This is a genomic window from Thalassoglobus neptunius (genome assembly GCF_007859735.1).
GTDB lineage: Bacteria > Planctomycetota > Planctomycetia > Planctomycetales > Planctomycetaceae > Thalassoglobus > Thalassoglobus neptunius.
Window position 1 is genome coordinate 1,805,684 of the sequence record NZ_SIHI01000001.1, and the last position, 57,671, is coordinate 1,863,354.

Below are 57,671 nucleotides of genomic sequence, written 5' to 3' on the forward strand. Positions count from 1 at the left end.
AAGTACTGATCTCCATTGATGATCGAAAGGCAGCCATTGATGATGCGATTGGTGGGGTCTGTCTTCAATGCGTACCCAGCCACTCCGATCTTGAGTGCCAGATCGAGAAAAACATCCGTGATGTAATTCGTCAGAAAGGCGAGCCGGGTCGCAGGGAGGCGGGATTGTATGTGCTCGGCGACTGCGGTGGCTCCGCGTCCGGGAAGTTCGATTTCCATGATCACGAGGTCGGGTTGACGCTCGAGGATTTCAAAGAACGCGCGATCCGAATCGGCGAGGCTTGCGACGACTTCAAATTGGTTGGTCGCATGGAGTTTTTCTGTGAGGGCTTCAACGACGATCGGGTGCGGGTCGACCAGAATCACCTGACGGGGGCGGGTTCGGTTGGAGTTATTCGTGGACATGGGTGTCGATCGTTTCTATGGGCGATTAAGTGCCGGGGGAGGTGAGATTATCGGACAACTTTTCGGCGAGATGTCATGGTGACGGGATGATGTGAAGTGTGACGACAGGGTCGTGCGGAGTGAACGTCTGAATACATGTTCCTGATATTTCGTACCATTTCGAATTCTGCGGAGTCAATCACATTTTGAAAAATGCGCGATGGAAACGGCTCACCCGGTGACAGCCGGTTTTTGAAAAATGTGGTGAGACGAGTTGGTTTGGCACGCAGTAAAAGTTGTTCTTTCAACAGGTTACGGAAGGCTATTTCAATTTGTGTTACGCGGGGTGCGTGTTTTGACTGCACTTCGGTGGTGTCAGTGAAAATTCCCCGGGCGATCGGAATTTTCAACGTAATTCTCACTCGCAAGGGGAAGCACCTTCTTCATCGTTTCCTTGTCGGAGTGGGCAAAGAGACCTTATCCTCCCTCCGCAGGAGAAGAACGAACAATCGGTAATCATGAGGGCAGGTGGATGGCTTCGATGCGACGAAAAGTTTCTTTGGGGATCATCCTGCTGCTGATCGTCGCTTTCGGGATCGCACTGTTCAAAGTGGTCGCTCCGTTCTTCCTCCCGCTCTTTCTCGCCGGAATGACGGCCGTTGTCTGTCAGCCTTTGTTTCGATATTTCCTCATGCGGACAAACGACCGTGTGCAGGTCGCGGCGGGTTTGACGACAAGCGTGATCATTGCCGCGATTCTCGTTCCGCTCGTGACCGCGATCTTGATCGGCTCCCTGCAGCTGTACGTTCTCGCAGCCCATCTTGTTGATGACCAAAGACTGTTGGAAATTTTGCGGGGTGATGAAACCGTTCAAGTGGACATCAGCCTCGCTGAACAGGCCACACCAGACGCCGACGCGGCAATTCAAAGCAACCCCGAAGCCGAATCGGATGCGAACGACAGTTCCGACGATGCGTCCACTCCAGCTGACGCGGAGTCATCGGTTTCGAGTTCGGAAACTGCTGAACAGAATCAAGACGAAGCGACAGCTTCACCTGTAACAATTCAGGAAACCGTCACGAAAATCGGCACGACAGTCGGTAGTGATGTGAAGTTGCCAGCTGGGGCCGGTTCGCCGATCGCCCGTCCGGCAAGAGATTCGTTTTTCGATCGTGTTGTGGGTTGGGGAAATTCGTGGCTTCCTCCGGAAATGCGGAGGACTCCGGAGTCAGTGGCTCAGGAAATTCGCCATCGAGTCTGGATGTCGTTTCAGGATCTGGGAAATCGGTCACTCGGGCGGGCTGCGGGGACAACGTTCGGAGTGGTGACAGAAGTTCTCGGAGTCCTCGTCTCTGCCTGTATCGGGATTTTGATGTTCACAGTCGCGCTGTACTACTTCCTCTCTGATGGAAGGAGTTTGATCAAAGCGGGCGAGGCTCTCATTCCGGTTCATGCGAAGTATCAGCAGCAGCTCATGCAGCAGTTCGCACTGGTCGTCAGGTCCGTTGTTGTGGCCACGTTTCTGGCGGCATTCGCTCAAGGGCTTGCAACAACGCTAGCTCTGTGGGTCTTCGGATTCCCTCACCTTGTGATTCTCTTCCTTGTGGCAACATTCACGGCTTTGGTCCCAATGCTGGGGACCTGGCTTGTTTGGGTCCCCTGTGTGATTGTCCTGTTCAGCGGCGGTCACTGGATTCAAGGGATTCTGTTGACGATCTACGGGGCCGTCTTTGTGGGATTTCTCGACAATATTATCCGGACCTACCTTCTCAACAGTGATACGAAATTGCATCCATTGCTGGCGTTTATCAGCATTCTGGGTGGTCTTCAAACTATGGGACTCTGGGGAGTCTTTATCGGGCCGATTATCGCGTCCTGTCTGCACGCCCTGATCAAGATCTTCAATCACGAACTGGTTGAACTGAATCAGGAAAACGAGAGCCTGGGTTTGAAGAAGCCAGAGACGCTCAAGAACGACAGTTCGAAGTCATCCTCCGGCGCGGACATTGAATCCAAAACGAAAGGGACTCCTGCGAAATAGGCTGACGCTTCCGGTAATGGATCGTCGAAAGCCCAATCTTAAAGTGTTTTATGATGGCGGCGAGACAGTGTGATTTTCAGCGAGTCACTCGAGCATCCGCACTCCAGCAGCGAAAGAACCGAATTCCGGCGAACGCCGAGGAACTCTACAATTTCTTTAGTTGCTCGGCGGGTCAAGCTCGTTCTTTTGAACAGTGACCTCTTCAGGGTGTTCGAGCACGAGGTTTGCCGATTGACCGCTGACGGACATCAGTTGAAACGAAACGTTGTAGCAAACGTTGACAATCTGATGTCGCTGAAGACTGACTTTCGTCTCACGGCCGCCAGCCAACTTCTGCATCGAGAAAATAATTGAACGCGGATCGGCGTAGATCAGAAGAAGTTGAACGTCCTCGATGAGAAGTGATTGTCCAACATCACAGCTAAGTACGAGCATAACAGTGGAACCAGCCTGATCGACAATTCATCGTTTTGATCGAATCAGGTTTCCATGAAGTGCCCACAGGTGACACAAATCGATCGCTGGGCCAGCAGCGTTGCCGAACTGATTTGTCCGATTTGTGCGGAGTTCAGTCGGCGTTCGCTGCATTGACGTCTTACGTTCAGTCCGGTCGCTGTGGATCACCTGCCAAAGGGAGATCGATGCGCTGACCTTCCCAAGACGACTGATAAATAGCGAGAATCAATTCGACACTCTTGCGTCCTTCGTATCCGTCGATTTGAGGTGTCCGATCCTCCTGGACAGCTTTGATGAAGTCTTCAAACTGTTTTTGGTGTCCAATGAACGAGATGGCTTTCGGGTCCGATGCGCCGCCCGAAGTGGCACTGGATGCTCCACATTCTACCAGGATTTTTTCGTCGTCAGGATGAGACTCTTCAAAATCCCAGACGAGAATTGAATCCTGCTCGATAACGGCGGATCCTTTTGTCCCGTGGATTTCGGTCTTCTTGAGCAATCCCGGAAACGCAGACGTTGTCGCTTCGAGATTTCCGATGGCTCCGTTTTTGAAGCGGACGACTGCGGAACCGACATCTTCAACTTCGATGCGTTCGTGAGCCAGGGTGGCTGTCATCCCGCAGACTTGCGACACGTCGCCCATGAACCAGTACAGCAGGTCCACATTGTGAATCGCCTGATTCATGAATGCTCCGCCACCGTCGAGTTTCCATGTGCCGCGCCATCCGCCGCTGTCGTAATATTCCTGGCTTCGCCACCATTTGACGAAGGTGTCTCCCAACGTGAGGGTTCCGAAGCGACCGTCTTCGATGGCTTTCTTGAGTGCCAGATTTGCCGGGCTGAATCGAGAAGGAAGGATGCTTCCGAGTTTCACTCCAGACTCTTCACATGCCTGGATGATTTGATCACATCGAGAGAGTGTGATTTCAAGAGGTTTCTCAACGAGAACGTGTTTGTCTGCTTTGGCAGCAGCGACAGCAGGATCGAGGTGGGCACCGCTCGGAGTACAGATCGTGACAACCTGCACATCAGGATTCGCGAGCATCTCGTCGAGGTCGGTATACGCCTGACAACTGTTCTCATCTGCGAAGGCATTGGCACGATCGCCGACCATATCGAAGCAGGCAACAAGCACTGCATCGGGAATCGCTGCAATCGCTTGAGCATGAAACTGAGCAATCATGCCCGTTCCGACAATTCCGAACCCAATTGACATCTGCGGTCGATCTCCTGAACGGATAAGTAAATTGATTCTGACGACTGATTATTGATTGATTCATCTCAGCAGGTCCGTCGAACTCCGTCAACGGAGCCGGTCGACAAATCTCTGATCCGTTGAAGAGAAGTTTCCGGATCGGCATGTTCTTCGCTCGAAGCAAACTTTTGGAAACCGTTGAGAAACCAACGGTATTTGTCCAGACTGATGCGACTGAAGACAATCAGCCAGTGACTGAAAGTGATTGAAAACGTGTGAGGCAAAGAAACGTGTACTCACATGAACGTACACTGACATGAGCATTCGCAAATGCGTCTGTTCGGGGCTGTGTGTTACGCGGTCGGATTGGTCGCCTACCGATCATCGAGTAATTGGAATCCGCTCATTCGAGCCAAGACGAGAGAGTCATTCAATGGAAGCGTCTGAAACAATCGTCTCGAAGCTGAAATCCTACGATCAGGAACATCTCCTGAAATTCTGGGGTGAGCTTTCCGAACAAGAGCAGCAGCAACTAACCAAGCAAATCGAATCGATCGACTTTGATCTCATGGCTTCGTTGATTCAGCAGCGAGATGAGTCTCAAGGCGAGGCCGTTTCCGCCGGGCGAATTGAGCGGGCACAATCGCCAGCACAACTGGTACGTTTGTCGGATTCTTCCGAGTCTCATGAAGCAGCAGCGAAGGCAGAGAAACGCGGACACGAATTGCTTGAGCAAGGCAAAGTAGGAGCGATTCTTGTCGCTGGAGGGCAGGGGAGTCGGCTTGGCTTCGACGATCCGAAAGGGATGTTTCCAATCGGTCCGGTGAGCGATCGAACTCTTTTTCAGGTGATGTGCGAGCAACTCGTCGCGCGGTCACGTCGACACGGAAAGCCGATTCCGTATTTCATCATGACCAGCGAAGCGACCCATGAACCGACGGTCGAATTCTTGAAGAAAAATCAGTATTTCGGGATGGGAGAAGAGAACGTCTTCTTCTTTCAACAGTCGTCACTCCCGGCAGTTGAGCATGACTCTTCGCGTATTCATCTCGCTGAGAAAGGACGGATCGCAACGAGCCCGGATGGACACGGTGGGATGTTGCGGGCGCTGGAGAAACATGGACTCCTGCAGGTGATGCGCGACCGCGGAATTGAGCATCTTTACTATCATCAAATCGATAACCCGACTGCCATTCTGTGCGACCCGGTGATGCTGGGATTCCATGATCAGCACGAGTCCGATCTGACGACCAAGGTTGTCGAAAAGGTTTCCCCCGATGAAAAGATGGGCGTGCTTGTGACGATTGATGGACAAACGGAAATCATCGAATACAGCGACCTGACTCCCGAACAGGCACGCATGAAGGATGAGAACGGGAACGATGTCTTCTGGGCTGGGAACACCGCCATTCATGTGTTTCGACGGACCTTTATCGAACGTCTGTTGGAGGATGAGTTCTCGCTGCCGTTTCATATCGCCCACAAGAAGGTGCCGTGTATCGATTCGTCGGGAAATCCAATCGATCCGGACTCTCCGAACGCCCACAAGTTCGAGCAGTTCATCTTCGATGCGCTTCCCAAAGCTGAGGTCGCGCTAGTTGTGGAAGGAGTCCGCAGCCGGGAGTTTAATCCCGTCAAAAACGCTGAGGGGAACGACTCTCCCGAAACGTCTCGCAAGGCACTTCAGGAGATTGCACGGAGTTGGGTGGAGAAAGCAGGAGGGAAAGTTCATCCCGAAGCGACGATTGAAGTCTCGCCATTGTTCGCGCTCGATGAAGACGAACTCGCTGCCCGAATCGACTCCGGAACAGAATTCCAGGAAGACGCCGTGCTCGCTCCGAAATAATTTCGGAGGGCAACGACGATCGAGAGGTGAATTTGCGATCTGTGAATTCTGGGCTCTTAGATTTCCTGCTTGCTAGTCGCCGAAAAGGGAATCGGCAATACTCCAGCGAACGACTGTCATACATTATCATTTCGAGGGGAAGAAACATGGCGAACGTAACTCTTAAGGGAAATCCTGTCACACTCGTCGGCACAGAACTGAAAGCAGGCGATTCTGCTCCCGATTTCAAATTGCAGGACAATGGATTGCAGGAAGTGACTCTGCAAGACAGTGCTGGCAAGACCCGCATTATCGCGACTATTCCTTCTCTCGACACTGGCGTCTGTCATGCCGAGACAAAACGCTTCAACGACGAAGCTGCCTCACTCGAAAATGTCGAGATCCTCGTTGTCAGCACAGACTTGCCTTTTGGACAGAAACGCTGGTGCGGTGCTGAGAACGTCGACAAAGTGAGTTGCTTGAGCGACCATCGAACCGTCGAGTTCGGTAAGGCATACGGAGTTTTGATTGAAGGCGGAGGACTCGACCGCTGTCTTTGCCGGGCGATCTTCGTCGTCGGCCCTGACGGAAAATTGAAGCACGTCGAATACTGCTCCGAAATCGCCGAACACCCAAACTACGATGCCGCACTAGCTTCCGCCAAGAGCTAACCATTTCCATGGTTGGTGCACTCGCTTGGACGTGTTTCGTTCGATGAACGCTGTGTTTGCTCGTGCGAATCGTTGTGATTCACGAAGAAGTGACTCATGGCCATTGTCATGGTTTGTGCACTCGCTTGAATTTGTTTCTTTCGATGAACGTAGCGGGCGCACGATTTCGTGAGTCAATGTTTGAAAAACAAAGAGGCTTCAGATTCGGCTGTGTGTCGAACCTGAAGCCTCTTTCATTGGACGACATGATTTCCCCGTTGGGGGAGCAGTCGGTTGTCGTATGAGTTGTCGTAAGAACAGGGCAATTAGTTTTTGGGCGTGGCCAGCGTCACCTTCAGTGGGACCCGTTCCGTTCCTCTTAAGACGACAACGTCGACCTGATCACCCGCTTCCAGTTCTCTTAAAGCGAGATCGAAGTCATCGAGACCGCCGATTTTCTTACCCGCCATTTCGACGATCACATCTCCACCTTTTAGCCCTCCTTCATCGGCAGGGCTTCCGGGAGCAACGCCCGAGATGGCGTAACCTTTCGTCTCCTGACCAAAGTCGGGAATGCTTCCGAAGTAGGGGCGACTGCCAGTTCTTGTTAACGCTGCCGAACCAGCGATTTCGACATAGTCTGGTCGTTCCTCCAATTGGGCGGTCGCGACGACAAGGTCTTCGAGCAACGAGATTACACGGGACATTCCGTCGATATTCAATTTGTCCCAGTCATCGCTTGGGCGGTGGTAGTCGTCATGGATTCCCGTAAACAGATGTAACACGGGAATTTGTTTGCCGTAAAACGCTGCGTGGTCGCTTGGACCGAAACCTTCCGGTTTCTTCACCAGTTGGAGGGCTTGTTTTTCCGCAGCTGCGTCGATGATCGTTTCCCAGACGGACGATGTTCCTGAACCGAAAACAGTCAGCTTGTCGTCGACAAGTCGTCCGATCATGTCCATGTTGAACATCGCGACGGTTTTCTCCAGCGGAAACAATGGATTGGCGACATACTCATAGGCACCAAGGAGTCCGCGTTCTTCGCCGTTGAATGCGATGAAGACAATCCGACGCGGGAGCGGTTGCTCCCGTTTTCCAAGCCGACGAGCGAGTTCGAGAAGTCCCGCTGTTCCGGAGGCATTGTCATCGGCGCCGTTGTGGATCTCTTTTGAGTTCGGCATCAATGAGCCTTCTCCACCTCGACCGAGATGATCGAAGTGAGCCCCAATGACAATCGTCTCATCTGAATTCGGGCCTTCGCCTTCAAGGACGCCAACGACATTTCGGACGGGGACACGAATGATTTCGAGACTGGCTTCAGCGGCGATTTCGCAATCCGGAAGCAGTTGGCTTGCAGGTTTTCCGGTTTCATCGATTTGCTTTTCGAGATCGGCCAGCGACTTTCCGATGGAGTCCTTGAGGATCTCGCTGCAGACTTTCTTCGAAATATGAAACGCAGGGAGTGACTCGCCTGATCGCGTTCCTCCATAGCCGAACTCCATAAGCGGATCATCGTCGAGTTCGCTCAGAAGTTTCTCCAGTTGTCGAAGGTGCGCTTTCGCGTTCTTTGCATCCTGAGATGTTTCGTCTGTGAGTTCGTCGACTTCTTTTTTGGCTTCTGCGAGTTTTTCTTCCAGTTGTTCTCTTTCAGATTGAGCAGAGAAAGGATCGCTGACGAAGAGAACTGCGCTCGCACCGCGACTGAACGCCTGGCTGAGTTTTGTGGTCAGGGCAGCGTGACGAGAGATTCCGTGGCCGACGGCGAACGGGCCATGGGGATTCGACTGAAACGGATTTCGGCGAACGATGATGACCGTCTTGTCTTTGATATCAATGTTCTCGAAATCGTTGTACTCCAGGTCTTCCGCGACGATTCCATAGCCCGCGAAGACAATATCACCGGTGACGGTTCCTGTTCCGCCGAATGAGCAGACTTCGAAGTCTGTTCCTTGTTTCAGGTCGAGGACTTTGCCACTCGGTGTTGTAATCTCGATGGAATTATTTTCTCCGAGCCGGGCTCCGTCGTTGATATTGAACTCTTGGAACGCATCCCCGCCCGCAGTCGTGACGTCGAGTCCGGATTCTCGGAATGACTCTGCAATAAACTCCGCGGCTTTTTTCAATCCCTCAGTTCCCACGCCCCGACCTTCCGACTCGTCGGAAGCGAGTTGTTTCACATCGTTGAGGAGACGCTGGTCGGATGTTGGACTGTCGGAATCCCCCACTGCCAGAGAGGCCATCGCGAAGACAGCAACGATGAACCCGCCAGTCATGACTTGAGCAGGAATCAAATGGTGGGTGAGTCGAAACAGTGTGAACTTGGAAGTTGTCATTAGCGAACGGTATCCATCAATGTCTGGTTGGTATTTCCACTTGAGGTCTTCCGGGGCCAGTCTCAATTACGTCGATCTGGCAATTGCGTTGATCTGGTGTGTGGGAATTCTTCAAGATTCCGGTCAGTCAGGCATTCTGATTCTATGCCATGCGGGAGAATCTGAGTATGTTGCAGAACTGAAGACGACGTCAACCGATTGAAATTGAGAGCTTGTGACTTTGCCGATGGACTTCCAACTTCTTCTCCCGTCGCGGGTGCATTTCGGGAGGGGAGCCCGGAAAGAACTGGGACGTTTGACCGCGACTGTGGGACGCCGTGTTTGTCTCGTTGCTGGGGCACGTGCGATTCAGAAATCGGCATGGTGGGACAAGATGCTTGCGGATTTGAAAGGGCATGACGTCGAAGTCTTGTCGCAGATTGACATTCATCGTGAACCGAATGTGCAAGACGTCGATGAGGCCGTCAGACAGATCACGAGTTCCAAGCAGTCGCCCGATTGTGTCTTGGCGATCGGTGGAGGGGCGGCCATCGATCTCGCGAAAGCCGTCTCGGCGATGGTGACGAACGGCAACGGGCGGAGTGTTCGAGAGTTTCTTGAAGGAGTCGGAACCGGGGCACAGTTGGAAGATGCTCCTCTGCCTGTGATCGCTGTACCGACGACTTCCGGAACCGGAACGGAAGCGACAAAGAACGCGGTGATTTCCGTTGCAGATCCCGCTTGCAAGAAGAGCCTTCGGTCCGAGCAGATGGTTCCGAAGCAAGTCATCGTCGACCCCGAATTGACCGTGTCGCTTCCTCAAACGGCAACGGCGACATCGGGAATGGATGCATTGACCCAACTCATTGAGAGTTACACAAGTTGCCGCGCGAACACGTTCACGCAGTCGCTGTGTCTGGAAGGTCTGCGTGATGGATTTTCGAGTCTCGAAATTGCATTTCATGATGGTCAAAATCGAGAAGCACGAACAGCGATGAGTTATGCCGCTCTGCTGTCCGGGATGGCACTTGCAAATTCTGGATTGGGAATGGCTCACGGTGTTGCAGCTGCGCTCGGTGCAGTTAGCGGACTCTCGCACGGATTAGCGTGTGCGGTGATGCTTCCGGTGGCGATGAAAAGTAACCGCGAGGTCGCAGCCAGTCGCTTTGCTCAAATTGGCCGAACGGTTCTTCCCGAAGTTACTGGGACGGACGACGAAGTGACCGATGCGTTGATTGAGCGGGTGGATTCGATGTTGGCCGATTTGTCGATTTCGAATCGGTTGCGAGATCACGGAGTCGGCCGGGATCAACTCGCGGAAATCGCTGTCGGATCACGCGGGAACAGTCTTTCCGGGAATCCGCGTCCCATCGAAACCGAAGAGCTTCAAGAGATTTTGGAGAAGTGCTGGTGATCTTCGTAGCTGGTCTGTCACCTGCGTGGCAGCAAATCATGGAATTCGAAAAGTGCCGTTGGGGAGAAGTCAATCGCGCTCAAGCGGTGCACTGGTGTGCTTCGGGAAAGGTGCTGAATGTTGCCATTGCCGTTCATCATCTCGGTGCAGACACGACAGTCGCAACAGCAGTTGGGGGACCTTCGGGAGCGGCGATCGTTGACGAATTTGACAGCTTCGGGATTCGCAAGATCTTTCTCGATGCCGGGTCTCCGACGCGCGTCTGCACAACGCTTCTCGAAGATTCAGGAGTCACCACGGAATTGGTCGAAAACACAGATGCGATGCCAAGCGAAGTGGTTGAGGAGTTTCACGATCAGTTTCGAACCTATTCGTCAGTCGCCAATGTTTCGGTTCTGACCGGTTCGATGCCTTCGGGAGTGAGCGATGATTATTACGCGCGGCTCATTCAGCAGATTCCGACGGAAACAATTCTGGACTTTCGAGGTCCCGGCTTACTGAATTGCCTTCCCTGGGGGCCGTTTCTCGTTAAACCAAATCGTGAGGAACTCAGTCAAACATTGGAGCGGCCCCTCAACGATGAGACGGAACTGGTTGCGGCGATGCGCGAATTGAATCGGCGAGGGGCTCAAGCTGTGGTCGTCAGCGATGGATCGAAATCTCTTTACATCACCACTGAGGATCTCCAGTATCGGTTGATTCCTCCGCAAGTGGAGGTCGTCAATCCGATTGGCTGCGGAGACTGTCTTGCAGCTGGAATTGCGACCGCTCGCTGTGATGGTGCGAGTCTGATCGATGCTGTTCGTTTCGGAATGGGAGCGGCAGCAATGAACGCCGGAATGCTCCTTCCGGGGCGTCTTGATCGAGAAACCGTTTCTGAACTTGCCGATCAGGTGGAAGTTGAAGAGGTCGACTGAGACTCGTTTCGTGTGAATGAAACGACAAGGCCGATGATCAGAACGGGGAGACTTAACAACGTCAGTTCTTTGGCGTAATCAAGACTCTTCCAAAGCATGAAGACTGCCGAGGCCACAAACAGAACCGGGGGAAGTGGATAGAGCGGAACTCGGAATGGCCGTTCTCGCGACCTGTCCGTGATTCGAAGCACAATCACTGACACTCCAGAAAGTGCGAAGAAAATCCAGAAAACCGGGGCTGTCGCAGCGACGAGCATTTCGAAACCGCCATCAAAGTTGTCCCACTGAGGCTGTGGTAGGTGCAGGAAATCGATGCAGAGCGTCGTGATTCGCTGGCCCGTGTTTGTTCCGACAGCAAGGACGAGAAGCAACGTGATGCTTGTCGTCGTGACAATCGAGCGGACGGGGACACCGCGTGCGTTCCATTCGTTCCATTTCTGAAAGAGTGGATAGTCGCGGCCGACGGCAGAGAGCAAGCGGGACGACGAGAACAGCATCCCGTGAACCGCTCCGAGGGCAGACAACATCACAAGGCAACTCATGACGATTCCTCCCGGGGCTCCCAATGCCGAGACAACAACATCCGTGGCAGGGATGGCGGAGTTCCTTACTCCTTCGACGCCCAGAACTTTGACGAACGCGACATTCAATCCAAGATAAAGGACCGCAATCAATGTGAGTCCGATCAAAAGTGCTCTCGGCATGTTGCGTTGATAATCTTTCACTTCCGATGTGACCATCGCTGCATCGTTCCATCCGCCGTATGCGTAAAGCACAAAAACCAAAGCGAGTCCGATATTGGAACCCGATTCAGAAACGGAAGCTTCCGGGAAAGTCGACGGTGTCGAAAGAAACAACCCGATCACCAGGATCGATCCGAGCGAAACAACTTTCGTCAGGCTGAGTAAGTTCTGAACCATCTTCCCGATGTGAACACCTCTCAAATGAATTCCTGCGAGAAGGCACAACGCTCCACTTGCCAGAATCGCTTCGGTGCCAGCGAGTCGTCCATCCAGACCGACTGCGTAGTCAGCGAACACAAAGGCCATGGCTCCGATACTTCCCGTGAGAATGACCGTCATTTGCATCCACGCGAACAGGAAGCCCGTTCTCGCACCGAAGGCCCGCGACAAGTAAACAAACTCCCCACCCAGAAACGGATAAGTTGTCGCAAGTTCGCAATAGCAGAGAGCGCCGCAAAACGCCGACAAGGCTCCCAGCCCCCACAAGAGCATCGCCGATCCGGCATCAGGAGAAAACTTGAAGACCAGCGGAGGACTCTTGAAGATCGCTGTCCCGACAACAATTCCGACAAGCAAACCGACAACGTCCCAGACACCCAACGATTGAGAAACCTGGGTTCGGTCCGTGTTCGATTCGGAAAGCGGAGGCTCAGAGTGGAAGGAACTCAATGTGTTCACTTTCCTGTGGGGGCGAAGTTATTTCGGAAGATGCAAATGTCTCAGGGAAGAGGTTTTCTCGTTTGGAATTCCGTTGCCGAACGATGCTCGTCGAAAATGTCACCTGTGTCTGCTACAAAAACATGTCATCGCGAGTGATTGCGACCGAACTGATTGATTCCGTAGACGAGAACAACCTGAAGGATTTCCCATGAGAGTCGCTGCCGTTCAGATGGATGTCAAGATTGGGGCGCCTGAACAGAATCTCGCTTCGATGATGAACGCCTTCAGTGCTGCACGTCAAAACGGGGCAGAACTCGTCATCTTTCCAGAATGTGCTCTGACTGGTTATTGCTTTGAAAGTGCCGAAGAAGCGTTGCCGTTTGCGGAGGAATTAACAGGTCCATCTGTGTCCGCGTTTCAGTCAAAGATTCAGGAACTCGGCGGAGCAGCTGTCTTCGGAATGTTAACCCCGAGTCCGGATGGAGTGTTCAACACCGCAGTGCTCCTCAACAGCGATGGCGTGATTGGAGCTTATCGAAAGATCCACCTGCCGGGGTTGGGAATCGATCAATATGCCACTTACGGTGATGAGCCGTTTCGCGTTTACGACGTGGGCGGAATTCGTGTGGGGCTGGCAATTTGTTATGACTCGGCGTTTCCGGAATCAAGCCGGGACATGGCTTTGCAGGGAGCGGACCTGATTGCCCTGCCGACCAATTTTCCGACTGGTGCTGAGAACATGACTCGCTACACGATTAATACGCGAGCGATGGAGAACAAGATCTATTTTGCTGCGGTGAATCGTGTTGGAAAGGAACGAGGGTTTCGATTCCTCGGTGAAACGACAGTCGCTGATCCGAACGGAAATACTCTTTGCAAGGGATCGGAGACAGCTGAAGAAATCTTGTACTTCGACGTCGATCCGGCAGAGGCGAGAGAGAAGCGGATCGTGCGCGTCCCCGGCAAACATGCGATCGATCGCATGGCGGACCGGCGGCCGGAAATGTACGGATCACTCGTTGAACCACACAATCTGCCGCGACCGGGGCGAGAATAAAGTCACCGCACTCGCGACGTTGCTCACTCAAAATCTCCGAACTCAAAAACTGAACCGGTCCCATGAAATTCCATTCGCGATTCATTCGCTTTCTCAGCTTGGCGATTGTCCTTCTCACTTCACAAGGCATCGTCACCGCCGACGACTGGCCACAGCTCCTCGGACCGAATCGGAACGGAATTTCGAAAGAGACCGGTTTGATCGACGCTTTTCCTTCGTCAGGTCCGAAGGTCCTGTGGAAGAGCGATGGAGGTGTCGGCATGTCCGGCGTTGTCATCGCAGAGGGAATTGCCTGCACTCTGGTTCAAGATGATCAACAGCAATACGCGCTCGCGCTTGATCCATCGACCGGAAAGACACTTTGGAAAGCGGGGCTGGCCCCTGCCTACAAGAACTCCATGGGAAACGGTCCACGAGCGACACCGGTCATTGATCGTGGTCAAGTCTTTGCTTACACCGGTGAAGGAAAGCTTTGCTGTCTGGACGCGAAAAGCGGTCTGACGAAATGGAGTGTCGACGCAATTGCTTCCAATCAAGGCAAGCCTCCGGAATACGGAACTGCCTCGTCACCGCTGACGACTGAAGAGCTTGTCATCGTCACAGTCGGAACCCCCGAAGCAACGGTTGTTGCCTACGATCGTGAGACAGGAGCTGTTCGCTGGAAAGCTGGAAGCGGGAATCCTGCCGGGTATTCTTCAGCCGCACTTCTTCCGCTGCAAGGCACCGTTCAGGTTGTTGTCTTTCATGGACAGGGAGTCATGAGTCTCTATCCCGGGACGGGAGAAGTCTTGTGGGAGTATCCCTACGAAACGCCTTACGACTGCAATATCGCTACCCCCATTGCCGTTAGTCAGAGCGTTCTGATTTCCGCAGGAGAGAATCATGGAACGACGTTGCTTCAAGTTCCGAAAGAGAAAGGGCAAGACGTTCAGGTTGTCTGGGAGTCGCTCGGAAATCGCAGCGTTTTGCGGAACGAATGGCAAACGTCGATTCTGCACGACGGAAAACTTTACGGTTTTGACAACGTGGGGAGTGCTGGGCCAGTGACCCATCTGACCTGTGTTGATGCTCAGAACGGACATCAACTCTGGAGAAAAGCTCGATTCGGAAAAGGAAACTGCGTCGCCGCTGACGGGAAGTTGTGGTGTTCGTTGATGACCGGTGAACTCGTCATCGTTCGAGTTGATGCAGCAGGGTTTGACGAGTTAGACCGAGCTACAGTCATCGGAGAAACACGGCAAGCTCCCGCGATCAGTAACGGCAAGCTTTACTTGCGAGACAACTCCGAAGTGGTCTGCATTGATATCTCGAAAGAGCGACCTTAAGCGGCGAATGAATGACGACGAAAGTTGTCGAGATCGGAGCCATCTTCGAACGGTTTGCGATCGACGACTATCCGATCGTGATCGAACGTTATCCGACGAGCAATTCTTTGATCGGTTCAACATCCGGTTCAGCGAGCCGAATGGGTCGGCCGACTGATGACATATTCTGATTGGTGTGATCGATGCCCATCGCAGCCATGATCGTTGCGATCAATTGATTGACAGCAACCGGTTGATCGGCGACTTCCATTCCTGATTCGTTCGTCGCTCCGAAAACCTGTCCTCCCCGAATTCCTCCCCCTCCGAGAACAGTGCTCCAGGCATTCGGAAAGTGATCCCGTCCGGTCTGAGCATTGATGCCCGGCGTTCGGCCGAATTCACCCATCCAGACGATCGTTGTCGATTCGAGGAGTCCACGATCGTTGAGGTCTTGAATCAGAGTCGACCAGGCTGGGTCCAAAGTGCCGCACAAGGCGGACACGGCCGAGAAGTTTTCTGCATGTGTGTCCCAGCCAATTTGGTTCTCTCCGTTGGGGCCACCCAAAGCTACTTCGACAAATGGAACACCGCGTTCAACGAGCCTTCGAGCCAGCAGACATCCCTGACCAAACCGATTTCTTCCGTAAGCTTCCCGAAGTTCGGTCGGTTCTTCGTCCAAGTTGAACGCCGACATCGCCTTCGAGTTCATCATTTGCACAGCTTGCTGATAAGCGGTGCGGTGACTTTCGGTTGGCAGCCCCGGACGTTGAAGAGAGAACCTCGCTTCGACGAACTCCAGAAGTTCCAGCCGCGATCGAGCTTGGCTGTCGGAAACTGTGTCCCGTCTCTCCACATTCTGGACTTCAAGTGGAGCACCAAATTCCGGCATCTCATCATCAGTTCCAGCGATGCGATTCTCACCGCCAACGAGCAATTGAGCATGTTGAGGGCCGAGAAATCCGGGTCCGAATGCGCCCGGGTTGAGCACAGGATTCGAGAGGATGCTCACATAGTTCGGGATGGAAGCACGATTTAATTCGAACTCATTTCCGATGAGTGATCCCAGAGTCGGATACGAGATCGGGCCACTCGGTCGATATCCGGTTCTCAGATGATACGTCGCTCGGCCATGATCGCCTTCTTTGGTTTTCATCGAACGAATGATTGACAGATGCTCCATCTGCTGGGCAACTTTCGGCAGGTGCTCGCCGATCTGAATTCCTGGAACCGAAGTCTGAATGGCTTCAAACTCGCCACCGTTTTCGTGTTCTGGTTTCGGATCGAATGTGTCCAACTGACTTGGTCCTCCCGGCATCCAGAGGAGAATGCAAGACTTCGGATGGTCCAGTTTTCCGGCCGCCTGATCTGCGAGGAGCGGAAGCCATCCAGAGAGTGATGTGGCAGAGAAGCCCGCTGCTGCCAGCTTGAGGAAATCTCGTCGATGTTGCATCTGGTCATCCCGCAGGAAACTGAAATGCTGAGAAAGGAATCTGTCGCAGCGGCAAGTTCTCCCGACTGTGGATCACTTGCGGTGTCGAATTGCAAGGGGTTCGACAAGGCCTGTCGATCTGTTTGCAGCTTCAAGACATCCTCTCAAGGATACGTATTTCGGAGGATATCTGTGAAATAATAATCGGATTTTCGGATAGATTTCCGCCATCATTGGCGTGAATTGATTCGGAGATGTCGAGAAGAGCACACCGGATTGCTACGATGGAACGCCAATCGTTTCTCGGCAGAGTCTTTAAGGAATGGCATCAATCATGCGTTTTCTGTGCATGCTGTTATGGTTTTTGAGTCTCCCGTTGTTGACCGAACGGTTGTGCTCGGTCGAAGCTGCCGATCGATTGCCTAATGTTGTCATTCTGCTGGCAGATGATCTCGGATACGGAGAGTTGGGATGTCAGGGAAATCCGGAGATTCCGACTCCGCATATTGATTCGATCGCTCATACCGGCGTGCGGATGACGCAGGGGTACGTGACCGCTCCCAATTGCAGCCCCTCACGAGCCGGGCTGTTGACCGGAAAAATACCGACACGTTTCGGATACGAATTCAATCCGATTGGCGCGCGAAACGAAGATCCTGCGGCTGGCCTTCCCCCGGGAGAACGGACACTTGCCGAGATGTTGCAGGATGTTGGATATGCGACAGCATTGATCGGGAAATGGCATCAAGGAGGAGCGGCCATCTATCACCCGTTCCGTCATGGCTTCGACGAGTTCTTTGGATTCACCCACGAAGGGCACTTCTTCGTCCCTCCTCCGTATCACGGAGTGACAACGATGCTTCGTCGGAAAGCTCTTCCCGGCAATGAACGAGGACGATGGACCGGAGATCGTCTCATCCTCACGACGCACATGGGACACAGTGAACCCGATTACGATGCCAACAATCCAATTATTCGCGGGGGCCAACCGGTCGAAGAGGACTTGTATCTCACAGATGCTTTTACGAGGGAAGCGGTCGACTTCATCGAGAGAACGCAGGATCGACCATTCTTCTTGTACGTGGCCTACAACGCAGTTCACAGCCCGCTGCAAGGGGCCGATGCTTACATGGAGAAAATGAAGTCCATTCCCGATGTTCATCGCCGAATCTTCGCTGCCATGCTCGCAAATCTCGATGACAGCGTCGGGGCCATTCTCAATCAGATTCAAGAATGCGGGCTCGAAGAAGACACGCTAATCGTCTTCCTCAGCGACAACGGCGGACCAACCCGGGAACTCACCTCGAGCAATGCTCCGCTAAGAGGTGAGAAAGGGCATATGTACGAAGGAGGACTTCGTGTTCCGTTTATCATGAAATGGAAGGGGACTCTTCCGGAAGCGGAGACGTACGATCAACCGGTCAGCAGTCTCGACCTTTATGCCACTTCAGCAGCGATCGCCAATGCGGAGATCACTCATGAGATCGACGGTGTGAATCTCATTCCGTATCTCACGAAAGAACTCGACAGTCGCCCACATGAAGAATTCTTCTGGCGCCAAGGGAGTCGATCCGCTCTTCGGTCCGGCGATTGGAAGATCGTAAACATGACCCGAAGAGGCCCGGACAAAGACTGGGAACTTTACAACCTCAGCGAAGATCTCTCGGAGGAAACAAACCTCGCGACTTCGCAACCGGAGCGTCTTCAGGATCTGATTGAACGTTGGGAACAACTCAATTCAGAAATGCGCGAGCCACTGTTTTAGGCCACGATCGGAAATTCTCGACAACTCATCCAGTGACCGGCAGGTTCAAGCATCTAAGATTTGATGTTGGATCTTGCCGAACCCTACGGAACTGAACAACGGAATGCAGGAATTGACTCACAGCCAGCCCCCCTCTGAAACGACCAGCACCCCGCCATCAGGAAAGAATTCCGGACGATGGACTGTCGTCGCGATGTTTGGATTTGCCTTCATGATGATTGCGATGCTCTTCCTGTATTGGGAACTCTACACCAAACCGTTTCGCTCGTTGCAATACGCAATCGCGGCGGAATTTCCGGATTCAAGTCCGAAGGTGATTGGTGGTCAACACAAGAGCCACAAAGACATTTCCCCGGTGTTGCTCCGCGTGGTGGTTTACGTCCCGGATAAAGATTTCGATCCGACGACCGATGACGCCAAGAGTGAGGTGAGGGCATTGGATTTGGTTCGCCTCGCGTTCGAGAATCACGACGTCGACCAGTATGAGCAGATCGATGTCGTACTATTGCAGAAAGTTCCCGAAGGGGCTCGAAAACGCTGGTCAATCGCACGACCAGTTGATGAATGGAGAGCGGAACTTGAAGCATCTGGATGGGAGGAGTCGCCGCCCACTGACGAAACATGACTTCGGTCTGGGGTGAGCGAGTCGCAACGGAATTGGCTTTGAGAGAAGAGGAAGGGATCGCGATGAGAATTCAAGTGCGGTCAGCGACAGTTCGGTTGGTCCAGGGAGATATCACCACTCAGTCAGTCGATGCCATCGTCAATGCCGCGAACAGCCAACTCGCTGGTGGAGGCGGAGTGGATGGAGCAATTCATCGGGCTGCCGGTCCTGCCTTGATGGAAGAAACCAAACGCCGGTATCCCGAAGGCTGTCCGACCGGTCAGGCGGTCATCACCGAAAGCGGGAATCTCGACTGCCGACATGTCATCCATACTGTCGGCCCCATCTGGGACGGGGGTCTCGAAGGAGAGCCCGAGTTGTTGAAATCCGCCTATCGGAATTCTCTTCAACTGGCGGTCGATCACAATTGTCAGAGTGTCGCATTCCCCGCAATTAGCGCGGGGGTGTATGCCTATCCGATCGATCTGGCTGCCGAGCATTCCCTTGAAGAGGTCACGAACTTTCTCCGCGAGTGCGAAGACATTGGCGAGGTGCGATTTGTGCTTTTCAGCGATGGAGCATTCGGTGCGTTCGGACGAGTGCTTGAACGATTCGAAGAGATCGTCAAAGAGTGGTAGCCGACCGAACTCAACGTTCTCTCAAGGGCACGTCCACTTAAGTGCACGTATTCGGGCGACTTCAAAGAGCAAGCACGTCGATCGTCTATGAACCTCGGGCTTCTTTCATTTTGCTGGCATAGGCACTCGCCAGTTCTTGGATGCGAGCCATGTCTCCGCTCTCGAGAGCTTTCTTTTCGACCAACGCGCTTCCCAGCCCGACAGAACAAGCTCCCGCTTTCACGAAGTCAGGCAACGTGTCGAGGTTCACTCCTCCAGTCGGAAGAAGACGAACCTGTGGAAGCGGTCCATGCACAGACTTCAGATAGCTGGGGCCACCGACATCTGCGGGGAAGACTTTGACGATATCCGCGCCAGCGTCCCAGGCGGTCAGAATCTCTGTTGGTGTGAACCCGCCAGCCATGACAAGTTTTCCGTATCGCTGGCAAAGTTGAATGACGCTGGTGTTGACTGTGGGTGTCACAATGAATTCCGCTCCGGCCAGCATGGCAGCCCGGGCTGATTCCGGATCAAGAACAGTTCCAGCTCCGAGCAGGATCTTGTCGCCGAGTGATTTCCTCAGGTGAGAGATGATTTCAAGCACACCCGGAACGGTGAAGGTGACTTCGATGACATCGATTCCCCCGGCGTAGAGTGCTTCCGCAACTTCCAGAAGTTTCTCACCGGACGGGGCACGAATAATCGCAACAATCCCCAGATCGAGTACTCGTTGAAGGTCAGCTTCTTTTGACATGTCGGCGAATTCTAGAGAACGGTCTGTGCTCTCGTCAGGGGGACTTACTGGCTTCTGTGCGAAACGTGCAGCTGCAGGCTGCTACTTAGAAACGGCAACTACAGGCTGCTACTCGAAAACTGCTCGGCGAATTCAATAACGCGATGATCGACCATCTCTTTGAATGAGTCCATATCGAACTCATCCACTTTCTGGTAGTTCGTGCGATTCATGATCTCACGGTTTCGAACTGTTCCTTTCGTCAGCAGTTCGACAATCGCTGTCGGCGTGAATGGAGAGATCGTCATCTCGAGCCGACTATAGCGAGTCGCAGCGGACTGCCCCGGTTTCAGTTCAAGGTCGTCGCGAGAAAGACGGCCGCCCCATCCTTCTTCACTCACAATGCTTTGGAATTCGAATCCGGGCATCTGATCGGCCAGCTGCTTCAGACACGACTCGATGTGGTCTGCCAGTTCGAGTCGATATCCTGAATGCAGGGTTTTCAATTCACCGAGGGAAAGCTGTTCTCTGGCTTCGACTTGCGCTTGTTCCACACGCGTCTTCTCGCCTCGCTCAATTGCCCGTTTCAGTCGTTCTTGGAAGTCCATCGAGAGTGATCTCTTCTGCAGAATGTGATGTGAATTTGGATTTTACGAAGTATTGGCCACAAGGCAAAGAAGGGAAGTCGAGTCAATTGGTGGTTTTCAGCTGGAATTCGCGAAGTATTGCCTGTTCCGGGAATGCTTTGGCATCGTGTTGGATTGTTCCTGCTTGAGTCTCTTTCTCTACGAAAGAGACCTGCTTATGATCGTGAACTCATATCCTGGGATCGTCGCGAATGCCGTAATTTCACTCGGGAGAGTGTCAGGCGGTAAGCGGAGAAGGTTGCTGGACAGTTCAGAGAGTTCTATTCAAAAAGGGCAGGGACGAGTGATGGAGTTGCCGATTGAAGAATCAGGAGGTTCAGTCCCGGTTTTTGACTGCCATATTCTGATCTCTGGACCTGACGCGGACGGAAATTGCCACGGCGTCGTTTCGAATCTTCCTGAAGTCACAGCGACGGCGCGGTCCGAACGGGATCTCCTCAGAAAAATCAGTGAGCAGTTCAAGTCCCGGATTATCGAGTATCGTCAGCAGAACAAGCCAATTCCCTGGGAGCCTCAACGGAAGCCAGCGACCGGAGAACAACAGCGATGGTTCCCGGTTCACCTTTAGACCAGTGAGGTCGAGATCCTTCTCCCGGGAAATCCTGCTTCGCTTGAACATGCTTCATTCAGTGAAGGCAGTGTTGAATGAATGCAGAGCTTTTCGTGCGAAGCGAAGAAAATCCTAGTCTCAGAGTGATGTCTCGCTGATCGATCCAGCAGTTTGCAGAGTATCAATTTTACAGAATATCTATTGTGTCACTTGTCGTTTGAACATGCGTTCGAATTCACGTGACTTGCTTTTATGGACGCATCGCAGAGTAGAAGCTGATTCGTCCAATTCGAGTTCAAATGCAGGCAGGTGAAGAGGTTTGAGATGTTCGGTTCCATTGAGCCTACCGAGTACGATCTGCGGTTCGAGTTACTGGGAATTCCCGTTAGAGTCTCCCCCTGGTTCTGGGCCATGGCAGCGATTCTCGGATTCGAGGCAACGAAGACCGGTGTCAGCTATCTCATTGCGTGGATGGGAGTTGTCTTCGTCTCGATCATGGTTCACGAATTCGGCCACGCACTGGTTGCAAGAAGTTTCGGGTATCCCCCTCGAGTGCTCCTGTATCAATTCGGCGGTCTTGCCTTCTTCGAGCCGCGGAGAGATTTCACTCGCTTCAAGTCGGTGACGATTTCGCTGGCAGGACCTTTCGCGGGATTTGTTCTTTACGGAATCACTCGGGTATTCCTGGAGTTGTTTTACCCCTCGATCGTTCAGAATTTGAGTGAAGAGTCCGCTCGACTCATCGGAGTGACCATTTCGCAAATGTTGTTTGTGAATCTCTGGTGGGGGCTGCTTAACCTCTTGCCTGTGATTCCCTTGGATGGAGGCCGAGTGTCGCAGGAACTCTGCCTTTGGGCGTCACCGCGAACGGGGCTTCAAATCGCAGTGACAATCGGAGCGGTCGTGGCTGGAGTCGTCGCATTCGGGTTCTTTACGATCAAAGATTACTATCCAGCCATGCTGTTTGGCATGCTGTGTGCTAACAATGTCATGATGCTTCAGGAGCGTCGGTGGTAGCATCGGGGAGAAATTGAGCTTTGTCGACGCGCACACTCAGTTCCCGATCTGGACGTGCTCGCACAACTGTCTCATCCTGAACGACTGGACCTCAGTCATTTCCTTCATCGGGATTTTCTCCACATTGGAGCGAAGAAACGCTCGTGAGTCGAATTCTGATTGAAGAAGAGCGAGAATTCACGGCAATCGTGAATGTTGCTCTGGTTTGTGCGCACGCGAGAGTTGATTGACTGCGTTTCTGTTCTTGTTGAACTTGTGATTCTTCGATAAACAGGGACGAAACCGGAGTGATCAAATAGTTCTTGCAGAGAAATCACAGCTTGAAGTTGATGGAATTTGGCACGTGCAGAATTTTGCACGTTCACTAAAATGAGACGATGTCGGCAAAAAAATCCAACGTGACATCGTATTTCGGCGATGCGATTGTCGTTCAAACCGTAGAATACGGTAGGCATTTGCTGCCGAAGAACTGACACCTTGATAATTGCTTGCAAGATTGCGGACTCTCGGTCGCCCACACGGAGGCAGACTGGTCTGTCATTTTGCAAGTTGTTCGAAAGACAAGCACTGTTCCATGAGTACTGTTCGACATCGTAGGCTGCTCGCTGATTACGAAGCGATTCAACAGTACGTCAACCACCACTCCAATCTTCAATTGCTGGAGGTTGAAGGCGACCCTCCAGAGCTCTACCGGATTTCGTATCGACTCAACAGTTTGGCCCGCCTCGTCGGAGAAATCGTCGCTGTCGATCAACAGGTCGCTGAAATCTCGCTTCCGAGGAATTATCCGCGGGTTCCTCCCAAATGCCGCATCCTTACGCCGATCTTTCATCCCAATGTGAAAGAGGAGACCCTGCATGTCGATCTCCGTTGGCATGAGCACGGAAATCTGCTGGCTGTCGTGGCAATTGTCGGCCAACTCCTTCAATTCCAGGAACTCAGCGAGACGAATTCTGTAAACGCGGAAGCGGCCGACTGGGTGAAAACGAATCCGAAAGGGGTTCCAACGGATCGCGTGTCGTTTTCCCTCGACGATGATCGAGCCCGGGAAGCGGAGTCAGCGGAAGAGCACCGAAAAAACACAACGCGAGACTTCGCGAAGCCGCAGGCAGAAACGACACCTTCGATGAACACGCTGTCGGAGCACGACTATCCTGACGTGATCAAGTTGGAATGCCCTGCCTGCCACACGTCGTACAAAGTGCGACAGAATGCCTTGGGGAAGTTCGTTCGCTGTAAACGATGCCAGAATGTCTTTCAGCTAAGTGCGCTTCCTCATGTGGAAGACTGACCGGACGACCGATGCCGTTGCGGTCAGGCCCGAATTTTGTCGACGGCCAAACGTTCACGCTTAACCGGTCCGAGATGCTTCTGGGTTCCCATGGCGTCCAGCATCGAATTGTAAACGTCGATTCCCTCCGCTCCGACGTCCATGATTTCTCCGGTCTTGAAGCGACCATTCGCACCGGTGATCGCGTGAAAAACTCCCGACAATTCACGCTTCACATTGTTGTGGCGACCGTCACCTGACTCGGTGGAGATGGTAATCATCGAATTCTCAAGGATCGATTTTCCGTTCGCATCCATCGAGTCTTCGTCATCGAGTCTCTGCAGGAAGTAGGCGATTTCACGCATCTTCATGTGAGCGTGAGCACGGAGTTGCTCGTTCTTTTTCTTTTCATCGAATTTGTGCCACCATTCGTGGCTGCAACCGGCGGAACCCGAAGCATTCAACTGGTTGGCATCATTGAACGTGTACCGGTGCTCCCCGTCGTAGGTGTAGTCGCCGGTCATGCGCAAGCGTTCTCCCGCAGCCAGAAAAGTGATGGCTCCGAATCTCGCGCGATCGCACTGAATGGAGAGTGCATACAAATCAGCGAGTAGTCGCCACTCTTTTGTGAGGGCATCGAGGGTCATATCGATCCCTTCTCCGCCGGGATCAGCTTTTCCGCCGTGAGCGACTTCAGAGCGAGGAGGAAGCGGCGGAGCATCTTGAGAGATGGCTTCGAGTTCGTAGGCTCTTTGTTCGTACTCGCGAATTCTGTCGAGGTGATCTTTGACGCGCGTCCTCGAAGCCGCACTCAATGGAGAATTTTGGCTCGAATAGAATTTGTACTGATCGACAACGGAATCAAGAACGCTCCGCTTCAATCGCATGCGGGCGACGTCTTTGGTGTCGTCACTGATGGAGATTGTTCCGAAGACGCGTTCGAAGAGATCGCGGGGCTTCTCCTGAATCGTCGCTGCGACGGTTCCGTCTTCGTTGTAGCTGTGAACGTAACGGCTCACTCGGCTGCGTCGGAAGAACGTTCCAGCGACGAGCGACGGGACCATTCCTTTGGGAAGTCCCTGTTGATAGTGAGTTGCCCGGACAAGTTGATCAATCGAGGCTCCCCCAGCTTTGGCTTCTCCATTTGGAGGAGTTGCGGTGAACGCCCCGGAAGCTCCATCGAAATGCGCGTTGATCCCCGATTGATCACAGCGAACCTGATCGACGTTGCGCATGATCAGGAGTTTCTCGGACAACGGTTTGAGAGGTTCGAGGACTCCGTCAAACCCTTCAGATTGAAGAGGGGCCGGGATGCCGAGACCGAAGAACACGTTGAACGCTCGAATTGGGGCTTCCGTCGTCGATGCCGCATGTGCCGAAGTTGGAGCGACCATCTCTTCGAGCATGGGAAGCCCAATGACGACAGACCCCACACCCTTCAGGACAGTTCTTCTGCTGACTTTTCTACTGGTCATTGGTCGGCCTCGGTTTGAGTCAGTTGGATGAGATCACTCTTGATCAGGGCATGCACCGTCGCTTGGTATGTTCCACCTTCGGACATGGCCGTGCGATGAATGGATTGAACCGTTTTGGCATCTGCTGCAGTGAGTGGGCGCCCCAGAGAAAATTGGACAAGCTTCCACGTGAGGCTTTCTTTCACCCGTTCGCTTTCTGCGAGCATATCCATCAGCTCCGCGGAGGTGGAATATTCCACCGATTCACTTTTCCCCGGAATCAGAAATTCGCCATCTTCCCGCAACGGGTTGCCGTATTCATCGTTCTCGTGAAATGTTCCGAGCCCGTCGAACTTTTCCAGTCCGAACGCGAGAGGTTCAAAGCGTTGATGGCATCCGCCGCACGCATGATTCGAAATCCGTTCGAGGGCGATTCCTCGTTGCGTCAGTCCTTCCCGAGTGGGGATCGGAGTGGTGTCGACGCAAGGTGGCGGATCTTTGACAATTCCGCGGAGCAGGTCGTGAAGCACGAAGAGCCCGCGGGTCACCATCGAAGCACTATCTCCACCGATCGTGAGGATACTTCCTTGAGTAAGAAGCCCCCCCCGTTCCGGAACTTTTGACAAGTCGTGTTTGGAGAGTGACTCTTCTCCATCGTGCGTCATCCCGTAATGGCGAGCGAGCTTCGGAGTGAGAAATGTGACTTGTGCATTCAGCAAGTCTGCGAGAGGACGCTTCTGTTTCCAGACAATCTCTTCGAAGAATGCGAGTGTTTCCGCCTGCATGTCGTCAGCAAGTGCAGGGTTCCAGTCGGGAAATCGCTCGGAATTCGGCTGAAGGTTTTTCAGTCGCCCGAGATTGAGCCATTCGAAAACGAACTCTTGAGACCGGGAAATTGCTTTCGGATCTGAGAGCATACGGTCAATCTGTCGATCCAATTCTTGTGGATCGAACAACGCGCCCGATTCTGCCGCGTCGAAGAGTTTCTGATCGGGAGGAGATCCCCAAAGCGTATAGCTGATTCGGTTGGCGAGTTCGTATCTGTCGACTGGCAGCGCTCGTCCATTTCCTCGCTGATTTTCGATTCGGTAGAGAAATCTGGGAGACTGAAGCATCGCTTCGAGGACAAAAGACGCAGCGTCTTCAAAGTCTCCGCCGGCACTGGCAACGGTCGTCGTAATTCCGCGATAGACCGCAATTTCTTCTTTGTCGAGTGGACCTCTCAGGACCCATTTTCCCATTCGGGAAACGAAGTCCCGCATGTTGCTGTCGATCAATAGATGATTCTTCGCGAACTGATCCGCGAACGGAACCACATCCATCCGCGAGACCACTTCTTCTGCGAGTTTCGCGTACGCTTCGACATGTTTGAGATCAACGGTGAGGTTGTACGCGGTGTTTGAAAATCCGTCGGCTCGATAGTCTTTCGGGAGTAGCTGCGCAGCGACCTCAGAAATGTCGACTCCGGTCGCAACACGAACGGATGCGATGTATTCGGATTGAGTGAGTCGCCGCACCCAGTGCTGAGACTCGCCCTCGGAGTGTGCATAAATGACCGGGTCAATGACGTCCAGCGAGAAAACAGCACCTGCCTCAATCCACTCTTGCAGAAGTCGCTTTTCCTCTTTGCTGAGCGGCGGGCGATTTTCCGGCATTTCATCGTTCTTGACGCGTTCCCAAATAAGGCTTTCGTGCAGGTTCTGGGAGACGATTGCCTTTCCTGAATCTCCGCCGTTCAGAGCAGTCAACTTCTGCGAGAGATCGAGTCCCCCTTCGTTTTTCGCTGCATCGTGACACTCCAGGCAATGATGAGCGAGGAGGGGCGCGATCTTCTCCTCGAAGAAAACGGCACGCTCATCAACCTCAACGAGTGGCTCTGTTGTTGTTGACGAAGCATCCGGTCCTGCTCGAAAGTTGAGTTCCACTTCGTGAGCGGAGAGGGCTCGGCTGTAAAGTGCGATCAGATGCATGGCACCGAGCCATTGACGGCCGCCGCCATGCTCATCTCCAATGATCACGCGGTAAGATTCATCCCAGTTGGTGAACGCTCCGCCAATTTCCTTTTCAACGTTTAAGACTCCGTCAACATACAATCGGGCCTTTCCGGATCGGCTTCGCGTGTAAACGATATGCGTCAGCTTTGTGGACGCTGCCCCGGATTTCGATGTGAGAGATGGGAGTCCGTTCGAACTCGTTTGAGTCGTTCGCATCCGAACATCGTATTTGTCTCCATCCTGACCGAGTGTGAAATTGCGATTGGAGGAATCTCGCGAGAAAGAAAAGATTCTGGCGGGGCCGGACTGTTTGGTGTTGTCAGGACGAAGCCATGCTTCCAGGGTCAGCCCATTTGTTCGTCGAACCATCCTCGCAAGTTGCTTGTTGCCACCCTCGACGATCAATGCGGTCGGACGATGAAAAACGATCGATCCGTCCCGTTGCTGAACAGTTTCCGGAATACGAAATTCGGAATCGACCCCACTGACAGCCCGAGCACGATTGAAAATCGATCCATCTTCTGACGGACGAAAATCAAATAAGAGTTCGAGTCCGTGAGAAACGCGGAGTTGTTCTCCTGTTGGGGACGAAGCAGAGGACTCGTCCGCGATCCCCGCTCCATGGAGTGCGCCGAGGAAGATAATCGCACACGTCAACAGTTGCCCAGTTCTCGAGTGAATCACTCTCATTCGCGACCTCATCCCCTCACATTTTTTGAAGAATATATCATCGTGCGTTTGTGTGTTAATCGCAAGGCAGAAGCGATTCTTTGCTTGAACACAACCAATGGTGCACGAACACCGGCATCCGCTGTTTCCAATGGGGACGAGTGAATCGCAGCCGTCGAGGAATGAAGCGGTCTTAGAAAAACACCGATCAGTAGGCGGAGCCAAACCGGAGAGAAGAAAGCCCCAAAAGAGAAAAGAAAAGAGATAAGAAGTGCCCAATTCAATAAAAAAACTCCTCACCAGCAAAATGGCGAGGAGTTCGAAAAAAGTGGTCAGGGGCGGGGTCGAACCGCCGACACCAGGATTTTCAATTTCTGGCAGACATTCGATCCGGCCTCGGAGGACTCAGGCGGGGACATCGTCAAGAATGGCGAAAGATATCTCGCGTTCAACATCGAGCAGGATGGCGACTTCGAAAGTGGTCTGTTCGCAGCCACGAACTTCACGACAGACGATCTCAAAATCGACGTCGACGGCAATCCCGAAACAGATTCGCCAGTCCTAGCAAAACTTCCCGCTGGGCTGGTCTACCGGTCTCACCGGCCACTTCCAGACGGGAGCGGCTATGTCGCGTTCAACGCGGATGGAACCGATTCTCTGCGAGCGTTTCCGGATATGGACGATGATCCGCCGGATCCGGGGGATGAGGACGATCTCGATGCTTATGAAAACCTGATTCGGCGATTCAGTGTCGGAGTGGATCGCCCGCGCTGGCGCCCCAACTCACTGCGATCACTCTCACTGCGATCACTCTCACTGCGATCACTCTCACTGCGATCACTCTCACTGCGATCACTCTCACTGCGATCACTCTCACTGCGATCACTCTCACTGCGATCACTCTCACTGCGATCACTGAGCCGAGTCTCCCGCAACTGACGTTCACTCCCCACGACGTTTCATCTCTTATAAGGAGGGCATCATGGCCCATGTTTCCACATCCCGACCACTGCGTTCATTCGGTCTGCTGATGATCACGCTCGCGATCACCACGTTCTGTCTGGCTGCGAAAACAGAGAAGTCGGTGACACCAACGACAGTCCTGTTCAAAGTCTCTCCCGAGCCATCGAAAGCAACTTCCGGCACTTCAAAACAAGCACGACCTCACTCAATGGCAACCAACCAAAACTCAGACTGCTACTCAGAAGTCCGCAATGTTCAACGGGCTGCTAGGTTCTGCCTCGTTTGCGGTAAGCTCCGGGAGTTTGTCCGATCTCGCGGCGAAAGACGACGTGCATGTACTCCGGATGCTGAAACCCGCACAAATTCGCGATTTTTTCGAGTGGAAGATCGGTCTCTGTGAGGAGTTGTTGCGCTCGTTTCACCTGCACTTTGCGAATCTCTTGCTGAGGAGACCGGTTCAAATACTTCCGCATCTTCCGTTCAAGAGAGCTTCTGGACATCGGAACGATCTGCAAAACATCCTCAACTGTAATTCCACTGCATGCGTTTTCGCGAATGTACCGCAGAGCAGATGCGACAGTTTGATCTTCAATGGCCACAACGTCTGTGGACTGACGAGTGGAGATCCCCAGCGGCGGGACAAAGACTTTCGGCTCGTGGACGGGTTCGCAATTCATGAGTTTCGAAAGTGTCTCAGCTGCGCGATACCCAACGAGTTCAGCATTGGGGACCACACTTGAAAGAGGAGGGCGGCAGAGCTGACAGAGAATCTCGTCGTTGTCGACGCCGATGACAGCAACTTCTTCAGGGACAGCAACATCGTCCTGAAAACAGGTGTCGAGAATCTGTTGTCCACGCACGTCGTTGCAGGCGAAGATTCCGACCGGTTTTTCCAGCTCGTTGATCCAACGCGATAAATGTTCCTGCTCTTCTTCCCAAGGCCGGGCAGCAGTTCCAAACCATGTGGAATTGTAAACCGCAGAGTCTCCGAGTTTCTGGCGAACCGTATTTTCGAAGGCATTCTGCCGCCGCTCGGACCATGCTTCTCCGGAAAAACCGCAAAACGCAAGATGACGAAATCCACGGTCAAGTAAATGATCCGCAGCCAGCTTGCCGATCTTTGCATCGTCCGACCAGACATGACAGAACCCAAGATCTTCCCGCCGGTCAGTCAACTCAACCAATGGAATTCCCTTCGCAGCGACAGCGTCTGCGAGTCGAGCGGTCGTCGCTCTCGAAAGAATTCCGTCTCCGTTCCAGTGGTTTAACCAGAGGGGAGGATCGCTGGAGAGGTCGCGTTGTTCAAGAAAAACGGACCACTCATCATGCTTGCGCATGAATTTGATAATCCCTGTCAGGAGACGACGTCCGTAAATGCTCGACGTTTCAACAACTAATGCTACCCGTCGCTTTGTAGGCATGTTTTGAGTGACCTGGAGGGGAAAATGAAGTGCAATTGACGCAGCATCATGTCGAGTAAGAGGGCTTTGATGCAATGTCGATGCACCAAAGCCCGCCTTCAGACAAAACATCTGCTTAAGTTGAGAAGCGATTTAGAGAGTTGCGAAAACCTCTGTCGCAGCGTTGACGGTGTTTTCTAAATCCTGCTCCGTGTGCTCTGCTCCGACGAAGTTTGCTTCGAACTGACTGCAAGGAAGATAGATTCCACGGTCGAGCATTCCGTGAAAATAAGCTGCGAATCGATCGGTCTGATTTCGAGCAGAAACAGTGTAGTTGACCACCTGATCCGGATTGAAGAACAGTGTGAACATGCTCCCCGCATGAGCGACGGAATGGTCGATCCCATGCTTTTGAGCGGCAGCGGAAAGCTTTTCAATCAGTTCGCTTGTCTTCGTTGCAAGCTCGGGATACGGATTGCTGTCTCGAAGCTCGGTCAGAGTGGCCAGCCCCGCAGCTGTCGCCAATGGATTTCCGGAAAGTGTGCCAGCTTGATAGACAGGCCCCACCGGTGAAACGGTCTTCATGATGTCTGCTCGTCCGCCGTACGCTCCGACCGGCAAGCCTCCTCCGACGATCTTTCCGAGTGTCGTCAAATCCGGAGTCACTCCGAAGAGTTCCTGCGCTCCACCGAGCGAGACTCGAAAGCCTGTCATGACTTCGTCGAAAATCAAAACGGCTCCCGAATCCGTACAGCGTGATCGCAGCGTTGAGAGAAATTCACTCGTCGGGACGACCACACCCATGTTGCCCACGACAGGTTCCAGAATTACACACGCAATCTCGTCTCCGAATTGATCGAACGCGGCATTCAATTGCTCAACGTCGTTGTATTCCAGCAAATGAGTATCGCGCGTGCAGCCTTCGGGGATTCCGGGGCTTGAAGGAGTTCCGAGAGTGAGAGCACCACTGCCTGCCTGCACAAGCAGACTGTCCACATGACCGTGATAACAGCCAGCGAATTTGATGATCTTGTCGCGACCTGTGAATCCGCGGGCCAGTCGAACCGCGCTCATTGTCGCTTCGGTTCCGGAATTCACCATCCGAACCATCTCGATGGACGGGACGAGTTCGACAATCAACTCGGCAAGGTCCGACTCGCGAACCGTGGGGGCTCCGAAACTTGTTCCGAGTTTCGTGGCTTCTTCAAGTGCCTTCGTGACCTTGGGGTGGCAGTGTCCCAGAATGTGAGGTCCCCACGAGCCGATGTAGTCGAGATAGCGATTTCCGTCGATGTCATAGAGATACTGACGTTCGCCGCGTTCGATGAAGACAGGCGTTCCACCAACTCCTCCGAAGGCTCTCGCAGGACTGTTGACACCTCCGGGAATCACTTTCTTGGCGCGTTCAAACTCCGCAGCACTTCGCGATCGATTCATAATTTGAGAACTTCTTTCCTCTATGTTTTCCTGGTAGAGACAGCTTCGACAGCGGTACTCAAGCTTCTTTGAGGACCATATCGATGCACATCACCGACCCGAGAATCAGCATCCGAATGGGATTGTCCATCGGAACATCTTCGGAAATCTCGAGCATGTAGTTGTCGGCACTGGTGAACATTTCTTTGCCGATCCCGGACCACTTTTTCGACACGCGCGCGAGTTCGATTCCATCGTGAAGAAAGCGAAAGTCCCAGCCGGTGAAACTCCCTTTCAGGTCGCAGAGAATCTGGTCATCTTCACCAAGAACGTGAAATGCTCCCCCAATCGAGAAGAATTTCTGCTTGAACCCTCCAATCCGGTCTCCATCGGAATCGAGCACATCCACTTTCGACAGGAAAAACGAGACTCCGCGGTGGATCGAGATGACGGGTTCGCCATCGGGACTGGAAATATGGACTTCGAAGGGGGTTAAGGTCTTGTAATCCGTGAATCTCAACAACTTGGTGATCCACCCCAGACGCGGCTCCCGGCAATTCAGAATGATTTCTCCGGTCGATGGATCGTAAACATCGTAGTTGCTGGACGCTTTGAACATTCCAACATGTTCTTTGACCAGAAACAGGTTACGTTTCAGTGCATCATGCATTCTGACGGTCCAGCGTGTTGCGGGGTGAGGAGGCTCGGGAAAGCTCAAAGTCTAGAGTTTCGGCTCTGATCTGGCGAATCCGAGCCGAACGAATGCCTCCAGAAATTCCGTTTTCTCACAGGGAATCGACGATCGAGCGCGCTCAGAGAACAATTTGGCCGCGAAGACGGTGCTGAGCATTCCCTACAATCCAAGCGACTGTCAATTTCTGATCCCCAGATGAATCTCTTTGAATTGGACAGCTCAAATGATAGAAATAATTGAGGCGAAAGTCGCCGAATCCACTGATGATGGAATATTGATTGTTTGACAAGACTGTCCCCCCTCCATGAACAATTACTCCTCCGGAGAGAGAATCAGATGAAGTGGTCCCTGGTATTCGCCCTCGCATTCGCCACCACATCCGGACTGGTGGCGTCAAGTGCCTCCGCTCAGGGCCTGATCTGGTCACTTCCGGAAGACGGAACCCTTGTTCGCTACAAGGGCGTTTACAAACAGACAAGCCGCCAACCGAATTCCACCGAAGGCGATCTTGAACTGTCCTGGGATCGCATCCTCGAGATTCGATCCGTTGGAACGGAAACCGGCGTCTACCACGGCGAAGAAGTTTCGTGTCGCTGGATCGAAATCAAAGTGGAAACCGGGCACTCTCCTGAAGGTGTTCTGGATGCAGGTCCCGGCGGGATTCGAATGTTCAAGCTGCTCGTGCCAGAGACAGAGATCCGAGGAACTGTGGATGTTCCCGTTTCTCAAGGACGTACGATCTTTGCGGCATTTCTTCCGATCGTGAAGGGGTATCGAAAGATTGGTGACGAACCGACTCAGGAAATCACTTCCGAAGTCTTTCAGCTCTATTCGGTCATCGCTCTACTTCGTCACTACCGGGAATTGAAAGCGGGTGAACAGTCACAAACTTCCGTCATCGCGGGAGACTTTCACACGACTCTCTACACCGGCACACTCGTGATGGAAACGAACACCTACCGGTCAACAAACACCGCAGAGATCCTGCAGTCGGACGAGTTTCCGTTTGGCGTTGTCGGATGGACCGCCAAGACTGTGACGGAAGAAAAAGGAACCACCGACCAGCGATCAGATTTCGCTGAAGTCACGATCATCGAAGAAGAGATGAAAGCGATCGCGATCGAAGAAGACGCTCAGTCGGAATTCCTCGTGAATTAGAAGATTCTCTGATTTGGTTTGCACTCACTCGCACCAGCGAACTCCGCCTTCTTCCAAACGAAGCAGCACAAGAAAGAGCAACTTGCTCTATTCGAGTTCGTGCCCGTCGAGAACTTCGTTCGCAGGCAATGACCTCGAATTGCTCTTGCTGAACTGCTCGCTGCCAAGAACCCGGAGAGTTGCAAGAAAATTACCGGAGAGGGGAGCGAGATGGCTCATCCAACGCTGTGTGACTGGGTGGCTGAAACTCAACTGGCAAGCGTGAAGTGCATGTCGCCGGATGGGCAAACCGGTCTCAACTTCACGCGAGGCATTTCCTTCCGATTTGTTATGAAACGGTTTGACGCGACCGTTTCGCTCATAAAATTCGTCGCCCACAATTGGGTGTCCCAAATGAGCGAGATGAACTCGAATCTGATGATTCCGTCCCGTCACCGGCTTGCAGAGAACGAGAGTATGGTCCGCAAACCGCTCGAGAACCTGATACGAGGTCTTCGCGGGTTTCGGCTGCAGAGCGTCGGGACGACATGACATGAGAACGTGTCGCCCAGTCGGAAGTTTGCCGATCGAACGGTCGATGACTCCCTGATCCTTTTCGATCCGGCCTTCAACCAGAGCGAGATACGTCTTGCTCACGCGGGACGTCTCAAACGCTTCAGAAAGTCCCACATGAGCCACATGCGTGAGCGCAACGACGATGGCGCCGCTTGTTTGCCGATCGAGTCGATGGACGATTCCGGGGCGGAGGAGGCCTTTGTACTTCGTGCGTTGATCAAGCAGGTACTGAACCCCATTGCATAGCGTTCCGCTTTGAACCGTTCCGACGGGATGCACAACCACATCGGGTGGTTTATTCACCACCATGATCCAGTGATCTTCGTAGAGCACTGGCAGCGTGAGTGGTTCCGGTTCAAGGAGTTTGTCCGGAGGCTCGATCAGTCGAACGCAGACCCGTTGGCCTTCGAAAACCCGTGTGACTTCGTTCACGGGAACCGAGTTGATCGTCACGCCCCCGGCCGCAGCGATTCGCTGGAGTCTCCAGGTTGTGTAGTTGCGGAAATGACGTGACAAGAACACATCGATGCGATGGCCGCTCAAAAAAGCTTCAACAGTCAATTCGAAGACAGGAAGCGATTTCACGTCCAACTGGGGTTCTCATTCGTGTTCAGGATTGCTGCGCGATTTTCAACACAGTGGGGTCGCGGCCGTCTTTCAACAGATCGAGCAGGTACTGCCCGTAGGTGTTTTTCTTGAGCGGCTCGGCGAGTTTCTCCAACTGCTGGTCGTCAATGTAGCCGAGTTGCCAGACAATTTCCTCCGGGACGCAGACTTTCTGTCCCTGACGCATTTCGACCGCTTCCATGAAGCTGGACGCCTGAAGCAACGACGATGGAGTCCCGGTATCGAGCCATGCGTAACCTCGGCCCATCAGCTCGACATTCAGTTTGCCGGCGTCAAGATAGCCTTGATTGACCGAAGTGATCTCGAGTTCACCGCGTGTGGATGGCTTCACGTTTTTGGCAATCTCAATGACATCGTTGTCATAGAAGTACAGCCCGGTCACAGCGAAACGTGATTTCGGTTTGGCCGGTTTCTCTTCGATGTCGATGGCTTTCCCGCCTTTGTCGAACGAGATCACCCCGTAACGTTCAGGGTCTCGAACCCGATACGCGAACACAGTCGCTCCGTCTGTCCGGGAGCCAGCATTCATCAACAGCTTCTGGAAATCATGGCCGTAGAAAATGTTGTCCCCAAGCACGAGGCAGACCCCGTCATCGCCGATGAAGGAATCTCCGATGATGAACGCTTCGGCCAATCCACGAGGCTCAGCTTGCTCCGCATATTGGATATTCACACCCAATTGCGAGCCGTCTCCAAGAAGTCGCTGATACTGTGGCAAGTCTTGCGGAGTGCTGATGAGCAGAATATCGCGAATCCCTGACAGCAGCAGCACGCTGAGGGGGTAGTAGACCATTGGCTTGTCGTAGACCGGAAGAAGCTGCTTGCTCACAACGGAGGTCATGGGGTGCAAGCGGGTGCCTGCACCACCTGCGAGGATGATTCCCTTTTTGGTTCGCTGGGACATTCTGCTGCCTTTGGTCAGTCGGCCAGTATTGAAGTGGGGGATTGAAACGGTTCTGACGAGTCGAATCGAAATGAACAAAGTCAATGAGACTTCTCAAGCGACGATAGGTCGGGGGAGTTTCATCCTCAACTGAAATCGCGAGTGTCACTCTGAGTGGCTGATAAGTCCTTTTGACTCACAGTCGTATTCGATCATATCCTCACAAACCGCAAAGCTGACGCAAGGACACATCAAAAATTGCTGTTGATGCTGCAATCGATTTTCCGCACGATCCGGCTCGAATGATCAACATCAACGAAAAAACTCCCAGACATCTTCGGCGATATCTGAGAGTTCTTTTGATCGCTGCGGTTGCACCTGCACTTTCAAAGTTCTGCAAGTGAAGTGCGGCAACGTTTACTTCTTGATGTCGTAGCAGAGAAGATCGTTCCCTTCGCGAAGGTACAACTTGCCTTCGAGGATCACGGGATGTGCCCAACTTGGTCGGCCACCGCTTCCTGGAACGGTGAATTCACTGACACGTTCGAACTTCTCGGGAGTTGCCTTCACCAGCGAAACTTCTCCACTCTGATATCGGAAGTAGAGATGGCCATCAGCTGCGACGACTGAAACTGAACCGGAACCCGTTCCTCGACCTTTCCACTTTTGCTCTCCGGTCATCAGATCGGCACAGAACGGAATCGGATTCGAATCAACGCCCCCGTAGATGTAGTCGCCAACGAGAACGACTCCGCCGTGTTTGTTGGAAAGGTGTGTTTGCAGCGGATAGACAACTTCCATGTTGACCTTGCCCGATCCTGCTGGAACCTGTCGAAGCAATGCTCCTCCGCGATTGTAACCGGCACAGAAGAAAACGAGGTCGTCACGGACGATTGGAGTGGGGATGACGGCTGTGGTCTTGTCGATGTCGAATGTCCAGAGAAGCTCTCCGTCGCTGGCACGCACGCCCATCGCTCCACTTCCGGTCGAGTTGACATAAACCTTTTCACCGCCGACATGAGAGATCACGACCGATGCGTGTCCGGCACCTCGATCTTCTGGCCGTGACGTTGACCATTTTTTCTCGCCGGTCTTTTTGTCGAGAGCCAGCATCGTGTTTTCAGGTCCTCCGGGAGTGCAGACGAGAGTGTCACCATCGATGAGGACGGACTCGCTGTATCCCCAGCTGTCAGCTTTTTTCCCGGAGAACTCTTCCTTGAGGTTTCTGCGCCAGATTTCTTCTCCATCTGTGCTTGCACAAATGAGTTCCCCGAATGCTGTCAACGCATACACTCGATTTCCGTCAACGGTTGGTGTGCTGCGCGTGCTCTGCCAGTCTTCTTTTCCGTTTTCCCAGGCGGGGCCGGTTTTCATTTTCCAGATCAAATCTCCGCCATCCTGATCGAGACAAATCAGATATTCATCCGATCCGGAATCCGGAAGGTGATCGCCCATCGTGTAAATGCGTCCGTCGACGATGGAAACGCTCGAGTAACCGATTCCCAGTCCCGATGCCTTCCAGAGCAGGGAAGGCCCACCTGATGGCCATTGTTCGAGAAGATCGGTGTCGGGCGCAACGTTGGTCCGTTCCGGACCGCGAAAGGTCGGCCAATCCTCATCACCGTTGGCGACAGCAGGGATCAAAAGCGAGAGAGATAACAATAGCGGCTTACAAATTCTGAAATGAATTGACATGGCGTTCACTTCTCCTGAGTTGTGATTTCATTCCTTGAAAGATTGACGACCTGCATGTCCTGGACCGGCAGGGAAAGAGCGTTCACAGGAGTTTCCGATTCCCATTAGTGTTCGTCAATGCTCTGAGGATTGTTGAACTGACAATGTCGGTGAATTTTGAGAACGCCTTCACACAGAAATAGGGCTCTCTCGACTGTGCTCGGTTTGATCGGTCTTCCCCGGCGAGCTAAAGCGTGAACGCAAATTGACATTATGACGGATTTGCGGTGGAACATTTTGATTCCGGTTGGAAACACTTCAACCGGGCTCATCGAATGCTGACGGGGAAGTCGACACATTTTATGGAGCCCTGGCATTCTGGACGTGCTCCCGAAACTGGATTCACCGAGTGAACGCTTCAGTCACTCATCGAGCAACAAACCGTTTCGGGTTGAGTTTCAGAATCTCAGCCACGGATTGGCAACTTCGACTTCACGCAAGAAAGGATTGAGAGGGTTCTGTCGATCAGATCACGTTCGGCAAACACTGACGGTTGATACGGAACTCGGTTCATGCGGAATTCATTGATTCTCACACAGGATTGCCAGCTCTTCAGCGCTCTGCAGGAGCGCGTGCAGCCGTTCGATGTCAACGTTAAGTTTTGTGAGGATGCTGCTTCCGTCAAAGGCTGGATGAAGCAATTCAAGACATCCTTCCTGTTCCTCGATCTTCGACCATCGCATCACTCTCTCGAAACAGACTCGTTCATCAAAGAGCTGAGTCGAGAAGGCACCCCTAGACCCACCGTCATCACTCTCAGTGACGGATCGCTGCCGTGTCAGGTTGCTGGTGAACTGTCGCTCGTTGCCGCTGCTCACTTGATCTTTGACGAAGAAACATCCCAACTGAATTCATGGGACAAAGATGCTCGTCGCAATTTTGAGCGTGTCATGAGTCGGGACGCGCTGTCTGAGATCCCCCAGTCGTGCACACTCGCCGGGACTTCACAAAGTCTCACGACTCATCAACCCGAGTTCTTCCAGGTTCTCGAAGACCTTCAACGGGTTGCGCATCGAGATGTGACTGTCCTGCTCATTGGCGAAACCGGGACCGGTAAAACGACGCTTGCACGCATCATTCATGAACGGTCCAAGCGGTGTGATGCTCCCTTCCAGCAACTGGCTTGTGGAGCACTGCCAGCTGAGATCATCGAGAGTGAACTCTTCGGTCACATTCGAGGAGCATTCACGGGAGCGGAACGAAATAAGATTGGCCGCTTTCAGGCAGCAGGCAAGGGAACATTACTTCTCGACGAGATCGACGTCCTCGATGTCAAACAGCAGGCGAAGCTTCTCAAAGTGATTGAGACCGGTGAGTACGAGATGGTGGGCTCAACTGAGCCGATGCAATCGGACGCGCGACTCATCACCGCCAGCAACATCAATCTCGAAGATTTGACCGGTTCCAATCGGTTTCGATCGGATCTCTACTACCGTTTGAGCGTGTTGGAGTTTCGGCTTTTACCGCTTAGAGAACGGCCGATCGACATCGTTCCAATGGCTGTAGAATTTGTCGAAGAATGCTGTCGGGAACATGAAATTCAGATTCAGTCAATTGATCTCGAATTTCTTCACGCTCTGCAGTCCTACTCGTGGCCCGGCAACATCCGTGAACTCAAAAACCATATTCGAAGGGCAGTCTTGTTCGCAGAGAACGGCCGATTACAGAAGTCGGATCTTTCCGCAAAAGTGACGGAGTCGCCCATCACCTCAACGATGAGTGATCCCGAGTTGTGCGAGAATCAGACGCTTGCCGAACAAGTCGCGGATAACGAACGCGAACTGCTGATGCAGGCACTCGAAGCCAACCGTCACAACCGGACTCGGACTGCTCAATCGCTTGGGATCAGTCGTGTTGGTCTCTACAAGAAGATGCGAAGACTCGGGCTGCTGGAAGACTCTTCACGTGGCGACCTGAAACGCGCGTCATGAAGTCGACGCTATCTCATCTTCATCCACAGGCACTTCAAGTACTCTGATTCAAGGCAATTCCCCGCGACAGGATGATCCGCTCCCGCTTGTGTTCGCATGAGGATTTGCGGGAGGCGATTTCCAGTTGCTGCCCGGACGTTGTATGTGAAGTCTGTCATTGAGAGCAGACCGGAACAGCTGCACGAGACAAGAAATCCATCGGGTGACACAACTTCCGATGCAAGCTGATTCATGTCGTAATACTTCTGCTTGCCGTCATCGAATTCATTTCGACTCCGAATCAACTTCGGTGGATCGAGAATCACGACATCGAAGGTTTGCTTGTTGCGAATGCTGTCGCGCAGATAGCTGAACGTGTCAGCGTGAATAAACTTGACCGCAGTATGATTGAGCTTTGCATTTCGTCGGGCCTGTCGAATGGCTTCTTCGTCGAGATCAACTGCGGTCACGGAAGCAGCTCCGGCGAGTGCGCAGTTGATGGCGAATCCTCCTGTATAACAGCACAAATCCAGAACGCTTTTGCCTTTGCAGAACTCGCGGATTCTTTGTCGGTTGTCACGCTGATCGCAGAAGTAACCGGTCTTGTGACCTTCGAACGGATGGACCTCGAATTTGGTTCCGTGTTCGGTGACGATGACCGATTCCGGAACTTTTCCGGACTGAAACCCATCCGCAATAAAACCCTCTTGTTCGAAAGTCATCGGCCCCGGGCGGACGATCCAGTGCGGTATCTTGAGTTGCTGCGACAGGAGACTGGCGAAGGCTTGAGATCGTTGAAACATCCCCAAACTAAACGCTTCCACGGAGAGAACGCTTCCGTAAACATCCGCGACGATTCCGGGAAAGCCGTCACCTTCGGCATGAATGACTCGGTAAGCATTCGTGGATTGCGTCAGTTTCAGTTCGTCATGTCGAAGTCGAATGGCACGCGCGACGTTTTGCTGCCAGTCGCGTCGCGTGATCGAGAAGTCTCCCCACTTGATAATTCGAATGGTCGACTCTGCGCGAGGATTCCAGATTCCCAGCCCGATTTTGTCCCCCGAGTCCGAAACGACCCGCACCAGATCTCCATGCTGAGCGGAGGCATCTACCGACGCGATGCGTTTTCGGAAAACGGTCGGATGCCGGACGTAGGCTTTCAGTTTCGCGAGAGGAATCGTCGCGTCAGTCGTGACATCCAATTGACGTTGGAGCGTGTGCGAAGGATCAAGGGGAAAAGTGCTCTTCTTGCGGCGAGGAGGCTTCTTTGAGTGTCTCGCGGAAGTTTTGCGTTTGTCGAATTTGCGTGGCTGACGAGGTGGCATCTTTTTGCGCTACTAAGGCACTTGGGCTTTTGTGCCAATTCAATAGAGACAAAGCCGTGCGACCTCGGTGTATGCACCGGATCGCTGTGACGGACTTCGTTTCCGAATGCGAACAGTGAGTGAAGATGCTGATCGTACGCAACGTCTGCCGGTCCGGTTACCCAACAGGCCCTTGAAAATCGATAAAAACTCATTTGAAGCGATCGTGGTCCCCGGATTTCCGAGCGGGACCATGACTCAGAATTTAATCTTGATCGTTCGATGATTCCGTCTCTTTGGGGCGGAAAATTTGGCTTGAGTAGATGTCGAGCCGGTGCAGGAAGAATTTTGCCAACACGCCCAACGTCGCGATTCCGTATTGGGTGCTGCGACGGAAATTGATGCTGCTGGCTTCATCGAAGTAGCGGACCGGGACGGGAATGTCACCGATTCGAAAGCCAAATTCGACAGCTTGTGCGAGCAATTCGCTGTCGAAAACGAAGTCGTTGGAGTTGTTGTGATACGGAATAGTCGTCAGGACTTTTCGCGAATACGCTCGAAACCCTGAATGAAAATCACCCAGATTCTGGCCGAGGGCAATGTTCTCAATTGTCGTGAGAACACGATTCGCCAAGTATTTGTAAACCGGCATTCCTCCCTGAAGGGCTTCTCTCCGGGTCCGAATCCGTGAGCCAAGGACGACGTCGCAGATTCCGAGCCGCAGAAATTCGATCGCTGCCCCCATGATGCGGCTGTCATATTGATAATCGGGATGAATCATCACGACGTAATCGGCACCGTGGGCAATGGCGTGGTCGTAGCATGTCTTTTGATTTCCCCCGTAACCCAGATTCTGATCATGCTGGATGACGGTGACTCCCAACGACTTGGCGACTTCAACGGTTTTGTCCGTGCTGCAATCGTCGACGAGAATCACTTCGTCAATGACTCCTTTCGGAATGTCCTTCAGAGTCCGCTCGATGGTTGCCTCAGCGTTGTAGGCGGGCATCACCGCGATCGTGTGTCGCTTGAGGGTATTGTCAGCCGAAATCGCATGGAGCATGGATTCGATGCGTCCGAGTGCGTGGCTGGTCGAGTCGAGAGAGTATGTGGAGTCCGGCACGTCGTTGCCTTCCAGGAAACTGGCGAGAAAATGGATCTGGAAGAAAACTTCCGCGAAAACTCTAGCTCAGCCCTCAGACCGTGCAGCCTGTGATGCAAAGAGACAACAAGGTGTCGTGCGAATCATGCCGATTATGGGTGATTTGCGAGTGGTGATGATACGAAGTCCGGTTGCCGATCGACTGCAACTGCGATAATTTGGAAGGGAACGACATGCTTGAGAAACGACATCGAGTGAGCAAACAGTGTCTAAATTGTCCTGATTTTTCCCGCATCCGGTGGATTCAGTTCCGGAGACCGCTCACGTGACACTCGTTGATCAATCCGATTCAGATCGGAATTCTGTGGAGAGCGAAACGGGCTCAACGTTTCGAGTGCCTCCGCTCGTTCAGAAGCCGCCTCGTCCGAGTCGATTGACCTGGCTGGAGCGCAACAGCATTTCTCTCGGCTCCTCAGCCGTGCTGCACATCTGGATCATCGCCGCACTCGGTTTCCTCATTTTTCCGGTCATGAGACGCCCGGAGCAATTTGCCGTCGATACAACTGTCCGGTTTGAATCTCCTCCCATTGCAATGGCGGAAGAGACAGTCGTGACTGCTTCTTCAGAAGACGCCAAAGTGTCAACATTCGATGCCGTGAGCGAAGAGGACGTGGAGACTCAAGTCGAGGGAGATCTCGGAAACTCGACCGGAGAACTCGCTTCCACGGTTCAACCAGTGGAAAAAATCGCTCCCGGTGCGAGGTCCGCCGAAGAGAATTCTGCATCGAATGAGGGATCAAAACCTGACGCCACAGTAATTGGAAATCGCCGAACTCTCGCGGGGGGAAAGTCCGGGGAAGTGACCGTCTCTCTGATCTGGAACACGTTTGACGACCTCGATTTGCATGTCTGGAATGCAAACGGCCATCACGTCTGGTTTGGACACCGTGAGAGTCCAGATGGCATGCTCGATGTCGACGCAAACATCATCCCGACCACTGATGAACCGATCGAGAACTATTTCGAAGAGAAAGCTCGTCCCGGGTACTATCGCTTTTCCGTCGATCTGTATCGCTGGAGGTCAAACAAGCCCGTTGAGTTCACTCTGGGCGTCTGGGTGCGTGGCCGGGAAAAACTCTATCGCGGAAGAGTCATGACAGAAATGAAAACTGTCGGAGGCTTCGAACTGGAAATTCCGGAAGATGGCGAGGATGATCAAATCACTCTGGTCTGGTTGAATGACAATGAAGTTCGCCGAATTGCCATTTCAGAAGAGAAGAAGAAACTGTTCCGCGAAGTTCAGGGGGTTCGTCGATTTCGCTCCACTGCAACTCGCAAACTTCAGGAATTTATCAGCAAATATCCCGACAGCCTCGAAGCGGTCGAAGCTCAGGAGCTTCTCGAATCCATCCAGAAACGCGGTCGATAGAACTCAATCAACTCACTGCCGGACGTTGCCCGGATTACCTAAGCCCGTTGCTGAATTTGCACATTAAAATACCTTCAAGCGACGACTCCAGTTCATAGAAGCGAGAATCATCAATGAGACACGGTCAATGTGTGATGTGGGGAGTCTTCTTTCTCACGTGTTTTCTGATCACTCCGCTTCAAGCGGAAAGTCCAACAACAGCATCTTCGTCGCTTGCCTCGGACTTAGTGCCGCTCTGTCGCGTTCTGTCCGGAGAGAACCAAACGACCAGTCTTCGGTTGAAACTGGTCCCGGAAATTGACGGCTCACCGCAGGATGTGACTGTCGAGTTGCAATCCGACGCGGACGGAAACTATCGCTTCTCTGCTGATCACGCCGAATACGCGATTGAAGTTCGACGTCAGGAGTCCGCCACGACAATCCTGCTTCCGAAGCATCAGAAGGCGATTGTCGGGCAAGGGGCAGTCGACGGTGACGACACACTTATCGCTCAGGGAATCGTCAATCGCCTCGTTTCGATCGATTCTGACTGGAAAAAATACGTGCCCCTCGCTCAGGCGGCCGACCCGAATGCGATTGCTTTTCTGCTCAAGACGGTCGCTCAGATTCAACCGGGAGCCCCCCCCCACTCGTGGAGACTCGGCGGGGAAAACTCTCTTCAGTTTGAGGAGGGAGGACATCTCATCAAAGGCACACTAGAAAACGCCCGTTTCGAATTTGAAATCAGTGAGTTGGAGCAATCGAGTGCTCTCGATTTGAAAAGCGACTCTCTGAAGGGCTCCGACTTTGAAGTGACCGAGATTCCGCGAGAGGAATTGGAACGGACCCTGTCACGCGGGATTCGTCGGGCCACGGAAATCCTGTCACCATCTCCCCGGTTGACGCATCCCCCACAAGATTCGAGAACCGTACCCCACGGAGAATTGAAGTGGGTTCATGGCCACAGAGTGGCGATTCTTCACGGAACCCCGGAAGAAATCGGAACCGCTCACGGGAATTTGCTGAAAGATGAGATTCTCAAGACCGTCGATTCCGTGATGTATACCTTCGGAACAGTCAACATGGTTCGCTCTGGGAAGTGGTTTCGAGTGGAACTTGATGAGGCTTACGAACGGCTTTCTCCACACATTCCCAAAGACCATCTCCGCGAAACTGTCGCGATGGCGAATGCAGTCGGAGTTGACACCGAGCTGGCTCTCGTCGTGAACGTGTTTCCCGAACTCTTTCACTGTTCAGGGTTTGCAATCTTCGGTTCAGCCACGACTGACGGAAAACTTTACCATGGTCGCGTGCTCGATTACATGACAACCATCGGGCTCCAGGACGCTGCCACGACGTTCATCGTCTCGCCGAATGAGAAGATTTCGTTTGCGAATGTCGGATACGCCGGATTCATTGGTTCCGTCACCGGAATAAATTCGCAGGGGATTTCACTTGGCGAAATGGGAGGCCGAGGAGAAGGGCAATGGGACGGCGTTCCAATGGCGACGCTGATGCGAAGGGGGCTTGAAGAATGTTCATCACTCGCTGAAGTGATGGACCTGTTTGAATCGAGTCCCAGAACGTGCGAGTATTATTACGTCTTTGCCGACGGAAATCGAAACGAGGCTGTCGGAGTGGCAGCGACTCCCGAAGCCATTGAGTTCATCAGGCCCGGTCAATCACACGAACGGCTTGGTGAGGGGATCGAGGATTGTGTTGTCTTGTCAGCAGGCAACAGGTTGACGACACTGCGCGAACGAGTGATCGCCCAGCATGGGAAAATCGACACGACTGCCGCAATCCGTCTCATGGATCGCCCTGTGGCAATGGAATCGAACCTGCACAACGCACTCTTCATACCGGCCGACGGTGTTCTGTATGTGGCCAATGCGGATCATGACTCGCCAGCAGCTGAGCGACCATATGTCCGGCTGGACCTTCGGGAACTCCTCACAGAGACAGTCAACAGCGACCTGATTTCGGAAAATTAGCAAAAATCTGATTCAGATCGTCAGAGATCATGACTTCTCCGAAGGAATCTCGCCCGTCAAGGGGTGTGGTTGCTTGACACAAATTTATGGACTGCCATAGGATACGCGACTCGATGGGTGGCGGGTTGAAGGATCGCCGACCCTCTATGGTTCACGTAACACTTAATAGCTAAAGGGGATCCGGCGAGATGGCTGTTCCCAAAAGACGACAATCCAAGGCTCGGTCACGGAAGCGCCGAAGTCATAACGCTTTGAAACCAATGAAGTTGCAGTACTGTCCTCAGTGCGGGACAGCCGTTCCTTCGCATGTGGTTTGCCCGAATTGCGGTCATTACCATGGTCGTACAATGATTGAGACAGAGGATTAGTGGTCGAATCGGACATTCGATTCGCTTCGAAAGACAATCGCCACGCTTTGGGTAGGTTTTCTGGTCGGTCGAAGGGTTATTGGCGGAAGGCTCAAGGACTCTTCTTGTGTGAACTTTTGTCACCACTGACGTTGACTGACTTCTTCAGCCCAATTGAGGTCAGAACAGGATCTTGAAACCAATGCGAATTGCACTGGACGCTATGGGCGGAGATGATGCGCCCCTTGTCAACGTCGCTGGAGCGATCGAAGCTCTCCAGGAACACTCCAATCTTGAAATCTCTCTTGTTGGCGACCGTCAGGTTGTTGACGAGATGATTGACAAGCAGGGGTATTCCGGAGATCGACTGGAAGTTGTCGAGGCAGACGGTTTTGTCGGCATGCACGAAAAGCCGATGGACGCTCTTCGGCAGAAGCCCAATTGCTCGATTGCAAACTGTTGGAAACTGATGGCGGCCGGGCAGGTTGATGCTGTCATCAGTGCTGGAAACACTGGGGGAGTTGTTGCCGCCGGGCTGCGAACTCGACTCTTCCTCAAAGGAGTGAAGCGTCCCGGGATTTCCGTCGTTCTTCCGACCGTTACAGGACGCTCCGTCCTTCTCGATGTCGGAGCAAATCCGGGAGCACGTCCTGAACATCTCGCGCAATACGCGATTATGGGGACTGTTTTCGCTCGTGAAATGCTGCAGGTCGAATCTCCACGAGTCGGTTTGATGAACATCGGGAGCGAAGACGGGAAGGGGACTCCATTCATTAAGGAAGCCCACGATCTCATCGTTCAGGGTCCGGTCGCTTCGAACTATATCGGAAATATCGAGGGACGCGGGCTGTATCAGGGTGAGGCGGACGTCATCATCTGTGAAGGCTTTGTGGGGAATGTCGTTCTCAAGGTTTCTGAGGGAATGGCGTCGATGATGATGCAGCGAGTGGCCCATCAGGTCCTTGGTTCGCTGAACGGAGAAAAATCGGCCGCCGAAGAAGCATTCGGGAAAGTTGGGCGAAGCTTCGAATACAACGAATACGGAGGCGCGCCTCTCCTTGGAATTGATGGAGTCTGCCTCATTTGTCACGGTTCGAGCGACGCACGTTCGATCCGAAATGCGTTGAGTACAGCACTCACCTTCGGGGACCGAAAGGTCAATCAACAAATCGTGGAGACACTGTCAGTTCAGGCTGCTGCCAACGGTTAAGGCTTCTTCCTGACAATGGCGACACCAGTCCGCTGCACGCGATCGATTTATGCAGGTCAAGGCAACCTTTGCCTAACGGTTTGAAGTCAACGGGAGCCGTTCGTCGGCGTGCTATGCGCACATCAGCCGCAGTTTCCCGCGTACTCACTCGAACAGCTTGAAAAAGTTCTCGTCCTCTTTTCTGGTGCGAATTCGCGAAGACCTGTTCGAACAATGCTCTCAATCAGGAATACGAAACATGAGTCGAATTGGGTTCCTCTTTCCAGGACAAGGCGCTCAACATGTCGGGATGGGAAAGCAAATCGTCGATCAATATCCGGCGGCAGATTCGCTTTTCGATCAAGCGTCTGAAATTCTGGGTTATGACCTGAAGAAGCTTTGCTTCGAAGGCCCGTCCTCAGAACTTGATTCGACGGTTTACAGCCAGCCTGCGATTTTCGTCACCAGTCTGGCATGTCTTGAAAAACTCCGTGCGGATTCCCCGGACGTCATTCTCTCCTGCGAAGTCGCTGCAGGACTGAGCCTGGGAGAATATACCGCTCTTGTGTTCGCAGGGGCGATGAGTTTCGAGGACGGGCTGCGAGTGGTGCAGCAACGTGGACAAGCGATGCAAGATGCGGCCGATGCAACTCCGTCGGGAATGGCCAGCGTTCTGATGCTCGATCTCCCCGACGTTGAGAAGATTCGGGACGAAGCGCAATCGGCGGGGATCGTCGAAATTGCGAACTACCTGTGCCCCGGGAATTTGGTCCTGTCAGGCGAGAATGCCGCAATCGAACTCGCAGTGGAGTTGGCAGAAAAGGCAGGTGCTCGAGTCGTCCCGCTTGCCGTGGCGGGGGCGTTTCACACAGAGATCATGAAACCGGCAGACGATCGGTTGAAGAAGGCGCTCAGCGAAGTCGCCATCACAAGTCCGAAGCGGCCCGTCATTTCAAATGTCGATGCTCAGGCACACTCTGACCCTGATGAGATCAAAGACGTTCTCGTCAGGCAGGTCATCAATCCGGTTCGTTGGGAAGACTCCGTTCGAAGCATGCTTGAATCCGGTGTCGATGAATTCTACGAAATTGGTCCGGGCCGCGTTTTGACAGGGTTGCTGAAGCGGATTCAGCGAAAGACTCGGTGCACTGCAATCAACGATTCGTAACGCTCAATTCGAGATTGGTCTCAAAAAAAAACGCGATCGTTTCAATATTTTTCGAGTGGCGTGAGCGAAGCCGCATCGCCTGAAGAAGTCGTCTGCTCGTGAATCATCTCAATGATTCGGGCCGACGCGAATCTTGCGAAGATTCCTGTTGTTTCCGATTTTGATTTTATGCGAGAATCGCTACAAGGTGCTGTTGGAGGGTTTCTCAAACGGCGCCCCCCAACTCAAGCAGGAACTTGTTCCGAATCACACTTGAAAGAAGCCAATGTGAGCGAGGAACTTCCGACTTGATCAAGACATTCCGGTTATCACGACATCTCCGGACCCATTACCGTTTACACATCATTCAAAAGCCGCTATATCTTCCGTCAACCGCCGTTTTTATGATTCGTTCACAGATCATGAATCGGTCGGAAGGCCCGCAAATGAGAATGGGCCCCAGGACGGTGTTGAGTAATCCATTAAGGAGTCAGAAGTGGAAGATAAGATCATCTCAATTGTGAGCGAGCAATTGAGCGTATCCAAGGACGAAATCTCTCGAGAGAGCAACTTTATTGATGATCTTCAGGCCGATTCTTTGGACCTGGTTGAACTGGGAATGAAGTTCGAAGAAGAGTTCGGAGTTTCAATTCCTGATGAAGACTACGAAACGATGAAAACTGTTGGCGATGCCATCGATTACATCAAGCAACGGGAGAATGCTTGAGCCATGCTGAAGCGAGTCGTTGTCACCGGCTTAGGCGTTGTCACCTCTCTTGGCTGTGAAGTCAGCGAGTTTTGGGACAGCATCTGCGCTGCCAAAAGTGGCGTCAGTAAAATTCGTCGTTTCGACTGTTCCAACTTCAAGGTTCAGTTCGGGGGAGAAGTGCAAAACTTCGAGCTCACCGAACATATGGACCTTCTTGAAAAGGATGTTCGACGCCTTGATCGCTTCGTGCAGTTTGCCATGGCAGCTGCCCAGAAGGCGATTACAGATTCCGGGATCGACTTCGCAAGTGGTGACCCGTACCTGCACGGAGTTCTCGTCGGGTCTGGAATTGGCGGGCTGAACGAAATTGAGCAACAGCACTCAATTCTGTTCGACCGTGGTCCGACCCGCGTCTCACCGTTGATGATTCCGAAGCTGATGGTGAATGCCGCCAGCGGAAACATCTCGGTTCGATGGAAACTCAAAGGTCCGAATAGTGCTGTTGCGACGGCATGTGCGTCCGCAACCAATGCGATTGGTGACGCCTATCGCTTGATTCAGCACGGCCAGGCGAAAGTCATGGTGACCGGCGGAAGCGAAGCAGCCGTCACACCGATGGGGCTGTCTGGATTTGCAAGAATGCAGGCACTGTCGACACGGAACGATGCACCCGAAGCTGCCAGCCGACCGTTTGACGTCGATCGCGACGGTTTTGTGATGGCGGAAGGGGCGGGGATTTGTGTTCTCGAAGAATACGAGCATGCCCGTTCTCGCGGAGCAAATATCGTCGCTGAAGTTCTTGGATACGGAATGTCTGCGGACGGAAGTCACATGACTGCTCCGGATCCGGAAGGTCGCGGTGCTGCAAGAGCGATGCAAGGGGCATTGAATGATGCTGAGATCAGCGCCGACTCAATCAGCTATGTGAACGCTCACGGAACGAGTACTCCGTTAGGCGACAAAGCTGAGACGATGGCGATCAAGAGTGTCTACGGAAATCATTCCCGCACGATGCCTGTGTCGAGCACGAAGAGTCAGCTTGGGCACCTGTTGGGAGCGTCCGGAGGCGTTGAGTTCGTTATTTCGTCTTTGGCGATTCGTGATCAGATTGCTCCACCGACAATCAACCTCGATCATCCCGACGAAGCTTGCGATTTGGACTATGTGCCAAACGAAGCTCGGCGAATGCAGATTGACCGGGTAATGACCAACAGCTTCGGATTCGGAGGGCACAACGCCTGTCTAATCCTGGGCAAGGTCTGATCCTTAGTCACTTTTTCGCGGACCAGTTGAGTCGTCATTGACGCAGAGGCAATGATGCAACAGGTCCGAAGCATTAAGCAATCGTGCTTAGTGCTGTTGTTGCGCTTGCCCGCGCACTCTCTTTGAGACCGTATTCTTTCGCCATTCCTTCGCGCTCAAAGACTTTCGCTCAAAGACTTTCGCTCAAAGATAAAGATGCCTGAGTGACGTATTCCGGGTTTCAGGCACTCAGGTCGAGAGTTCTTCCGAGAAATGATTGTAGAGTTCGCGGAAGCATTCGCGGATATTTCCCCGGTTCCTGCGAAACAGCTGAGCGAGCCTTGCTTCCGAACAGGCTTCTTCGCCTGCAAGGGACCTCGTGAAGCGAATGAGTTGTCGCGGTGTGCTTTGGCAAGTGTGAAGTGTCGGCATTCGCCCCGGTCGATGGCACGAAATGACCAATCCGCGAAGCTTTTGGCTCTCTTCCTGGACTCTTCTCCAATCCCACCAATTCAAGAGACCGGCGGTATCGAGAAGAAGAATGTGTGTCGCGGGAAGATCCTTCATGGTTTCCCGGAACTTCCGCAGATTGCGTCGACTGCCATCATCTTGTAGTCGCAGCAACGTCACAGGGATCTGACGACGTTGAAGTTCTCGAAAGAGGTCTCGTAGAAGCGTTGTCTTGCCTGTTCCTTTTCGGCCGACAATGGCACCACGAAAGCCGCTTTGTTCCATCGATGCAATCAGTTCACCAAGAGATCCTTCATCGAACCGGTATTCGAGGTTGTCGATGTTCTCCGACCGGAAGGGGTTGGCGCGTGCTCTCATTTCGCCAGATCAATTGTCAAGCCATCATCTGCGATCGTGACGTTGGGATAGACACGGGTCAAAGCGTCCAGCCCAATCGGGTCATCGTCAAGGTTCAAGGGGTCGACGTGTGTGACCACGAGTCTCCCGACGTTAGCGTCTTTCGCCAAACGGGCGAGCGACGATGTGTGTGTATGCCCGGTCGTTTTTGCCCACTCCAAATTGTCGTCCGGGAAATAGCATTCATGGATCAAGAGATCGGCGCCGCGAACGAATTCTGTGTAAGTTCCATCAACGGTTGTGTCGGTCACGTACGCGATTTTCTGGCCGTCCAGCTCGAAGCGGTAAGCCGTTGAGCCCCCGGGATGAGTGGTCAGGGGAAACGACTCGATCTCAATTCCGTTAGCAAGCTCGATAGTGTCGCCAGCGGTGAATGCGTGAAATTCGAATGGAGGTCCGACGGGAAAGATGGCTTGCGAAAAGAGCGAATCCCGGACGGCATCGAGGATGTTCTGAACGCCGAACAGTCTCATTTTTTCGACGCCCTGGATCAGCGGGAGGGTGACGAGATAGGTCAGTCCGCAGATGTGATCGAGATGAGCGTGAGATAAAAACAGATCAAGCGTTTTCGTCTCAAGGTGCTCAGCGATTCGGAAGCCCGCTGTTCCGCAATCGAGAACGAGTCCAATTTCGGGGACCATCAGGCACGTGGTGTGGCGGCGTTCGTTGGGGTGAAATCCCCCAGTTCCAAGAAATTCGATTCGCATGCGGCGACTCGCCTCCGGGTGCCGAATTGTGATTGGTTACGCCACGGTTTCTGCTTCACGCTTCAGCAGCCCCCGAACGATTGATCTCAAATGAGGCTCTGCCTCGTTCGCAATCGCGATAATTTCTTCGACGTTTGCTGGTTTCAAAGCATCGGGCAGACACATGTCTGTGACGACGGAAAGGGCAACTGTCCGGAGCCCTGCATGGACCGCCACGAGAACTTCGGGAACCGTTGACATTCCGACGATGTCGGCCCCGATCATTCTCAGGAAACGGTACTCTGCTCGCGTTTCAAGATTCGGTCCCGCGATGGCGACGAAGACACCTTTCTGAGCCCGGAAATTGTCGGCGCGAGCAATTTCAAGTGCGGCGTCTCCCAGCTTCTGGTCGTATGGAGCGCTCATGTCAGGAAAGCGTGGACCGAGTCGGTCATCGTTGATGCCGATCAACGGGTTGTCTCCCATCAGGTTGATATGGTCATCGACAACGACAATATCGCCCGTCTGGAGATAAGGGTTCATGCCGCCCACGGCATTGGAAGCAATCAGAAGCTCAGCTCCGAGAGCTTTGAAAACTCGAACAGGCAGAGTCACTTGCTTGAGGGAATATCCCTCGTACATGTGATGACGCCCTTCCATCGCAATCACTGGCAACCCGCTCAACGTTCCGCAGACAAGCCGGCCTCGGTGACTCGTGGCAGTCGATTTCAGAAAATGAGGAATTTCCTCATAGTCAAAAACCGCTTCTGTTTCGATATCGCTGGCGAGATTGCCCAAACCCGTACCCAGGATAATCCCAGCATGTGGCGTACGATCCCACTTTGCTTGAATGACCGAACAGGCTTCCTGGATCTGATTGTAGAGTTCGAGCATGATTAATTGCTGGCCTGGGAAAATTCTGGCGAAATTTGGAAGCGCCAAACCGTGTGGGACGTTTTTTGTGTTGCCAGTCGCTGGGATTGAGTCAGGAGATGATACCAAAGAGCCTGTTTCCCGAGGAATTCAACTCAAATCCTGATGCAGTCCAATGCGCAGCATCGAACGAAAACCCCACAAACGGCTCAATTCTGAACGTTTTCGGTTGGGGGAAGCACTTATGCGAGCTTCTTGGCACAGGTCTTACAGCGAACCCGTTTGCCTTTCTTTCCGACAACGACTCCGCACTTGGGGCATCGCTTCTGCTTCCGTTCCTTCTTCAGCTTTGTTCGCGGTCTCAGTACCATCTCAGCAACCTTTAGCTTTCTTTCACAGTATTTTGAGTGCTCCCAATCGAGAACGATGGCGAGCAAGCCAGCAAGTTATCGTATGAGGCAACTCGCTTCAACGTCGACCGTGGAATCCTTTGTACAGTATCCGGTTAAAGTCCACACAGCTCGAATTCCAGAGTTGTCCGACGCGCAACCTTTCCACATTCCTCACTCTTTGCCATGATAACCTCACTACCTTGGCCGAATTGACGGATAGTTTTCCATGGCGGAATCTGATTCCAACCTCCCCGATGAACAAACGAATGTCGATGACACTACATCGATGCCGCCTTCTTTTTCCGCATCGGGAGAGATGGTCCCCCAAACGGATTCGATTCTTGATGACTTCCGGCTGCTTCGGCGGTTGGGAAAAGGAGGAATGGCAGAAGTCTGGCTGGCCGAGCAAGAATCTCTGAAGAGAAACGTTGCTCTGAAGTTGCTTCGTCCTGATCTCACGGAAGATCAAACCTATGTCGCCAGATTTCAGGCAGAAGCCAAGGCAGCGGCAGGTCTGAACCATCCCAATATCGTTCAGGTCTATACGGTCGGCGAAAATCACGGTCAGTATTTTATTGCTCAGGAGTACGTCGAAGGGGCTACTCTCAAGAGTTTTATTCAGAAGAAGGGGCCTCTCGAGCCCAAGCTCGGACTGCGGATCATGCGGCAGGTGGCGTCCGCTCTGCGTTCAGCTGCCGAGAAAGGGATCGTTCATCGGGACATCAAACCCGAAAACATCATGCTCAACCGCAAGGGCGAAGCAAAAGTGGCCGATTTCGGGTTGGCACAGCTGCAGGGAGGCGAGCGGCTCAACCTGACACAGGAAGGTGTCACGATGGGGACGCCTCTGTATATGAGTCCGGAACAGGTTAGCGGAAGAAAACTGGATCAGCGGAGCGACATCTACTCGTTCGGGATCACGAGCTACTACATGTTCGCGGGGCATCCTCCGTTTGAGGGGGAAAATGCCGTCAGCGTTGCTGTGAAGCACTTGCATGAGACGCCCACGCCACTCGAAGAGATTCGACCGGACCTTCCCAAGGTCATCTGTCAGGTCATCAACAGGATGACTGAAAAGAGTCCTGATGACCGGTATGCGTCAGCGGAAGATGTACTCAACGATGTTCGCAAGATTGCCAAAGCTCTCGAAACCGGTGACTCGGTCAACGATCTTTTCGCCGATTCTGCCCCCTCCGCAAACGCGTTCCCGACGAACCGACCTGCGGCAGTTCTGACACTGCTTTGCATTCTTGCAGCACTTGCTTCGGCCGGGGTCAGTCTTGCCACACGTCAAACGATTCCGGAAGCGAATCCGAATCTAATTCATTCCTCGATACCAAAAATGGATTCGGCGCGTGAGCAGTTTATTGACGCAATGTTTCGCGTTGACAGTGAAGATGCATTCAAGGCAGTCATCCAATACCATCCGACCGACACCGGATACGTCAACCGGGCGCACGAGCAACTCGCTTTGCAGTACCTGCACGATCCAAACCGAAAAGCGGATGCGGAACGTCAGCTGAATCTGCTTCGGGATATTCAGACAGAAGAGTACATTACGAAGGCGCGGATTGGGAAAGCGTACCTTTCGGCAATCGAAGGGAACATTTCGCTGGCCAAGTCAACATTGGCGGCGCTTCCCGCAGACTATCAGGATCGGTTGAGCGAAAGCTGGCGTCAGCGTGAGGAAGACGCTCGACGCATTATCAGTGAGTCTGAGGAATCCTCTCAAAATCGTGTGCCCGAAGACTCCTCGTCTTAAATTCAAAGTGCCATCTCCGTTTGTGCTTTGGACTCACTCTCCCCAGAAAAAACAGATGCTATGACCGATGTCATTGAGGGTAGTTTGTATGACTATCCCAAATACTACGATCTCTTGTTCGGCTTCGACTGGAAAGCGGAGTGCGACTTCCTCGAAAGCTGTTTTGACCGATACGCGAAGTGTCAGGTCAAACGTCTCTTCGAACCGGCCTGTGGAACAGGTCGACTGATGATCAAACTCGCTCAGCGTGGCTACGAAGTTGCGGGCAATGACCTGAATCCTCATGCGGTCGAGTACTGCAATGACCGTCTCGTGCGGTTCGGATTTCCGGCGAGTGCGGTCGTGGAAGACATGAGCGATTTCTCAGTGAAGAGGAAGTTTCACGCCGCCTTCAACATGATCAACAGTTTTCGCCATCTGGAAACCGAACGAAAAGCGACTGACCATTTCCAGTGTGTGGCCAACGCTCTCGTGAAGGGGGGGCTGTATATCCTGGGAGTCCATCTGATTCCAGCGGCTGGCAATCGAATGGAACAGGAATCGTGGGTGGCCCGGCGTGGCAATTTACAAGTCAACTCACACATGTGGTGCAAGGAACTCGATCTCAAAGGACGGAATGAAAAACTCGGAATGACTCTCGATGTTTATACGCCAACGTCCCATCGACAGATTCGCGATGAAATGAATTACCGGACTTACACCGCCAAACAAATGCAGAAGCTGTTCTCGAGAGTTCCTGAAATCGAAGTCGCCGCAGTGCATGACTTTTCTTATGACGTTTCCGAGACAACGGAACTTAACGAGACATCGGAAGACATCGTTTACATTCTCCGCAAGAGGTGAGAGTTCGGCGTGCATCATCTGCGGAAACAATTTGTGATCCTTTGCCTCTGCCTGCTTGCGTCGACGCTTCCCTTTCTGATTCTGGGCGAGTCGTTCGAAAATGAAATCCGGTCGTGGTTTGAACAGTCGTGGTCGCCGCCCGCACGTTTCGGACTGATTGTCGCGCTGTTGGCACTGGATATCTTTCTTCCCATCCCATCGAGCGCTGTGAGCACCTATGGTGGGGCTGTCTTGGGGTTCGGGTGGGCGACACTTGCGTCCTGGTTGGGGCTCATGCTAGGAAATCTGGTGGGATTTCACTCTGCAAAATTCGTCGGAGCTCGATTCGTTCAACGGATGACAGATCAACGAGATCGCCAGGTTGTGGACCAAGTTCAGGAGCGTCTGGCGATCTGGTCTGTGGCTGTGACCCGGCCGCTGCCGATTCTCGCTGAAGCGACGATTCTTCTGTTCGGCGCGATGCGTGTTCCGTTTTCTCTTATCCTTTTTCCGTTGATTGTGGCGAATCTGGTCATCGCGGCGAGCTACTCTGCAATCGGAGCGTTGGCGATTCAGTACGACGTCACGGTGTGGGTGATCATCGGTTCCGTCGTTTTTCCCGTGGCACTGACCTGGCTCGTGCGAAAGCATCTCGATCCGGGCGTTCTTTCTCATCCTCAAGCCTTGGAAGACTCTCATGCGAGCCGTTCTGGTCACTGACCATCAAGTCCGATTCGATGCAGAATATTCGGCACACTCTCGGAATGACTGTGTTGAAGTGGATGTGATCCAAGCCGGAGTTTGTGAAACGGACTTGCAGTTGATTCGCGGGTACATGGGCTTTGAGGGAGTGCTCGGGCACGAGTTCATCGGCATTGCGAGAAGTGGTCAATTCGCCGGGGAACGGGTTGTGGGAGAGATCAATTGTGCGTGCCGCACTTGCCCGACCTGTGAAGCGGGACTTCCAACTCATTGCCCAAACCGCACGGTGATTGGAATCCTCAATCACGACGGAGCATTCGCTGATACGGTCTGGGTTCCTGAAGAGAATCTTCATGCCGTTCCGGATTCGGTCGACGACGACAACGCTGTATTCACTGAGCCAATCGCTGCTGCGTTTCAGATTCCTTTTCAACTCGACCTGAGTGGATTTCAGAGTCCCGTTGTGCTGGGTGATGGACGACTGGGAAATCTTTGCGCACAAGTGATCGCGGCACACGGAAAGTCTCCGCTGGTCGTCGGGAAACATGTCCAGAAACTCGAACGTCTCAAGAAGCTCGGAATTGCGACTCAACTTTTGGATGACGTTGAGGAGAAACGCATTGCCGATCTTGTCGTGGACTGCACTGGCTCTCCCTTTGGGCTGTTGACCGCCTTTCAGATTTGTGTCCCGCGAGGGACGATCGTGATGAAGTCGACCTTTGCCGGGGAAACTGGTCCGAATCTCGCCCCGCATGTGATTGACGAATTCACAATGGTCGGCTCGCGCTGTGGTCCATTCGCTCAGGCAATCGATGCGCTGGCTCGAATGCAAATTTCCGTGAGTGACCTGATCACAGCGCGGTATGCTTTGGAAGACTCAATAACTGCATTGGAAACAGCCCAGAAGAAGGACCAGTTGAAGGTCATTCTTGACGTGCAGAATTGACGTGCAGAATTGACGTGCAGAATTGACGTGCAGAATTGACGTGCAGAATTGACGTGCAGAATTGACGTGCAGAATTGACGTGCAGAATTGACGTGCAGAATTGACGTGCAGAATTGACTCGATTCGGAAACAGCGGCACGTCGCGTCGAACCGCACGCTTTAGTTTCGTTCGAGGCCATGAATTTCGAATGGAACCGGCAGAAACGTCAAGAGTTCAGGCATTCCGTAGGTCAAGTGAGTTGCTTCTGCGCCCGTTGGAAAGCGAACTTCCAGTGAATGGAGGAGCCCCCGACGCGAGAGGAGTTCGATGCGCGTTGGGGACGTGACCTGCCCGTCGTTCTGGTGCAATTTCACGTCGCGATGAAGCAAGCCGAGACGATGCGAACGGAGTTCATCGGCATTGTGAGGTAGCTGAACACTCAATCGGACGATCGTTTCATCAGGCGTTCGGGAAATTCCTTCAAGACGAACGCGATTGTCGGGAGTTTGTTCTCGACTGTTGAGGGCGACGGTGATTGGCTCTCTGCGTGCTGCACAGAAGAGAGTGATAAAGCCCGAAGCATTTACTGGGAACTCAATGGTTTCGCTGTTCGTTTGAAAGTCGACCGTGAAGACCGCCGTGCGTCCTCCTCGGAACAGAAGCTCGTGCCCAGCGTCCGGGTTGAAGGGCGTCGCTGTGAGAGTTTCGTTGGAGAGTTCGAAGTCTCTGTCGAAAACTTGTGCGAAGAATGGAACGACCTGAGGCTCAACATCGAGTCGAAATTCGACGCGAATCAATTGACCTCGCCGTCGCTGACGGAATCCTTGCCGCTGACGTTGAACAGTGCCACCGATCCGAACGCACTTGACGTAATCGGCCACGTCATAGCGTGTCCTTTCACTGGTGGAAAGCACGACCGATTGCGAGGACGTGCGCCAGCCGAGATCGTTGTGCAAACAGACATCATCGATCACTTGCCAGAACGGGATGTCGTCACCGTGAAATTGAATTCGTCGTGACAAACTCGGCGGATCGGTGACCACCTCGTTGCCGGTTGCTTCGGTGAGGTTTCGAATGAATTCCTGGATCCCGATTCCCTGGGACGCTTCGAAACTGAAACGGGTTCCTTCAAGCGTTTCGGTCGCTGCGGTCT

Annotated in this window: 49 protein-coding genes (2 of these 49 running past the window's edge); 27 read left to right on the forward strand and 22 right to left on the reverse strand. The window is 53.0% G+C overall.

What is annotated here, in order from left to right; translation table 11 throughout:
• Window positions 1-404: the 5' portion of a response regulator transcription factor gene (locus KOR42_RS07205; RefSeq protein WP_146508340.1), read on the reverse strand. Its footprint begins 274 nt before the window's first position; the window shows 404 of its 678 coding nt (coding positions 1-404); its start codon is at window positions 402-404; the stop codon falls past the left edge of the window.
• 520 nt (window positions 405-924) lie between these two features.
• Here KOR42_RS07205 and KOR42_RS07210 point away from each other — a divergent pair.
• A complete protein-coding gene (locus tag KOR42_RS07210) occupies window positions 925-2,424 on the forward strand; it encodes an AI-2E family transporter (protein ID WP_197440946.1) in 1,500 nt (499 codons plus the stop codon).
• 156 nt (window positions 2,425-2,580) lie between these two features.
• On the opposite strand, the gene KOR42_RS07215 is transcribed toward KOR42_RS07210, so the two are convergent.
• Together KOR42_RS07215 and KOR42_RS07220 are read right to left on the reverse strand one after the other, a co-directional pair.
• Window positions 2,581-2,859, reverse strand: a complete 279-nt coding sequence (locus tag KOR42_RS07215) for a hypothetical protein (RefSeq protein WP_146508344.1) — start codon at window positions 2,857-2,859, stop codon at window positions 2,581-2,583.
• 166 nt (window positions 2,860-3,025) lie between these two features.
• Window positions 3,026-4,096, reverse strand: coding sequence for a Gfo/Idh/MocA family protein (locus tag KOR42_RS07220; RefSeq protein ID WP_146508346.1), 1,071 nt, complete (start codon window positions 4,094-4,096; stop codon window positions 3,026-3,028).
• A 412-nt stretch (window positions 4,097-4,508) separates the two neighbouring features.
• Here KOR42_RS07220 and KOR42_RS07225 point away from each other — a divergent pair, with 412 nt between their 5' ends.
• Together KOR42_RS07225 and tpx are read left to right on the forward strand one after the other, a co-directional pair.
• Window positions 4,509-5,921 carry a UTP--glucose-1-phosphate uridylyltransferase gene (locus KOR42_RS07225; protein WP_197440947.1) on the forward strand — a complete coding sequence of 471 codons (1,413 nt, stop codon included), beginning with the start codon at window positions 4,509-4,511 and terminating at the stop codon, window positions 5,919-5,921.
• 146 nt (window positions 5,922-6,067) lie between these two features.
• Complete coding sequence (gene tpx / locus KOR42_RS07230; protein WP_146508350.1) at window positions 6,068-6,571, forward strand: thiol peroxidase; 504 nt, start codon at window positions 6,068-6,070, stop codon at window positions 6,569-6,571.
• 305 nt (window positions 6,572-6,876) lie between these two features.
• Here tpx and KOR42_RS07235 read toward each other — a convergent pair whose 3' ends face one another.
• Entirely contained in the window at window positions 6,877-8,883 is a 2,007-nt protein-coding gene (locus tag KOR42_RS07235) for a M28 family peptidase (protein WP_146508352.1), read from the reverse strand.
• A 19-nt stretch (window positions 8,884-8,902) separates the two neighbouring features.
• Between KOR42_RS07235 and KOR42_RS07240 the strand changes: the two genes are divergently transcribed.
• The 3 genes from KOR42_RS07240 to KOR42_RS07250 are packed head-to-tail and all read left to right on the forward strand — an operon-like array spanning window position 8,903 to window position 11,193.
• Window positions 8,903-9,085: a hypothetical protein gene (locus KOR42_RS07240; protein WP_146508354.1), complete on the forward strand. Its 183-nt coding sequence runs from the start codon at window positions 8,903-8,905 to the stop codon at window positions 9,083-9,085.
• A 24-nt stretch (window positions 9,086-9,109) separates the two neighbouring features.
• A complete protein-coding gene (locus KOR42_RS07245; protein WP_146508356.1) occupies window positions 9,110-10,276 on the forward strand; it encodes an iron-containing alcohol dehydrogenase in 1,167 nt (388 codons plus the stop codon).
• A complete protein-coding gene (locus KOR42_RS07250) occupies window positions 10,273-11,193 on the forward strand; it encodes a 1-phosphofructokinase family hexose kinase (RefSeq protein ID WP_146508358.1) in 921 nt (306 codons plus the stop codon). The genes KOR42_RS07245 and KOR42_RS07250 overlap by 4 nt, the downstream gene beginning before the upstream one ends.
• Here the strand turns inward: KOR42_RS07250 and KOR42_RS07255 are convergent.
• Window positions 11,166-12,605 (reverse strand): APC family permease, encoded by a 1,440-nt coding sequence (locus tag KOR42_RS07255; RefSeq protein WP_197440948.1) that lies wholly within the window; start codon window positions 12,603-12,605, stop codon window positions 11,166-11,168. The two genes, KOR42_RS07250 and KOR42_RS07255, sit on opposite strands and share 28 nt — an antisense overlap.
• A 199-nt stretch (window positions 12,606-12,804) precedes the next feature.
• On the opposite strand from KOR42_RS07255, the gene KOR42_RS07260 reads away from it, so the two are divergent.
• Together KOR42_RS07260 and KOR42_RS07265 are read left to right on the forward strand one after the other, a co-directional pair.
• On the forward strand, window positions 12,805-13,653 hold the full coding sequence (locus KOR42_RS07260) for a carbon-nitrogen hydrolase family protein (protein WP_146508362.1): 849 nt from the start codon (window positions 12,805-12,807) through the stop codon (window positions 13,651-13,653).
• Between the two features lie 62 nt (window positions 13,654-13,715).
• The gene (locus KOR42_RS07265) at window positions 13,716-14,978 is read left to right on the forward strand and encodes a PQQ-binding-like beta-propeller repeat protein (protein ID WP_146508364.1); all 1,263 of its coding nucleotides are present in this window, start codon (window positions 13,716-13,718) and stop codon (window positions 14,976-14,978) included.
• Between the two features lie 88 nt (window positions 14,979-15,066).
• Here KOR42_RS07265 and KOR42_RS07270 read toward each other — a convergent pair whose 3' ends face one another.
• Window positions 15,067-16,407 (reverse strand): DUF1501 domain-containing protein, encoded by a 1,341-nt coding sequence (locus tag KOR42_RS07270; RefSeq protein WP_146508366.1) that lies wholly within the window; start codon window positions 16,405-16,407, stop codon window positions 15,067-15,069.
• 313 nt (window positions 16,408-16,720) lie between these two features.
• Between KOR42_RS07270 and KOR42_RS07275 the strand changes: the two genes are divergently transcribed.
• From KOR42_RS07275 to KOR42_RS07285, 3 genes are all read left to right on the forward strand, one after another.
• Window positions 16,721-18,151 (forward strand): sulfatase-like hydrolase/transferase, encoded by a 1,431-nt coding sequence (locus KOR42_RS07275; RefSeq protein ID WP_146508367.1) that lies wholly within the window; start codon window positions 16,721-16,723, stop codon window positions 18,149-18,151.
• Window positions 18,152-18,224: 73 nt separating this feature from the next.
• The gene (locus KOR42_RS07280; protein WP_146508369.1) at window positions 18,225-18,776 is read left to right on the forward strand and encodes a hypothetical protein; all 552 of its coding nucleotides are present in this window, start codon (window positions 18,225-18,227) and stop codon (window positions 18,774-18,776) included.
• Window positions 18,773-19,393 carry an O-acetyl-ADP-ribose deacetylase gene (locus KOR42_RS07285; protein ID WP_231740746.1) on the forward strand — a complete coding sequence of 207 codons (621 nt, stop codon included), beginning with the start codon at window positions 18,773-18,775 and terminating at the stop codon, window positions 19,391-19,393. Before KOR42_RS07280 ends, KOR42_RS07285 begins: the two co-directional genes overlap by 4 nt.
• Window positions 19,394-19,478: 85 nt before the next feature.
• Here KOR42_RS07285 and KOR42_RS07290 read toward each other — a convergent pair whose 3' ends face one another.
• Both KOR42_RS07290 and KOR42_RS07295 read right to left on the reverse strand, forming a co-directional pair.
• Window positions 19,479-20,126, reverse strand: a complete 648-nt coding sequence (locus KOR42_RS07290; RefSeq protein WP_146508373.1) for a bifunctional 4-hydroxy-2-oxoglutarate aldolase/2-dehydro-3-deoxy-phosphogluconate aldolase — start codon at window positions 20,124-20,126, stop codon at window positions 19,479-19,481.
• A gap of 98 nt (window positions 20,127-20,224) precedes the next feature.
• Window positions 20,225-20,713 carry a hypothetical protein gene (locus KOR42_RS07295; RefSeq protein WP_146508375.1) on the reverse strand — a complete coding sequence of 163 codons (489 nt, stop codon included), beginning with the start codon at window positions 20,711-20,713 and terminating at the stop codon, window positions 20,225-20,227.
• 196 nt (window positions 20,714-20,909) lie between these two features.
• On the opposite strand from KOR42_RS07295, the gene KOR42_RS07300 reads away from it, so the two are divergent.
• The 3 genes from KOR42_RS07300 to KOR42_RS07310 all read left to right on the forward strand — a co-directional run bounded on the left by KOR42_RS07300 (window position 20,910) and on the right by KOR42_RS07310 (window position 23,610).
• The gene (locus KOR42_RS07300; protein ID WP_146508377.1) at window positions 20,910-21,320 is read left to right on the forward strand and encodes a hypothetical protein; all 411 of its coding nucleotides are present in this window, start codon (window positions 20,910-20,912) and stop codon (window positions 21,318-21,320) included.
• Between the two features lie 306 nt (window positions 21,321-21,626).
• The gene (locus tag KOR42_RS07305; RefSeq protein ID WP_146508378.1) at window positions 21,627-22,319 is read left to right on the forward strand and encodes a site-2 protease family protein; all 693 of its coding nucleotides are present in this window, start codon (window positions 21,627-21,629) and stop codon (window positions 22,317-22,319) included.
• 574 nt (window positions 22,320-22,893) lie between these two features.
• Entirely contained in the window at window positions 22,894-23,610 is a 717-nt protein-coding gene (locus KOR42_RS07310) for a ubiquitin-conjugating enzyme E2 (protein WP_146508380.1), read from the forward strand.
• 23 nt (window positions 23,611-23,633) lie between these two features.
• Here the strand turns inward: KOR42_RS07310 and KOR42_RS07315 are convergent, their stop codons facing one another.
• The 5 genes from KOR42_RS07315 to KOR42_RS07335 all read right to left on the reverse strand — a co-directional run bounded on the left by KOR42_RS07315 (window position 23,634) and on the right by KOR42_RS07335 (window position 32,155).
• Complete coding sequence (locus KOR42_RS07315; protein WP_146508382.1) at window positions 23,634-25,064, reverse strand: DUF1552 domain-containing protein; 1,431 nt, start codon at window positions 25,062-25,064, stop codon at window positions 23,634-23,636.
• The gene (locus KOR42_RS07320) at window positions 25,061-27,727 is read right to left on the reverse strand and encodes a DUF1592 domain-containing protein (RefSeq protein ID WP_197440949.1); all 2,667 of its coding nucleotides are present in this window, start codon (window positions 27,725-27,727) and stop codon (window positions 25,061-25,063) included. Before KOR42_RS07320 ends, KOR42_RS07315 begins: the two co-directional genes overlap by 4 nt.
• A gap of 1,208 nt (window positions 27,728-28,935) precedes the next feature.
• Window positions 28,936-30,006: an AraC family transcriptional regulator gene (locus tag KOR42_RS07325; RefSeq protein WP_231740747.1), complete on the reverse strand. Its 1,071-nt coding sequence runs from the start codon at window positions 30,004-30,006 to the stop codon at window positions 28,936-28,938.
• Window positions 30,007-30,222: 216 nt separating this feature from the next.
• The gene (gene hemL / locus KOR42_RS07330) at window positions 30,223-31,506 is read right to left on the reverse strand and encodes a glutamate-1-semialdehyde 2,1-aminomutase (protein ID WP_146508388.1); all 1,284 of its coding nucleotides are present in this window, start codon (window positions 31,504-31,506) and stop codon (window positions 30,223-30,225) included.
• Window positions 31,507-31,564: 58 nt separating this feature from the next.
• Complete coding sequence (locus tag KOR42_RS07335) at window positions 31,565-32,155, reverse strand: LURP-one-related/scramblase family protein (RefSeq protein ID WP_146508390.1); 591 nt, start codon at window positions 32,153-32,155, stop codon at window positions 31,565-31,567.
• Window positions 32,156-32,515: 360 nt separating this feature from the next.
• Here KOR42_RS07335 and KOR42_RS07340 point away from each other — a divergent pair, with 360 nt between their 5' ends.
• Window positions 32,516-33,337 carry a hypothetical protein gene (locus tag KOR42_RS07340; protein WP_146508392.1) on the forward strand — a complete coding sequence of 274 codons (822 nt, stop codon included), beginning with the start codon at window positions 32,516-32,518 and terminating at the stop codon, window positions 33,335-33,337.
• Between the two features lie 87 nt (window positions 33,338-33,424).
• Here KOR42_RS07340 and KOR42_RS07345 read toward each other — a convergent pair whose 3' ends face one another.
• The 3 genes from KOR42_RS07345 to KOR42_RS07355 form a co-directional block, all read right to left on the reverse strand.
• Complete coding sequence (locus KOR42_RS07345) at window positions 33,425-34,477, reverse strand: RluA family pseudouridine synthase (RefSeq protein WP_197440950.1); 1,053 nt, start codon at window positions 34,475-34,477, stop codon at window positions 33,425-33,427.
• Between the two features lie 25 nt (window positions 34,478-34,502).
• The gene (gene rfbA / locus KOR42_RS07350) at window positions 34,503-35,423 is read right to left on the reverse strand and encodes a glucose-1-phosphate thymidylyltransferase RfbA (RefSeq protein WP_146508395.1); all 921 of its coding nucleotides are present in this window, start codon (window positions 35,421-35,423) and stop codon (window positions 34,503-34,505) included.
• 396 nt (window positions 35,424-35,819) lie between these two features.
• Complete coding sequence (locus KOR42_RS07355; protein ID WP_146508397.1) at window positions 35,820-37,097, reverse strand: PQQ-binding-like beta-propeller repeat protein; 1,278 nt, start codon at window positions 37,095-37,097, stop codon at window positions 35,820-35,822.
• A gap of 551 nt (window positions 37,098-37,648) precedes the next feature.
• Between KOR42_RS07355 and KOR42_RS07360 the strand changes: the two genes are divergently transcribed.
• Window positions 37,649-39,067 carry a sigma 54-interacting transcriptional regulator gene (locus KOR42_RS07360; RefSeq protein ID WP_146508399.1) on the forward strand — a complete coding sequence of 473 codons (1,419 nt, stop codon included), beginning with the start codon at window positions 37,649-37,651 and terminating at the stop codon, window positions 39,065-39,067.
• 8 nt (window positions 39,068-39,075) lie between these two features.
• On the opposite strand, the gene KOR42_RS07365 is transcribed toward KOR42_RS07360, so the two are convergent.
• The gene (locus tag KOR42_RS07365) at window positions 39,076-40,371 is read right to left on the reverse strand and encodes a class I SAM-dependent rRNA methyltransferase (protein WP_146508401.1); all 1,296 of its coding nucleotides are present in this window, start codon (window positions 40,369-40,371) and stop codon (window positions 39,076-39,078) included.
• A 244-nt stretch (window positions 40,372-40,615) separates the two neighbouring features.
• Complete coding sequence (locus KOR42_RS07370) at window positions 40,616-41,413, reverse strand: glycosyltransferase family 2 protein (RefSeq protein ID WP_390620868.1); 798 nt, start codon at window positions 41,411-41,413, stop codon at window positions 40,616-40,618.
• 364 nt (window positions 41,414-41,777) lie between these two features.
• Here KOR42_RS07370 and KOR42_RS07375 point away from each other — a divergent pair, with 364 nt between their 5' ends.
• The 7 genes from KOR42_RS07375 to fabF all read left to right on the forward strand — a co-directional run bounded on the left by KOR42_RS07375 (window position 41,778) and on the right by fabF (window position 49,509).
• Window positions 41,778-42,881, forward strand: coding sequence for a hypothetical protein (locus KOR42_RS07375; protein WP_146508403.1), 1,104 nt, complete (start codon window positions 41,778-41,780; stop codon window positions 42,879-42,881).
• Between the two features lie 113 nt (window positions 42,882-42,994).
• Window positions 42,995-44,854: a C45 family autoproteolytic acyltransferase/hydolase gene (locus tag KOR42_RS07380; RefSeq protein WP_146508404.1), complete on the forward strand. Its 1,860-nt coding sequence runs from the start codon at window positions 42,995-42,997 to the stop codon at window positions 44,852-44,854.
• A 188-nt stretch (window positions 44,855-45,042) separates the two neighbouring features.
• On the forward strand, window positions 45,043-45,222 hold the full coding sequence (rpmF, locus tag KOR42_RS07385; protein ID WP_146508406.1) for a 50S ribosomal protein L32: 180 nt from the start codon (window positions 45,043-45,045) through the stop codon (window positions 45,220-45,222).
• A 181-nt stretch (window positions 45,223-45,403) separates the two neighbouring features.
• Window positions 45,404-46,411, forward strand: a complete 1,008-nt coding sequence (gene plsX, locus KOR42_RS07390; protein ID WP_146508408.1) for a phosphate acyltransferase PlsX — start codon at window positions 45,404-45,406, stop codon at window positions 46,409-46,411.
• 238 nt (window positions 46,412-46,649) lie between these two features.
• Window positions 46,650-47,558 carry an ACP S-malonyltransferase gene (fabD, locus tag KOR42_RS07395; RefSeq protein ID WP_146508410.1) on the forward strand — a complete coding sequence of 303 codons (909 nt, stop codon included), beginning with the start codon at window positions 46,650-46,652 and terminating at the stop codon, window positions 47,556-47,558.
• 475 nt (window positions 47,559-48,033) lie between these two features.
• Entirely contained in the window at window positions 48,034-48,264 is a 231-nt protein-coding gene (gene acpP / locus KOR42_RS07400) for an acyl carrier protein (RefSeq protein WP_261342041.1), read from the forward strand.
• 3 nt (window positions 48,265-48,267) lie between these two features.
• Complete coding sequence (gene fabF, locus KOR42_RS07405) at window positions 48,268-49,509, forward strand: beta-ketoacyl-ACP synthase II (protein ID WP_146508414.1); 1,242 nt, start codon at window positions 48,268-48,270, stop codon at window positions 49,507-49,509.
• Between the two features lie 228 nt (window positions 49,510-49,737).
• Here fabF and KOR42_RS07410 read toward each other — a convergent pair whose 3' ends face one another.
• The 3 genes from KOR42_RS07410 to KOR42_RS07420 are packed head-to-tail and all read right to left on the reverse strand — an operon-like array spanning window position 49,738 to window position 51,935.
• The gene (locus KOR42_RS07410; protein WP_146508416.1) at window positions 49,738-50,316 is read right to left on the reverse strand and encodes an ATP-binding protein; all 579 of its coding nucleotides are present in this window, start codon (window positions 50,314-50,316) and stop codon (window positions 49,738-49,740) included.
• The gene (locus tag KOR42_RS07415) at window positions 50,313-51,062 is read right to left on the reverse strand and encodes an MBL fold metallo-hydrolase (protein ID WP_146508417.1); all 750 of its coding nucleotides are present in this window, start codon (window positions 51,060-51,062) and stop codon (window positions 50,313-50,315) included. The genes KOR42_RS07410 and KOR42_RS07415 overlap by 4 nt, the downstream gene beginning before the upstream one ends.
• A 36-nt stretch (window positions 51,063-51,098) precedes the next feature.
• Complete coding sequence (locus KOR42_RS07420) at window positions 51,099-51,935, reverse strand: purine-nucleoside phosphorylase (RefSeq protein WP_146508420.1); 837 nt, start codon at window positions 51,933-51,935, stop codon at window positions 51,099-51,101.
• 597 nt (window positions 51,936-52,532) lie between these two features.
• Between KOR42_RS07420 and KOR42_RS07425 the strand changes: the two genes are divergently transcribed.
• The 4 genes from KOR42_RS07425 to KOR42_RS07440 are packed head-to-tail and all read left to right on the forward strand — an operon-like array spanning window position 52,533 to window position 56,538.
• On the forward strand, window positions 52,533-54,068 hold the full coding sequence (locus tag KOR42_RS07425) for a serine/threonine-protein kinase (protein WP_146508422.1): 1,536 nt from the start codon (window positions 52,533-52,535) through the stop codon (window positions 54,066-54,068).
• A 60-nt stretch (window positions 54,069-54,128) separates the two neighbouring features.
• Window positions 54,129-54,911 carry a class I SAM-dependent methyltransferase gene (locus KOR42_RS07430; RefSeq protein WP_146508424.1) on the forward strand — a complete coding sequence of 261 codons (783 nt, stop codon included), beginning with the start codon at window positions 54,129-54,131 and terminating at the stop codon, window positions 54,909-54,911.
• Window positions 54,912-54,920: 9 nt separating this feature from the next.
• Window positions 54,921-55,610 (forward strand): TVP38/TMEM64 family protein, encoded by a 690-nt coding sequence (locus KOR42_RS07435; protein ID WP_146508426.1) that lies wholly within the window; start codon window positions 54,921-54,923, stop codon window positions 55,608-55,610.
• Entirely contained in the window at window positions 55,588-56,538 is a 951-nt protein-coding gene (locus KOR42_RS07440) for an alcohol dehydrogenase catalytic domain-containing protein (RefSeq protein WP_146508427.1), read from the forward strand. The genes KOR42_RS07435 and KOR42_RS07440 overlap by 23 nt, the downstream gene beginning before the upstream one ends.
• A 159-nt stretch (window positions 56,539-56,697) precedes the next feature.
• On the opposite strand, the gene KOR42_RS07445 is transcribed toward KOR42_RS07440, so the two are convergent.
• Window positions 56,698-57,671: the 3' portion of a hypothetical protein gene (locus KOR42_RS07445; RefSeq protein WP_146508429.1), read on the reverse strand. It continues 310 nt past the right edge of the window; the window shows 974 of its 1,284 coding nt (coding positions 311-1,284); the start codon falls outside the window, past its right edge — the gene reads right to left on this strand; its stop codon occupies window positions 56,698-56,700.

Bases quoted from the DNA above. Each gene is read 5' to 3' on its own strand.
- KOR42_RS07355 (WP_146508397.1), bottom strand. From the start codon at position 37,097: ATGTCAATTCATTTCAGAATTTGTAAGCCGCTATTGTTATCTCTCTCG.
- KOR42_RS07315 (WP_146508382.1), bottom strand. From the start codon at position 25,064: ATGACCAGTAGAAAAGTCAGCAGAAGAACTGTCCTGAAGGGTGTGGGG.
- rpmF (WP_146508406.1), top strand. From the start codon at position 45,043: ATGGCTGTTCCCAAAAGACGACAATCCAAGGCTCGGTCACGGAAGCGC.
- KOR42_RS07265 (WP_146508364.1), top strand. From the start codon at position 13,716: ATGAAATTCCATTCGCGATTCATTCGCTTTCTCAGCTTGGCGATTGTC.
- KOR42_RS07215 (WP_146508344.1), bottom strand. From the start codon at position 2,859: ATGCTCGTACTTAGCTGTGATGTTGGACAATCACTTCTCATCGAGGAC.
- KOR42_RS07220 (WP_146508346.1), bottom strand. From the start codon at position 4,096: ATGTCAATTGGGTTCGGAATTGTCGGAACGGGCATGATTGCTCAGTTT.
- KOR42_RS07275 (WP_146508367.1), top strand. From the start codon at position 16,721: ATGCGTTTTCTGTGCATGCTGTTATGGTTTTTGAGTCTCCCGTTGTTG.
- KOR42_RS07295 (WP_146508375.1), bottom strand. From the start codon at position 20,713: ATGGACTTCCAAGAACGACTGAAACGGGCAATTGAGCGAGGCGAGAAG.
- KOR42_RS07285 (WP_231740746.1), top strand. From the start codon at position 18,773: ATGACTTCGGTCTGGGGTGAGCGAGTCGCAACGGAATTGGCTTTGAGA.
- KOR42_RS07290 (WP_146508373.1), bottom strand. From the start codon at position 20,126: ATGTCAAAAGAAGCTGACCTTCAACGAGTACTCGATCTGGGGATTGTT.
- KOR42_RS07310 (WP_146508380.1), top strand. From the start codon at position 22,894: ATGAGTACTGTTCGACATCGTAGGCTGCTCGCTGATTACGAAGCGATT.
- KOR42_RS07270 (WP_146508366.1), bottom strand. From the start codon at position 16,407: ATGCAACATCGACGAGATTTCCTCAAGCTGGCAGCAGCGGGCTTCTCT.
- KOR42_RS07300 (WP_146508377.1), top strand. From the start codon at position 20,910: ATGATCGTGAACTCATATCCTGGGATCGTCGCGAATGCCGTAATTTCA.
- KOR42_RS07210 (WP_197440946.1), top strand. From the start codon at position 925: ATGCGACGAAAAGTTTCTTTGGGGATCATCCTGCTGCTGATCGTCGCT.
- KOR42_RS07245 (WP_146508356.1), top strand. From the start codon at position 9,110: ATGGACTTCCAACTTCTTCTCCCGTCGCGGGTGCATTTCGGGAGGGGA.
- KOR42_RS07365 (WP_146508401.1), bottom strand. From the start codon at position 40,371: ATGCCACCTCGTCAGCCACGCAAATTCGACAAACGCAAAACTTCCGCG.
- KOR42_RS07240 (WP_146508354.1), top strand. From the start codon at position 8,903: ATGTCTGGTTGGTATTTCCACTTGAGGTCTTCCGGGGCCAGTCTCAAT.
- KOR42_RS07320 (WP_197440949.1), bottom strand. From the start codon at position 27,727: ATGAGAGTGATTCACTCGAGAACTGGGCAACTGTTGACGTGTGCGATT.
- KOR42_RS07425 (WP_146508422.1), top strand. From the start codon at position 52,533: ATGGCGGAATCTGATTCCAACCTCCCCGATGAACAAACGAATGTCGAT.
- hemL (WP_146508388.1), bottom strand. From the start codon at position 31,506: ATGAATCGATCGCGAAGTGCTGCGGAGTTTGAACGCGCCAAGAAAGTG.
- KOR42_RS07260 (WP_146508362.1), top strand. From the start codon at position 12,805: ATGAGAGTCGCTGCCGTTCAGATGGATGTCAAGATTGGGGCGCCTGAA.
- fabF (WP_146508414.1), top strand. From the start codon at position 48,268: ATGCTGAAGCGAGTCGTTGTCACCGGCTTAGGCGTTGTCACCTCTCTT.
- KOR42_RS07430 (WP_146508424.1), top strand. From the start codon at position 54,129: ATGACCGATGTCATTGAGGGTAGTTTGTATGACTATCCCAAATACTAC.
- KOR42_RS07440 (WP_146508427.1), top strand. From the start codon at position 55,588: ATGCGAGCCGTTCTGGTCACTGACCATCAAGTCCGATTCGATGCAGAA.
- KOR42_RS07415 (WP_146508417.1), bottom strand. From the start codon at position 51,062: ATGCGAATCGAATTTCTTGGAACTGGGGGATTTCACCCCAACGAACGC.
- tpx (WP_146508350.1), top strand. From the start codon at position 6,068: ATGGCGAACGTAACTCTTAAGGGAAATCCTGTCACACTCGTCGGCACA.
- rfbA (WP_146508395.1), bottom strand. From the start codon at position 35,423: ATGTCCCAGCGAACCAAAAAGGGAATCATCCTCGCAGGTGGTGCAGGC.
- KOR42_RS07225 (WP_197440947.1), top strand. From the start codon at position 4,509: ATGGAAGCGTCTGAAACAATCGTCTCGAAGCTGAAATCCTACGATCAG.
- KOR42_RS07235 (WP_146508352.1), bottom strand. From the start codon at position 8,883: ATGACAACTTCCAAGTTCACACTGTTTCGACTCACCCACCATTTGATT.
- KOR42_RS07360 (WP_146508399.1), top strand. From the start codon at position 37,649: ATGCGGAATTCATTGATTCTCACACAGGATTGCCAGCTCTTCAGCGCT.
- KOR42_RS07305 (WP_146508378.1), top strand. From the start codon at position 21,627: ATGTTCGGTTCCATTGAGCCTACCGAGTACGATCTGCGGTTCGAGTTA.
- KOR42_RS07325 (WP_231740747.1), bottom strand. From the start codon at position 30,006: ATGCGCAAGCATGATGAGTGGTCCGTTTTTCTTGAACAACGCGACCTC.
- KOR42_RS07340 (WP_146508392.1), top strand. From the start codon at position 32,516: ATGAAGTGGTCCCTGGTATTCGCCCTCGCATTCGCCACCACATCCGGA.
- KOR42_RS07335 (WP_146508390.1), bottom strand. From the start codon at position 32,155: ATGCATGATGCACTGAAACGTAACCTGTTTCTGGTCAAAGAACATGTT.
- KOR42_RS07410 (WP_146508416.1), bottom strand. From the start codon at position 50,316: ATGAGAGCACGCGCCAACCCCTTCCGGTCGGAGAACATCGACAACCTC.
- fabD (WP_146508410.1), top strand. From the start codon at position 46,650: ATGAGTCGAATTGGGTTCCTCTTTCCAGGACAAGGCGCTCAACATGTC.
- plsX (WP_146508408.1), top strand. From the start codon at position 45,404: ATGCGAATTGCACTGGACGCTATGGGCGGAGATGATGCGCCCCTTGTC.
- KOR42_RS07370 (WP_390620868.1), bottom strand. From the start codon at position 41,413: ATGCTCCATGCGATTTCGGCTGACAATACCCTCAAGCGACACACGATC.
- KOR42_RS07380 (WP_146508404.1), top strand. From the start codon at position 42,995: ATGAGACACGGTCAATGTGTGATGTGGGGAGTCTTCTTTCTCACGTGT.
- KOR42_RS07420 (WP_146508420.1), bottom strand. From the start codon at position 51,935: ATGCTCGAACTCTACAATCAGATCCAGGAAGCCTGTTCGGTCATTCAA.